This is a genomic window from Aurantimonas endophytica (genome assembly GCF_014196845.1).
Lineage (GTDB): Bacteria > Pseudomonadota > Alphaproteobacteria > Rhizobiales > Rhizobiaceae > Aurantimonas > Aurantimonas endophytica.
Map to the genome: position 1 here is coordinate 618,538 of NZ_JACIEM010000003.1, position 55,177 is coordinate 673,714.

Annotated in this window: 56 protein-coding genes and 2 tRNA genes (2 of these 58 running past the window's edge); 31 read left to right on the forward strand and 27 right to left on the reverse strand. The window is 67.8% G+C overall.

The window, feature by feature from the left end; translation table 11 throughout:
* Both GGR03_RS14060 and typA read left to right on the forward strand, forming a co-directional pair.
* Positions 1-1,463: the 3' portion of an alkaline phosphatase D family protein gene (locus tag GGR03_RS14060; RefSeq protein ID WP_183209026.1), read on the forward strand. Its footprint begins 121 nt before the window's first position; 1,463 of the gene's 1,584 nt are visible here — the last part of the coding sequence; its start codon lies beyond the left edge, outside the window; the stop codon is at positions 1,461-1,463.
* A gap of 171 nt (positions 1,464-1,634) precedes the next feature.
* Positions 1,635-3,461: a translational GTPase TypA gene (gene typA / locus GGR03_RS14065; RefSeq protein ID WP_183209028.1), complete on the forward strand. Its 1,827-nt coding sequence runs from the start codon at positions 1,635-1,637 to the stop codon at positions 3,459-3,461.
* A 96-nt stretch (positions 3,462-3,557) separates the two neighbouring features.
* Here typA and GGR03_RS14070 read toward each other — a convergent pair whose 3' ends face one another.
* Together GGR03_RS14070 and GGR03_RS14075 are read right to left on the reverse strand one after the other, a co-directional pair.
* A complete protein-coding gene (locus GGR03_RS14070) occupies positions 3,558-4,838 on the reverse strand; it encodes an MFS transporter (RefSeq protein ID WP_343058782.1) in 1,281 nt (426 codons plus the stop codon).
* A gap of 88 nt (positions 4,839-4,926) precedes the next feature.
* Positions 4,927-5,002 (reverse strand) — tRNA-Ala (locus GGR03_RS14075).
* A gap of 152 nt (positions 5,003-5,154) precedes the next feature.
* Between GGR03_RS14075 and GGR03_RS14080 the strand changes: the two genes are divergently transcribed.
* Complete coding sequence (locus tag GGR03_RS14080) at positions 5,155-5,457, forward strand: YggT family protein (RefSeq protein ID WP_183209033.1); 303 nt, start codon at positions 5,155-5,157, stop codon at positions 5,455-5,457.
* Positions 5,458-5,473: 16 nt separating this feature from the next.
* Positions 5,474-5,788: a DUF167 family protein gene (locus GGR03_RS14085; protein ID WP_183209034.1), complete on the forward strand. Its 315-nt coding sequence runs from the start codon at positions 5,474-5,476 to the stop codon at positions 5,786-5,788.
* A 158-nt stretch (positions 5,789-5,946) separates the two neighbouring features.
* On the opposite strand, the gene GGR03_RS14090 is transcribed toward GGR03_RS14085, so the two are convergent.
* The 3 genes from GGR03_RS14090 to GGR03_RS14100 form a co-directional block, all read right to left on the reverse strand.
* On the reverse strand, positions 5,947-6,096 hold the full coding sequence (locus tag GGR03_RS14090; RefSeq protein WP_183209036.1) for a DUF1127 domain-containing protein: 150 nt from the start codon (positions 6,094-6,096) through the stop codon (positions 5,947-5,949).
* A gap of 235 nt (positions 6,097-6,331) precedes the next feature.
* Positions 6,332-6,868: an inorganic diphosphatase gene (gene ppa, locus GGR03_RS14095; protein ID WP_183209038.1), complete on the reverse strand. Its 537-nt coding sequence runs from the start codon at positions 6,866-6,868 to the stop codon at positions 6,332-6,334.
* A 104-nt stretch (positions 6,869-6,972) separates the two neighbouring features.
* Complete coding sequence (locus GGR03_RS14100) at positions 6,973-7,479, reverse strand: GNAT family N-acetyltransferase (RefSeq protein ID WP_183209040.1); 507 nt, start codon at positions 7,477-7,479, stop codon at positions 6,973-6,975.
* Positions 7,480-7,771: 292 nt separating this feature from the next.
* Here GGR03_RS14100 and GGR03_RS14105 point away from each other — a divergent pair, with 292 nt between their 5' ends.
* Entirely contained in the window at positions 7,772-8,980 is a 1,209-nt protein-coding gene (locus GGR03_RS14105; protein ID WP_183209042.1) for a pyridoxal-phosphate-dependent aminotransferase family protein, read from the forward strand.
* Positions 8,981-9,011: 31 nt separating this feature from the next.
* Here the strand turns inward: GGR03_RS14105 and GGR03_RS14110 are convergent, their stop codons facing one another.
* The 5 genes from GGR03_RS14110 to GGR03_RS14130 form a co-directional block, all read right to left on the reverse strand.
* Positions 9,012-9,710 (reverse strand): HAD family hydrolase, encoded by a 699-nt coding sequence (locus GGR03_RS14110; RefSeq protein ID WP_183209044.1) that lies wholly within the window; start codon positions 9,708-9,710, stop codon positions 9,012-9,014.
* 101 nt (positions 9,711-9,811) lie between these two features.
* On the reverse strand, positions 9,812-10,558 hold the full coding sequence (locus GGR03_RS14115) for a glutamine amidotransferase (protein WP_246368023.1): 747 nt from the start codon (positions 10,556-10,558) through the stop codon (positions 9,812-9,814).
* Positions 10,559-10,600: 42 nt separating this feature from the next.
* Entirely contained in the window at positions 10,601-11,068 is a 468-nt protein-coding gene (locus GGR03_RS14120; RefSeq protein ID WP_183209048.1) for a tellurite resistance TerB family protein, read from the reverse strand.
* A gap of 127 nt (positions 11,069-11,195) precedes the next feature.
* Positions 11,196-12,800, reverse strand: a complete 1,605-nt coding sequence (locus tag GGR03_RS14125) for a heme biosynthesis protein HemY (RefSeq protein ID WP_246367961.1) — start codon at positions 12,798-12,800, stop codon at positions 11,196-11,198.
* A gap of 9 nt (positions 12,801-12,809) precedes the next feature.
* Entirely contained in the window at positions 12,810-13,892 is a 1,083-nt protein-coding gene (locus GGR03_RS14130) for a COG4223 family protein (RefSeq protein ID WP_183209050.1), read from the reverse strand.
* A gap of 37 nt (positions 13,893-13,929) precedes the next feature.
* Between GGR03_RS14130 and GGR03_RS14135 the strand changes: the two genes are divergently transcribed.
* Both GGR03_RS14135 and GGR03_RS14140 read left to right on the forward strand, forming a co-directional pair.
* Complete coding sequence (locus tag GGR03_RS14135; RefSeq protein ID WP_183209051.1) at positions 13,930-14,145, forward strand: hypothetical protein; 216 nt, start codon at positions 13,930-13,932, stop codon at positions 14,143-14,145.
* A gap of 54 nt (positions 14,146-14,199) precedes the next feature.
* On the forward strand, positions 14,200-15,297 hold the full coding sequence (locus GGR03_RS14140) for a hypothetical protein (protein WP_183209052.1): 1,098 nt from the start codon (positions 14,200-14,202) through the stop codon (positions 15,295-15,297).
* Position 15,298: 1 nt separating this feature from the next.
* Here GGR03_RS14140 and GGR03_RS14145 read toward each other — a convergent pair whose 3' ends face one another.
* Positions 15,299-15,991, reverse strand: coding sequence for a uroporphyrinogen-III synthase (locus GGR03_RS14145; RefSeq protein WP_183209053.1), 693 nt, complete (start codon positions 15,989-15,991; stop codon positions 15,299-15,301).
* 25 nt (positions 15,992-16,016) lie between these two features.
* Positions 16,017-16,955 carry a hydroxymethylbilane synthase gene (hemC, locus tag GGR03_RS14150; protein ID WP_183209054.1) on the reverse strand — a complete coding sequence of 313 codons (939 nt, stop codon included), beginning with the start codon at positions 16,953-16,955 and terminating at the stop codon, positions 16,017-16,019.
* Positions 16,956-17,129: 174 nt separating this feature from the next.
* Between hemC and tsaD the strand changes: the two genes are divergently transcribed.
* The 6 genes from tsaD (at position 17,130) to GGR03_RS14180 (ending at position 21,005) form a co-directional block, all read left to right on the forward strand.
* Positions 17,130-18,218, forward strand: a complete 1,089-nt coding sequence (gene tsaD, locus GGR03_RS14155; RefSeq protein ID WP_183209055.1) for a tRNA (adenosine(37)-N6)-threonylcarbamoyltransferase complex transferase subunit TsaD — start codon at positions 17,130-17,132, stop codon at positions 18,216-18,218.
* Complete coding sequence (locus tag GGR03_RS14160) at positions 18,215-19,195, forward strand: NAD(P)H-dependent glycerol-3-phosphate dehydrogenase (protein WP_183209056.1); 981 nt, start codon at positions 18,215-18,217, stop codon at positions 19,193-19,195. Before tsaD ends, GGR03_RS14160 begins: the two co-directional genes overlap by 4 nt.
* A 76-nt stretch (positions 19,196-19,271) precedes the next feature.
* A complete protein-coding gene (locus GGR03_RS14165) occupies positions 19,272-19,562 on the forward strand; it encodes a YciI-like protein (protein WP_183209057.1) in 291 nt (96 codons plus the stop codon).
* 13 nt (positions 19,563-19,575) lie between these two features.
* Entirely contained in the window at positions 19,576-20,013 is a 438-nt protein-coding gene (locus tag GGR03_RS14170) for an EVE domain-containing protein (protein WP_183209059.1), read from the forward strand.
* A gap of 79 nt (positions 20,014-20,092) precedes the next feature.
* Positions 20,093-20,317 carry a DUF3072 domain-containing protein gene (locus GGR03_RS14175; RefSeq protein WP_183209061.1) on the forward strand — a complete coding sequence of 75 codons (225 nt, stop codon included), beginning with the start codon at positions 20,093-20,095 and terminating at the stop codon, positions 20,315-20,317.
* Positions 20,318-20,360: 43 nt separating this feature from the next.
* A complete protein-coding gene (locus GGR03_RS14180) occupies positions 20,361-21,005 on the forward strand; it encodes a class I SAM-dependent methyltransferase (protein WP_183209063.1) in 645 nt (214 codons plus the stop codon).
* A gap of 26 nt (positions 21,006-21,031) precedes the next feature.
* Here GGR03_RS14180 and GGR03_RS14185 read toward each other — a convergent pair whose 3' ends face one another.
* The gene (locus tag GGR03_RS14185) at positions 21,032-23,347 is read right to left on the reverse strand and encodes an FdhF/YdeP family oxidoreductase (RefSeq protein WP_183209065.1); all 2,316 of its coding nucleotides are present in this window, start codon (positions 23,345-23,347) and stop codon (positions 21,032-21,034) included.
* A 185-nt stretch (positions 23,348-23,532) separates the two neighbouring features.
* Complete coding sequence (locus GGR03_RS14190; protein ID WP_246367963.1) at positions 23,533-23,982, reverse strand: L,D-transpeptidase family protein; 450 nt, start codon at positions 23,980-23,982, stop codon at positions 23,533-23,535.
* A gap of 205 nt (positions 23,983-24,187) precedes the next feature.
* Between GGR03_RS14190 and GGR03_RS14195 the strand changes: the two genes are divergently transcribed.
* Both GGR03_RS14195 and GGR03_RS14200 read left to right on the forward strand, forming a co-directional pair.
* Positions 24,188-24,871, forward strand: a complete 684-nt coding sequence (locus GGR03_RS14195) for a response regulator transcription factor (RefSeq protein WP_183209069.1) — start codon at positions 24,188-24,190, stop codon at positions 24,869-24,871.
* Between the two features lie 208 nt (positions 24,872-25,079).
* Complete coding sequence (locus tag GGR03_RS14200; RefSeq protein ID WP_183209071.1) at positions 25,080-25,535, forward strand: cyclic nucleotide-binding domain-containing protein; 456 nt, start codon at positions 25,080-25,082, stop codon at positions 25,533-25,535.
* On the opposite strand, the gene GGR03_RS14205 is transcribed toward GGR03_RS14200, so the two are convergent.
* Positions 25,532-26,698, reverse strand: coding sequence for a DUF2235 domain-containing protein (locus GGR03_RS14205; protein WP_183209073.1), 1,167 nt, complete (start codon positions 26,696-26,698; stop codon positions 25,532-25,534). The genes GGR03_RS14200 and GGR03_RS14205 overlap by 4 nt on opposite strands.
* An 83-nt stretch (positions 26,699-26,781) precedes the next feature.
* Positions 26,782-27,591: an exodeoxyribonuclease III gene (locus tag GGR03_RS14210; RefSeq protein ID WP_183209076.1), complete on the reverse strand. Its 810-nt coding sequence runs from the start codon at positions 27,589-27,591 to the stop codon at positions 26,782-26,784.
* 121 nt (positions 27,592-27,712) lie between these two features.
* Between GGR03_RS14210 and GGR03_RS14215 the strand changes: the two genes are divergently transcribed.
* Positions 27,713-28,597 carry an alpha/beta fold hydrolase gene (locus tag GGR03_RS14215; RefSeq protein ID WP_183209078.1) on the forward strand — a complete coding sequence of 295 codons (885 nt, stop codon included), beginning with the start codon at positions 27,713-27,715 and terminating at the stop codon, positions 28,595-28,597.
* 3 nt (positions 28,598-28,600) lie between these two features.
* On the opposite strand, the gene GGR03_RS14220 is transcribed toward GGR03_RS14215, so the two are convergent.
* The 6 genes from GGR03_RS14220 to tesB form a co-directional block, all read right to left on the reverse strand.
* Positions 28,601-29,254: an outer-membrane lipoprotein carrier protein LolA gene (locus tag GGR03_RS14220; protein ID WP_183209080.1), complete on the reverse strand. Its 654-nt coding sequence runs from the start codon at positions 29,252-29,254 to the stop codon at positions 28,601-28,603.
* Between the two features lie 134 nt (positions 29,255-29,388).
* On the reverse strand, positions 29,389-32,202 hold the full coding sequence (locus GGR03_RS14225) for an FtsK/SpoIIIE family DNA translocase (protein WP_183209271.1): 2,814 nt from the start codon (positions 32,200-32,202) through the stop codon (positions 29,389-29,391).
* Positions 32,203-32,441: 239 nt separating this feature from the next.
* Positions 32,442-33,821 (reverse strand): ammonium transporter, encoded by a 1,380-nt coding sequence (locus tag GGR03_RS14230; RefSeq protein WP_183209082.1) that lies wholly within the window; start codon positions 33,819-33,821, stop codon positions 32,442-32,444.
* Between the two features lie 283 nt (positions 33,822-34,104).
* Positions 34,105-35,454, reverse strand: a complete 1,350-nt coding sequence (locus tag GGR03_RS14235; protein WP_183209085.1) for an ammonium transporter — start codon at positions 35,452-35,454, stop codon at positions 34,105-34,107.
* Between the two features lie 20 nt (positions 35,455-35,474).
* Positions 35,475-35,813, reverse strand: a complete 339-nt coding sequence (locus GGR03_RS14240; RefSeq protein WP_183209087.1) for a P-II family nitrogen regulator — start codon at positions 35,811-35,813, stop codon at positions 35,475-35,477.
* Positions 35,814-36,051: 238 nt separating this feature from the next.
* A complete protein-coding gene (gene tesB, locus GGR03_RS14245) occupies positions 36,052-36,924 on the reverse strand; it encodes an acyl-CoA thioesterase II (protein ID WP_183209089.1) in 873 nt (290 codons plus the stop codon).
* A 120-nt stretch (positions 36,925-37,044) separates the two neighbouring features.
* On the opposite strand from tesB, the gene GGR03_RS14250 reads away from it, so the two are divergent.
* From GGR03_RS14250 to GGR03_RS14290, 8 genes are all read left to right on the forward strand, one after another.
* Positions 37,045-38,292, forward strand: a complete 1,248-nt coding sequence (locus GGR03_RS14250; protein ID WP_183209091.1) for a ubiquinone biosynthesis hydroxylase — start codon at positions 37,045-37,047, stop codon at positions 38,290-38,292.
* Positions 38,293-38,473: 181 nt separating this feature from the next.
* The gene (locus tag GGR03_RS14255) at positions 38,474-38,824 is read left to right on the forward strand and encodes a DUF2849 domain-containing protein (RefSeq protein ID WP_183209093.1); all 351 of its coding nucleotides are present in this window, start codon (positions 38,474-38,476) and stop codon (positions 38,822-38,824) included.
* A gap of 88 nt (positions 38,825-38,912) precedes the next feature.
* Positions 38,913-40,604 carry a nitrite/sulfite reductase gene (locus GGR03_RS14260; RefSeq protein WP_183209096.1) on the forward strand — a complete coding sequence of 564 codons (1,692 nt, stop codon included), beginning with the start codon at positions 38,913-38,915 and terminating at the stop codon, positions 40,602-40,604.
* The gene (locus GGR03_RS14265; protein ID WP_183209098.1) at positions 40,601-41,110 is read left to right on the forward strand and encodes a DUF934 domain-containing protein; all 510 of its coding nucleotides are present in this window, start codon (positions 40,601-40,603) and stop codon (positions 41,108-41,110) included. Before GGR03_RS14260 ends, GGR03_RS14265 begins: the two co-directional genes overlap by 4 nt.
* Positions 41,111-41,114: 4 nt before the next feature.
* A complete protein-coding gene (locus GGR03_RS14270; RefSeq protein ID WP_183209100.1) occupies positions 41,115-41,903 on the forward strand; it encodes a phosphoadenylyl-sulfate reductase in 789 nt (262 codons plus the stop codon).
* Positions 41,900-42,802 carry a sulfate adenylyltransferase subunit CysD gene (gene cysD / locus GGR03_RS14275; protein ID WP_183209101.1) on the forward strand — a complete coding sequence of 301 codons (903 nt, stop codon included), beginning with the start codon at positions 41,900-41,902 and terminating at the stop codon, positions 42,800-42,802. The genes GGR03_RS14270 and cysD overlap by 4 nt, the downstream gene beginning before the upstream one ends.
* Positions 42,802-44,529: a sulfate adenylyltransferase subunit CysN gene (cysN, locus tag GGR03_RS14280; protein WP_183209103.1), complete on the forward strand. Its 1,728-nt coding sequence runs from the start codon at positions 42,802-42,804 to the stop codon at positions 44,527-44,529. The genes cysD and cysN overlap by 1 nt, the downstream gene beginning before the upstream one ends.
* A gap of 352 nt (positions 44,530-44,881) precedes the next feature.
* Positions 44,882-45,220, forward strand: coding sequence for a hypothetical protein (locus GGR03_RS14290; protein WP_183209106.1), 339 nt, complete (start codon positions 44,882-44,884; stop codon positions 45,218-45,220).
* A gap of 85 nt (positions 45,221-45,305) precedes the next feature.
* Here GGR03_RS14290 and GGR03_RS14295 read toward each other — a convergent pair whose 3' ends face one another.
* The 4 genes from GGR03_RS14295 to GGR03_RS14310 form a co-directional block, all read right to left on the reverse strand.
* Entirely contained in the window at positions 45,306-45,512 is a 207-nt protein-coding gene (locus GGR03_RS14295; RefSeq protein ID WP_183209109.1) for a Trm112 family protein, read from the reverse strand.
* 58 nt (positions 45,513-45,570) lie between these two features.
* Positions 45,571-46,254 (reverse strand): LON peptidase substrate-binding domain-containing protein, encoded by a 684-nt coding sequence (locus GGR03_RS14300; protein WP_183209111.1) that lies wholly within the window; start codon positions 46,252-46,254, stop codon positions 45,571-45,573.
* Positions 46,255-46,369: 115 nt separating this feature from the next.
* On the reverse strand, positions 46,370-47,374 hold the full coding sequence (gene trxA / locus GGR03_RS14305; RefSeq protein ID WP_183209114.1) for a thioredoxin: 1,005 nt from the start codon (positions 47,372-47,374) through the stop codon (positions 46,370-46,372).
* Positions 47,371-47,877, reverse strand: a complete 507-nt coding sequence (locus tag GGR03_RS14310; protein WP_246367964.1) for a prolyl-tRNA synthetase associated domain-containing protein — start codon at positions 47,875-47,877, stop codon at positions 47,371-47,373. Before GGR03_RS14310 ends, trxA begins: the two co-directional genes overlap by 4 nt.
* 329 nt (positions 47,878-48,206) lie before the next feature.
* Between GGR03_RS14310 and GGR03_RS14315 the strand changes: the two genes are divergently transcribed.
* Together GGR03_RS14315 and GGR03_RS14320 are read left to right on the forward strand one after the other, a co-directional pair.
* Positions 48,207-48,281 (forward strand) — tRNA-Gly (locus GGR03_RS14315).
* Between the two features lie 303 nt (positions 48,282-48,584).
* Complete coding sequence (locus GGR03_RS14320) at positions 48,585-51,164, forward strand: EAL domain-containing protein (RefSeq protein WP_252920258.1); 2,580 nt, start codon at positions 48,585-48,587, stop codon at positions 51,162-51,164.
* A 189-nt stretch (positions 51,165-51,353) separates the two neighbouring features.
* Here GGR03_RS14320 and GGR03_RS14325 read toward each other — a convergent pair whose 3' ends face one another.
* Positions 51,354-51,608: a DUF2188 domain-containing protein gene (locus tag GGR03_RS14325; RefSeq protein WP_183209121.1), complete on the reverse strand. Its 255-nt coding sequence runs from the start codon at positions 51,606-51,608 to the stop codon at positions 51,354-51,356.
* 226 nt (positions 51,609-51,834) lie between these two features.
* Between GGR03_RS14325 and GGR03_RS24320 the strand changes: the two genes are divergently transcribed.
* The 5 genes from GGR03_RS24320 to GGR03_RS14350 form a co-directional block, all read left to right on the forward strand.
* Positions 51,835-52,623 (forward strand): 4'-phosphopantetheinyl transferase family protein, encoded by a 789-nt coding sequence (locus tag GGR03_RS24320; protein ID WP_343058792.1) that lies wholly within the window; start codon positions 51,835-51,837, stop codon positions 52,621-52,623.
* Positions 52,620-53,432, forward strand: coding sequence for a metallophosphoesterase (locus tag GGR03_RS14335; protein ID WP_183209126.1), 813 nt, complete (start codon positions 52,620-52,622; stop codon positions 53,430-53,432). Before GGR03_RS24320 ends, GGR03_RS14335 begins: the two co-directional genes overlap by 4 nt.
* Before the next feature lie 219 nt (positions 53,433-53,651).
* Complete coding sequence (locus tag GGR03_RS14340; protein WP_183209130.1) at positions 53,652-54,083, forward strand: MerR family transcriptional regulator; 432 nt, start codon at positions 53,652-53,654, stop codon at positions 54,081-54,083.
* Positions 54,016-54,441: a carboxymuconolactone decarboxylase family protein gene (locus tag GGR03_RS14345; RefSeq protein ID WP_183209132.1), complete on the forward strand. Its 426-nt coding sequence runs from the start codon at positions 54,016-54,018 to the stop codon at positions 54,439-54,441. The genes GGR03_RS14340 and GGR03_RS14345 overlap by 68 nt, the downstream gene beginning before the upstream one ends.
* 168 nt (positions 54,442-54,609) lie before the next feature.
* A protein-coding gene (locus GGR03_RS14350; RefSeq protein WP_183209134.1) for a YeeE/YedE family protein crosses the window boundary here: on the forward strand, positions 54,610-55,177 show its beginning. Its footprint extends 638 nt past the window's final position; the window shows 568 of its 1,206 coding nt (coding positions 1-568); it begins with the start codon at positions 54,610-54,612; the stop codon falls past the right edge of the window.

Sequence of the window (55,177 nt, forward strand, 5' to 3'; positions counted from 1 at the left end):
GCTTCACCCACGGCGTCCAGACCGGTGACGTCGACGCCACGTCCGGCATGATCTGGACCCGCGTCGACCGCCCGTCGCGCATCGACGTCGAATGGGCGACGACCGAGAGCTTTTCCAACAGCCGCAAGCTCTCCGGCCTGACGACGCTGCCGGAATCCGACTTCACCATGAAGCGCCTGATCGACGGTCTGCCGTCGGACCAGGAGATCTTCTGGCGCGCCGTCGCCACCGATCTCAGCGACGTCAACGCCACCGCCGATCCGATCGTCGGCCGCTTCCGCACCGCGCCGGCGGGACGCCGCTCGGTGAAGTTCACCTGGTCCGGCGACACGGTCGGCCAGGGCTGGGGCATCGACGAGGACCGCGGCGGCATGAAGGCCTATGCCACCATGGCGCGCCACGAGCCGGATTTCTTCCTCCATTCCGGCGACACGATCTATGCCGACGGCCCGCTGAAGGAGAGCGTCGAACTTCCCGACGGCACGACGTGGAAGAACATCCTGATCCCCGAGAAGGAGAAGGTCGCCGAGACGCTGGCGGAATATCGCGGCCAGTGGAAATACAATCTGATGGACGCCAACGTGCAGGCGATGAACGCAGCCCTGCCAACCTTCTTCCAGTGGGACGACCACGAGGTCGTCAACAACTGGTCCTCGGGCAAGGACCTCACCGCCGACGACCGCTACAGCGTCAAGGATATCGGCCTCCTCAACGCACGGGCCTCGCGTGCCTTCCACGAGATGACGCCGATCGGCTACGTGCCGGCGGAGCCGGGCCGGATCTACCGCAAGATCGCCTACGGGCCGCTGCTCGACGTCTTCTTCCTCGACCTCCGGTCGTATCGGGACGCCAATAACGAGGGGCTGCAGGACCGTAGCGGCGACGGAACCACGATGATGGGGCGCGAGCAGATCGCCTGGCTGAAGCGCGAGCTCGCCAGTTCGCAGGCCACCTGGAAGGTGATCGCCTCCGACATGCCGATCGGCCTCGTCGTCTGGGACAAGGTCGGCGACAAGAACTTCATCGAGGCGATCGCGCAGTCGGATGGCGGCGCGCCGAAGGGCCGCGAGCTGGAATTCGCCGACCTGCTGCGCTTCATCAAGTCGGCCGGCGTCACCAACACGGTCTGGCTGACCGCCGACGTCCACTATACCGCCGCGCATCACTACAGCCCGGACCGCGCGGCGTTCCAGGATTTCGAGCCGTTCTGGGAATTCGTCTCCGGCCCGATCCATGCCGGCAGCTTCGGCCCCAACGACCTCGACATGACCTTCGGCCCGGAGCTGCGCTACGTGAAGGCGCCGAGCGAGGACCAGGGGCAGGCCCTCAGCCCTGCCTCGGGCCTGCAATTCTTCGGCATCGTCGACATCGATGGCGACAGCGAGCAGATGACCGTCCGGCTGATGGACGCAGACGACCAGGAGCTGTGGAAGACCACGCTCGATCCGGTCCGTCAGGGCTGACAGAGCTCCAGAAAGGCCGGCGGCGTTTCATCGCCGGCCTTTCGTTGCACTTCCGGTCGCGGGCGATAACCCTTTCGCAACTGCACAAAATGTTGTAAGAGACCCCCATCAGTGCCGGGCGGAGCGTTTTCGACGTTCCACCGCGGCCTTACTTTGTTTCCGGTGACCCTTATGAAACTCCGCAACATCGCGATCATCGCGCATGTCGATCATGGCAAGACGACCCTCGTCGACAATCTGCTCGCCCAGTCCGGCACTTTCCGAGACAACGAGCGGCACGACGAACGTGCCATGGATTCCAACGACCTGGAAAAGGAACGTGGCATCACGATCCTCGCCAAGGCGACGTCGGTGGAGTGGAACAACACCCGCATCAACATCGTCGACACGCCGGGCCACGCCGATTTCGGCGGCGAGGTCGAGCGCATCCTCAACATGGTGGACGGCGCGGTCATCCTCGTCGACGCGTCGGAAGGCCCGATGCCCCAGACCAAGTTCGTCCTCGGCAAGGCGCTGAAGGTCGGGCTTCGGCCGATCGTCGCGATCAACAAGATCGACCGTACCGACGAGCGCCACCAGGAAGTGCTGAACGAGATCTTCGACCTCTTCGTCTCGCTCGACGCCACCGAGGAGCAGCTCGATTTCCCGGTGCTCTACGGCTCGGGCCGCGCCGGCTGGATGGCGACCGAGCCGGAAGGCCCGCAGGACCAGGGCCTGACGCCGCTGTTCGACATGATCCTCAAGCACGTGCCGGAGCCGGACACCGCCGGCAAGGACGAGCCGTTCAAGATGATCGGCACGATCCTCGAGGCCAACCCGTTCCTCGGGCGGCTGATCACCGGCCGCATCCAGGCGGGCTCGATCAAGCCGAACCAGGCAGTCAAGGTTCTCGACAGCCAGGGCAAGCAGCTGGAAACCGGCCGGATCTCCAAGATCCTCGCCTTCCGCGGTCTCGACCGCGTGCCGCTCGACTATGCCGAGGCCGGCGACATCGTCGCGATTGCCGGGCTGTCGAAGGGCACCGTCGCCGACACGTTCTGCGATCCGGCCGTCACCGAGCCGCTGCACGCCCAGCCGATCGATCCGCCGACCGTAACCATGTCCTTCCTCGTCAACGACTCGCCGCTGGCCGGCACCGAGGGCGACAAGGTCACCAGCCGCGTCATCCGCGACCGTCTCCTGAAGGAGGCCGAGGGCAACGTCGCGCTGAAGATCGAGGAAGCCACCGACCGCGACTCCTTCTACGTCTCCGGCCGCGGCGAGCTGCAGCTGGCGGTGCTGATCGAGACTATGCGCCGCGAGGGCTTCGAGCTCGGCATCTCGCGTCCGCGCGTGGTGATGCAGAAGGGCGAGAACGGCGAGATCCTGGAGCCGATCGAGGAAGTCGTCATCGACGTCGACGAGGAGCATTCCGGCGTCGTCGTCCAGAAGATGAGCGAGCGCAAGGCCGAGATGATCGCGCTGCGCCCCTCCGGCGGCGATCGCCAGCGCCTGGTCTTCCATGCCCCGACCCGCGGCCTCATCGGCTACCAGTCGGAGCTTCTGACCGACACGCGCGGCACGGCGATCATGAACCGCCTGTTCCACTCCTATGCGCCGTTCAAGGGTGAGCTCGCGGGCCGCAACACCGGCGTGCTGATCTCCACCGATGCCGGCGAGAGCGTCGCCTTCGCGATGTTCCACCTGGAGGATCGCGGCCCGATGGTGATCGAGGCCGGCGTCAAGGTCTATGCCGGCATGATCATCGGCATCCATACCCGCGAGAACGATCTCGAGGTCAACGTGTTGAAGGGCAAGAAGCTCACCAACATGCGCGCGTCCGGCAAGGACGAGGCGATCAAGCTGACCCCGCCGATCCGCATGACGCTCGACCGGGCGCTGTCCTGGATCCAGGACGACGAGCTGGTCGAGGTAACGCCGAAGACCATCCGGCTGCGCAAGCTGTATCTGGATTCCAACGAGCGCAAGCGCTTCGAGAAGAGCCGCAAGGCCGCCTGACCAGACTGGGACTGACGAAACAGGGCCGCGCGGGGGGAAACCTCCGGCGGCCCTTTTGCGTTTTGCCGCCGCAAGGCGGCCCTCCTCCGTGCCGGATCATTCCCGGCCGGCAAGACTCCGCGCCTGCCGGAGGCCCGGGAACATCCAGGCCCAAAGCCCGGCGACGCCCATCGTCGCCGCGCCGCCGATCACCACCGCCGGCACCGCCCCCAGCCAGAACGCCATGACGCCGGCGCGGAACTCGCCGAGTTCGTTCGACGCGCCGATGAACACCATGTTGACGGCGTTGACACGGCCGCGCACCTCGTCCGGCGTCCACAGCTGCATCAGCGTCTCACGGACATAGACGCTGATCATGTCCGACGCCCCCATCAGCACCAGCGCGACGACGGCCAGCCACGGCACCGTGGCGAGGCCGAACACCGTGGTGCAGGCGCCGAAGAGGAAAACGAAGCCGAACATCAGCGCGCCGGCATGGTCCTTGATCGGATGCGCGGCCAGCCACACGGCCATCGTCACCGCCCCGATCCCCGGCGCCGCCCGCAGCAGCCCGAGGCCCCACGGGCCGACGTCGAGCACGTCGCGGGCATAGACCGGCATCAGCGCCACCGCGCCGCCGAGCAGCACGGCGAAGAGGTCCAGCGAGATCGCGCCCAGCACGATCTTCTCCGACCAGATGAAGCGGAAGCCGGCAACGATCGTCTCGATGCTCGCCGGCTCGTTGCTGCGCCGCTGCGCCGGCGCCGCGATCGACAGGACCAGCCCCGCTGCCGCCAGGAACAGGACTGTCCCGGTCGCATAGGCGGCGATCGGCGAGAGGCCGTAGAGAAGCCCACCCGCCACCGGCCCGACGATCGCGGCGATCTGCCAGGAGGACGAGTTCCAGGCGATGGCGTTGGCGAGTTCCTTGCGGGTCACCAGGTTGACCACCAGCGACTGCGAGGCGGGCCCGAAAAACGCCCTGGCGATGCCGAAGCCGACGAGCACCGCGAAGACCGGCAGCGGCGAGGCCAGGCCGTGCCAGGTGAGCAGCAGCAGCGCGGAGGCGCCCAGCGCCTCCACCAGGATGGCGAACCCCATGATCCGCCGCCGCGAGAACCGGTCGGCGACGGAGCCGGTGACCAGCACCAGTAGCAGCGCCGGCAGGAACTGGCAGAGCCCGACGAGGCCCAGATCCAGAGGGTTGCGCGTAAGGTCGTAGATCTGCCAGCCGACCGACACGACGACGATCTGGATCGCGAAGGTGGAGAAGAAGCGCGCCAGCCAGTAGCGCACGAATTGCGGATTGCGGAAGGCGGCGAAACGATCGTCGTCGGGAACGGCGACCGGCGCGCCGTCAGGCGTCGCCCCGGATGCGGGGCCCGTATGCTCGTTCACGCGCGCACCTGCCGTGGTCCGGGTCGTGCCGCTCGGGGCAGCCCGTCGATGCTTGCGGGACATCCGGGAAGAGATGGGCACTGGCGAATGGTGGAGCTGAGCGGGATCGAACCGCTGACCTCGTCATTGCGAACGACGCGCTCTCCCAACTGAGCTACAGCCCCGTCCACCAGTGCGAGCGGCATTTAGTGCGCCGGACTCCGCCCTGTCAACGATCAATCGCCGGCCGGCCCGGCATGGCCCAGCCGCGGCTTGCTTGCGATTCGACCGGACGATGGCTACATCGGGATGGCTATCGCAAAGGTTTCGGATTTTCATGCTCGCAGTCACCTACGTGCTCTACCAGGCGCTCAACCTCTATTGGTGGATCGTCGTCGCCTCGGCCGTGCTCTCGTGGCTGTACGCCTTCAACATCGTCAATCCGGGCAATCCGTTCGTCGACTCGATCGGGCGGTTCCTGTGGCAGCTGACCGAGCCGGTCTACCGCCGGATCCGACGCGTGCTGCCGGACCTCGGCGGCATCGACCTGTCGCCGCTGGTCGTGCTCTTCGGCATCATGTTCCTGCAGTATCTCATCGTCTACTACATCAACCCGGCGATCATGCAGGCCGGCGTCTGATCCTCGGCGCGTCCTGATGACGACCGGCTTCTGGCGGCCGGTCGAGGGGGGCGTGCTGGTCGAGATCCGGCTGACGCCGAAATCTGCCGCCGACCGGATCGAGGGTATCGTCGCCGCTTCCGACGGATCGGTCCGGCTGAAGGCGCGGGTGCGGGCAGTGCCGGAGGACGGCAAGGCGAACAAGGCGATCGAGCAGCTCCTCGCCAAGGCGCTCAACATCCCTAAAAGTGCGGTGCGCATCGTCGCCGGTCACACCGCGCGAGCGAAGACGCTGCGAGTCGAGGCCGATCCGCAAGCGATCGGGGCGGCCCTCGATCGTCTGGGCGGGTAACCCGCTACTCCGAAGACCTGTCGCATCACACACCGCGCCGCGCGCGGATGATGGCAGTTTCCCTGGTTCGGCGCATGAAAAAGCCGCGCGACCCAAGAGGATCGCGCGGCTCGGTATCTGACGTGACAGGCTGGCCGCCAAGGCGGCCAGCGGGCGCTTTAGCGGCGGCCGAAGCGCACGACGGAGGCGATGTCGCCGCGGTCGATGCCGATGTCGGCGAGCTCGCGGTCGTTCATCTGCTCAAGCTGGCGGATGTCCGCGCGATGGCTGCGGAAGGATTTGAAGCGGGAGGCGAACTGGCGAAGCATGGGAGTTGTCCGGTTAAGAGAATCTGATGACCGTCACATAAGATGGCTGGATGCCTATTAGGAGTGCATTTTGCTGCACTTCTGTTGTGCATTCTGCGCATGGCACGATCATAGTTCCTTCATCCTTCGTTAGGGATTGTCGGCCGTCACACCCCAGCCGAGCCTCGGAACAACAAAAAAGGGCGCGGCGATTGCTCGCCGCGCCCTCTTTTTCTTACGTAAGAGTGGAGTGCCGTCAGGCCTTCTTGGCGTCGAAGCGCTGGACGGCCTCGCCGATCAGGCGCTTGGCCATGGCGGAATCACCCCAGTCGCCGATCTTCACCCATTTGCCGGGCTCGAGATCCTTGTAGTGCTCGAAGAAATGCGCGACCTGCAGCAGCGTGATTTCCGGCAGGTCGCTATATTCGGAAACGTTCTCGAAACGCCGGGTGATGTGCGGCGACGGCACGGCGATGATCTTCTCGTCCTGACCGCTGTTGTCCTCCATGACGAGGACGCCGATCGGCTTGCAGTTGATCACGCAGCCGGGAAACAGCGGCCGGGTGTTGCAGATCAGGACGTCGATCGGGTCACCATCGTCGGACAGCGTGTGCGGCACGAAGCCGTAATTGCCGGGATAGGTCATCGGCGTATAGAGGAACCGGTCGACGACGAGGCAGCCGGCTTCCTTGTCCATCTCGTACTTGATCGGGTGGCCGCCCAGCGGCACCTCGATGATGACGTTGATATCCTCCGGCGGATTGTCGCCGCGGGCGATCGCGTCGATGCGCATGATCTGTCCTTCTATGGGTCTGAGGAAAAGCCGTGCGGGTGCTTACCGGCTGGCGCATTGCGGCGCAACAAGCACGGCGGACGGGTGGCGTCGCGGCGCCCTCCTCAGTTCCAGGAGAAGGCGATCTTCGCCAGATGCCGTCCGTCGAAACTCTCGCCGCCTTCGGCGATGTCGACACCCCCGAGGCTGCGGTAGAAGCCGACCGCCGTATCGTTCTCAGCCAGCGCCCAGACGACGAGGCCGCTTAAGCCGCGATCGGCGAGCAGGCTCCTGGCGGAAGCAAACAGCCGGCTGCCGAAGCCGAGGCCCTGATATTCCGGCTTCAGATAAATCTCGTAGATTTCGCCCTCGGCCTTGAAGGCACTGGTGCGATTGCGGCCGATCGTCGCGTAGCCCACGGTTTCGCCGCCGAAATCGACGACCAGGATCCCGGCGCCGTTGCGCACCGCCCGGCCCCACCAGCCGGCATGCCGGCGGCCGATCATCTGGTTGAGGCAGCGATGCGGGATGATGCCGCGATAGGCGCCGCTCCAAGCCGCCTCGTGCACCGCGGCAAGCGCAGCAGCGTCGCAACTTTCCGCAAACCTGATTTCGGCAACAACGGTGGTCATCGATCGTTAACCATGTTCCGCCTGTTCCGATCCACTCTCGTCGAGAAAAACTGAACGGGCTATCGACCCGACAATCAAGATCGCGTGACGGACGGGGGACTCCGAAGCCGACTTCTCCCCGGATTTTGCGCTGAAGGGTGCCATCCGCAATGTAAGCAGCAATAAGTAAAATTTACTGGCTTCGTAGAATTTACGATTTTACCTAAGGCGGCTTGGCCGCTACTAGGATGGGAAAACGGTCAGTGCGGGCACCTCTGACTTGAAGGCCGATCGGCCATAACGGGAGGTTTCCATGCCCAACGGAACGAGACATCTGTTCATTCCAGGTCCGACGAATGTGCCCGACCGGGTGCGTCGGGCGATGAACGTGCCGATGGAGGACCAGCGCGCGCCGGACTTCCCGTCCCTGACGCTGCCGCTGTTCAAGGATCTGAAGACCGCCTTTCGTAACGAGAAGGGCCGCGTCTTCATGTACCCTTCCTCCGGCACGGGCGCCTGGGAAGCGGCGATCCAGAATACCCTGGCGCGCGGCGATAAGGTGCTGATGTCGCGCTTCGGCCAGTTCTCGCATCTGTGGTGCGAGATGGCGGTGCGGCTGGGGCTGGACGCGACGATTATCGATGTCGAATGGGGCGCCGGCGTGCCGCTCGAGGACTACGAGAAGGCGATCGCCGCCGACCGCGACCACGAGATCCGCGCCGTCTTCGTCACCCATAACGAGACCGCCACCGGCGTCACCTCGGACGTCGAGGGCGTGCGCAAGCTGCTCGACGCGCATTCGCACCCGGCGATGATCTTCGTCGACGGCGTGTCCTCCATCGCCTCGATCGATTTCCGCCAGGACGAATGGGGCGTCGATCTTGCCGTCGCCGGCTCCCAGAAGGGCTTCATGCTGCCGGCCGGCCTGTCCTTCCTGTCGGTGTCCGAGAAGGCACTGGCGGCGAGCCGCGACAACCGGCCGAAGATGGACCGCTGCTATTTCTCCTTCGCCGACATGATCACCAACAACGACAACGGCTACTTCCCCTATACGCCGCCGACGCAGTTCTTCCACGGCCTGCGCACCGCCCTCGACATGCTCTTCGAGGAAGGGCTGGAGAACGTCTTCGCCCGCCACCACCGGCTCGCCGAGGGCGTCCGGCGGGGCATCGCGGGCATGGGGCTCAAGCTGCAGGCCGTCGCGCCGCAATGGCATTCCGATACGGTCACGGCGATCCGCGTGCCCGAAGGCGTCGACGCCAACGCCGTTCTGCGGATCGCCTACGAGCGCTACAACACCTCCTTCGGCTCGGGCCTCGCCCGGCTCTCCGGCAAGGTGTTCCGCATCGGCCATCTGGGCGATCTCAACGAGGTGATGTGCCTTTCGGCTCTCGCCTCGGCCGAGATGGCGCTGGCCGACGCCGGCGCCCGGATCGAACTCGGCTCGGGTGTCGCCGCGGCACAGGCCTATTACCGCGAGCGCCACGCCGCCGGCGCCGAGAGCCGGGAAGCCGCCGAATAGCAGCGGCCGTCCTCGCTACAGGCGGGCGCGATCAGTCGAACTCGGCGAGCAGCGACGGTATGGCGCCCAGCCGCTCGACCTGCCGGAACAGCTTCTCGCCGACCGGCGGCTCGGCGTGCTCGACCACCCAGGTCAACGCATGCGGGACATGCACCCCGACACTGCCGGCGGCGATCGCCGGCAGCACGTCCGACTTCAGCGAATTGCCGATCATCATCGCCCGGTCGGGCCCGTCGCCATGACGTGAGAACACGCGCCGGTAGGTCGCCGCATTCTTGTCGCTGACGATCTCCACCGCGTCGAAATAGTCGCCGAGTCCGGAGGCCGCGAGCTTACGCTCCTGGTCGAACAGATCACCCTTGGTGACCAGGACCAGCCGGTAACGCCCGGCAAGGCCCGCCAGCGTCACCTCGGCGTCCGGCAGGGTCTCCACCGGATGTGCCATCATCTCCCGTCCGGCATCGAGGATCTGCCGTATGGTCTCCGGGCCGGCTTTGTCGCGAGTGATGTCGAGCGCCGTCTCGATCATCGACAGGACGAAGCCCTTGATGCCGAATCCGTAATGGGCAAGGTTGCGCCGCTCCGCAGCCAGCAGCCGCTCCGACACGTGCGCGCCCTCGGCATGCGGCGCGAGGATCTCGCGGAACCGCGCCTCGGTGAGCTGGAAGAACTGCTCGTTCTCCCAGAGCGTGTCGTCGGCATCGAAGCCGATCGTGGTCAGCCGACGCATCGTATGGCTCCTGCCTGCCGATATTCGGGCAGAAGCGGATACACGCTGGATGGGCAGCAGTTCAAGAGACCTGTCGGGTCGACTATTCGCGCCAGCGGCGCCTACGAGTTCTTCGGCTCGCCGAAGATCCGGGCGAGGAACTCTTCCAGCCAGCGGCGCACCGGCGCGTCATAGATCGCCCGACCGTCGAAATGCTGGCGCCGTCCCTGCGCCCCGGCGAGATTCAGCCGCTCGTGGCCGCGCGTCGTCCAGCGATGCATCATCGCCAGCGTCAGCTCGGCGTGGAACTGCACGCCATAGGCAGCCTTGCCGTAGCTGAACGCCTGGTTGGGGTACCAGTCGCCCTCGGCGAGCCGCCGCGCGCCGCTGGGCAACTCGAACCCCTCGCGGTGCCATTGATAGACCATGCCCGGCCAGTGCGGCATCAGCAGCCGCCCCTCGGTGGTCGGGCGCAGCGGATAATAGCCGACTTCGGCCAGCCCCTCCGGGTGCGGCCCGACACTCGCGCCGAGATGCTTGGCGAGCATCTGGGCGCCGAGGCAGATGCCGAGAAAGGGCTTCTCCTCGCGCAGCGGCACGTCCATCCAGTCGACCTCCCGGACCAGATGAGCGTCGGTGTCGTTGGCGCTGGGCGGGCCGCCGAAGACGACGGCGCCGCGATGCCCCTCGAGCGTCTCGGGCAGGGGATCGCCCATCACCGGCCGCCTGATGTCGAGCCGGACGCCATGTTGCTCGAGAACCTGGCCGACGCGGCCGGGGGTCGACGTCTCCTGGTGCAGCACGACGAGGACCGGGCGCTGGTCCGCACCGTCGAGGCGGTAATTGTGTTTGGCCGCGCTCGTCTCCATGGCGTTAGGTGCGCTGTTGTCCGTATCCTGGAAGGCCATGGCTCAGTCGGGATTCCCGCTCCGGTTCGCTGCCTCCCGTTTCATCAACATCCTGTCCCTGGTGGAGACGCCGAGAAGATCGGCGACCCGCCAGATCACATTGTCCTCCAACTCGTGGACCGACCCGTCGACATAGGTGACCTCCCAGAGGAGCTCGATGAACCTCACGCGGCGCTCTTCATCGAGCTCGGCCTTCAGCACCGAGGTGAAGCGGTACAGATCGACCGCCTCTGCATCGGCTGCCTCGCCGGCGGCCACGATCCGTGTGGTCTCTGCCGCCGTCAGACCGAATTCGTCGGCCAGCACCGCGTGCAGCCGTTCGCGCTCCGCCTCGGTCACGATGCCGTCGGCATCGACGACGTGATAGAGCAGCGCCGCCGCAGATACCCGCACGTCGTCCGCGCCGCGGTCCTCCGTCACGGTGTCGTCGGTCCCGATCGACCGGATGAAATCCCGAAAGGCGTCGAACATTATTCCTCGCTGGCGCGCCGGCCGTGGACGCCGCATGTGAGCATGACGGCGGCTGCCCGCAAGCCGGCTGCCGCACAGAGCGGCGACGGGCTACCCGCCAAAGTCCGACGGACGACGCGCCGCGCCGTCATGCGAAGCGGGCTTCCTTGCGTTCTTCGTCGGTGAGGGCTTCCGGCTTCTTCTTCCCGTTGGCGGGCTCGACCGTTCCCGTGTTGGCGGCTGGCATGTGCTTGCCGGCACCGTTCGACGACGGCTCGGTCGAAGCGCCGGCTTCCGGTTTCGCCGGCGCCGGATCGGATGCGGGCTTTTCGGCCGACACGGTACTGGCGGGAACGGGCATCACCGGCGGCGTCACCGGGGTGACAGTCTGCTCGTGCCCTGCCTCGATCGTTTTCGCGCGGTCGCCGGCTTGCGCCTCGATCACCGGACCGTCCTCTGCGCCGATACGCTCGACCGGCACCTTCCACTGGAAGGCGTCCAGCCGGCCGGTCACCGGCGAGATCGGCGCCCAGTGCTCGGCGACCATGCCGTCGGCGGTCCACGCCGGATCGCGCGGCGCCCGGATGGCGCGGGCGAGCCATTCGCGGACCCGTCCGACTTCACCCGTATCTTCTTCCTCGATATCCGCCAGGAGGAGATAGACGCTCTCGCGCGGTTCCGCTTCGACGGCGGCCAGCGCAGACGAGCGCGCAAGCTTGAGGTCCCCGGCGTCGAGCGCGGCCCGCGCCAGGCTGATCTCCGCCTCGACATGGCCGGCGCGAAGCCCATGCAGCTTTTGCGCGCGCTTCAGCCGGTCGTCGGCCGAATCGCCCGGACGGGCGTGCACATAGGCTTCGGCGATTTCCGGATGCGGGTTGTTGACCCAGCTCGTCTCGAGGATCTTAGAGCCGCGGCGAAGATCGCCGAGCCGGAAAAGCGCCTGCGCGGCAACGAGGCCGGCCGGCACCAGATCCGGCGCCAGCTTGTGCGCCTCGACGCCGGCCGTGCGCGCCGTCTCGGGATCGCCCTCGGCAGCGCCCATCGCCTTGGCGGTGAGCAGCACGGCGCGCAGCCGCTTGGATTCGTCGCGGTCGATCAGCCTGGTGTTCTTCTGCGCCTCGAGGATCTCGAGCGCACCGTTCCAGTCGCCCGCCAGCGACTTGGACTCAAGCACGGCGCCGCCGGCCCATGGCACGTGCGGTGCGATCCGGACCGCCCGCTCGGCATAGTGGCGCGCCGCACCCTCGTCGCCGACTCGTTCAGCTTCCAGGAACAGGCCGCGCAGCGCCAGCAGCCGCGTCTCCGGATTGCGCTCCATGTGCTCGAAGGTCGAACGGGCACGGGCATGATCGCCCTCGATCATCGCCGTCTGGGCGTCGAGGAAGCGGATCAGCGGCTCCTTCTGGACATCGAGCAACTTGTTGCTGCGCTTGGTCATCCGCCGCGCCAGCACCGCGTCGCCGGCACCCGCCGCGATGATGCCCGTGGACAGCGCTTCATAGCCGCGGTCGCGCCGGCGCGTGCTCCACCAGTTGCCGATCGCACCCGGCGTCCTGAAGAAGGCGCTCACCAGCCAGACGACCAGCAGCACTGCGGCGAGCAGCAGGCCCAGCGCGATGATGAAGACCATCAGGCTCATGTCGGCCTGCTGCCCCTGCCATACGAAGCTGACCTGGCCGGGATTGTCGGCCAGCCAGGCAAAGCCTATGCCGGTGGCCAGAACGACGAGAAGGAAGGCGAGGATTCGCAGCATGTCCGTTCCTTAGCCCTGATTTTCCGGGGCGGCGGGCTCTTCTGCCCCTTGCCCGCCATCGCCGGATGCGGCGGGCGCGCCGGCCAGCGTCTCCGAGACGATCCGCTCGGCGGCAAGGCGGGCCGCGACATCGCCCGCGAAATCGGCGCTGGCGTCCTTCGCAGGCTGCGGCAAGGCCTCCCACTCCGTCTGCCAGGCGGCGAGATCGCCGCTGGCAATCGCCGCATCGAGGCGCGACAGGGCCGCCGCCGGGCCCGGCTCGCTGGCGGGAGCCGGCCCCGCAGGGCGCACCTGGACGAGCGAGCGGAGGCCCGAGAGCAGTTGCTCGCCCACAGGCGCGTCGGGCTGGGCAGGACGCAGCGCGTCCGCGATCCGTGCCTCGGCGGCTGGCCAGGCCGCCGTCAGCGAGGCGACCGAGGGAACACCATCGGCCGCAAATTCGCGCAGCGCGTCCGTCGAGCCGGCAGTCTCCGCCGACTGCGCATAGGTTTCGAGTTCGCCCATGAACGGGCCGCCACGATCGATGGCGGATTTGAGATTGGCAGCGGCGAGCGCCGCATCGGCCCGGCGGTTGCGCTGTTCCATCGCGGCCAGCCGCTCGTCGAACCCGGCAAGCGCCCCGTCGATGCGGGCACCCGCCTGCTCGGCCGCTTCCTGGGCGGCCGCGGCTGTGTCGCGCGCTTCCGTCGCCGCTTCCTGGGCGGCAGTGGACGCCGCACTGGCAGCGTTGGCGGTTTCCTGCGCGGCCGTCGCGGTCTGCTGGGCAGCCTCTGCGGCTTGCTGCGCTCCGGTAGCCGTTTCCTGGGCCCCGGTGGCAGTCTCACCCGCACCATTCGCTGCCTGTTGCGCCGCGGCCGCAGCCTCGCTGGCCTGCTGCGCACCGGCGGTGCTGGACTGCTCGAGCGCGTCGATGCGCTGACCCAGCGTGTTGAACTGTTCGCTCGTCGCAAGGCCTTCGACGGCGGGCGCCGCGGCTGCGCCGTCCATCTGCTGGCGCAGCGTCGTCACCTCGCCGTTCAGCGCCTCGAACTGCTCCGGAGTGACGGAGGCAGCCTGCTCGCCCTGTTCGGCCTCGCCGAGCGACGGCAGCACGCCGGCGGCTTGCAGCGCCGCGCCGCCGCCGAGGGCGATGAGCGCACCGACGATGCCAGCGGCGAGCGCCGTGCCGAAGCCGCTGCCGGTCTTCGCCGGTTCTGCGGTGCGGGCCGGTGTGGACGTCGCCGCCGGGCGCGAAGCCGGCGACGACGCAGAGCTGACGGAGGCGGTCGTACCCGCACTCGTGCCCGTCGCGCCTGACTTTGCAGCCGCTGCGCCGGTGGCCGCCGCCGCGCTCGCGGTTCCTTGATCCCTGGAGCTGCCCGACGGGGAAGACGGCCGCGCCGAGCCGGCGCTGCCAGGCGTGCTGGCCGACGATCCCGAAACGCTGGCGGACGGGGTCGCCGAGGCGCCTAGTCTGGAAGACCCGGCGGAGGAAATGGATGCAGCCGCCGTGGAAGGGCTCGAAGCCGCCGCGCCGGCGGGCTTGGCACTATCAGCACCTGCGCCGGACGCCGATGTCGCGGCCGGCCTGGCACCGCCCGTGCCGGAGGAAGCCGATGCGCCGCTCGATGTCGGCAGGCTGGCGGACTTGGCGCCGCTCGTGCCGGCGTCTGAAACTGCGGCGCTGGCTGGCTTGGCACCGCTCGTGCCCGATCCGGCGGAAGCAGCCGGACCGCTCGCGCTCGAACCGGCGGAGGCCGCGGCATGGCCCGGCGTACGACCGGCGACGGCTGGCGCGCCCGCCGGAGTGGCCGGCTGCTTCGGCGCGGACGATCCGGCGGCAGGCGTCGCACTCGCTGCCGTTCCGCCGATGCTGGGCGCGACGCCGCGGACGCTCGCCGGGACCGAGCTCGAGGCGCCGACCGTCGTCGCCGGCTTGGCGTCGTCACCGTCGGCTGGCTTCCTGTCGGCGTCGTCACCGGCCGGCGTCTTGTCCGTTTCCGCAGACTTGGGCGGATGCGGCGCGTCGGGGGCGAGGCCCTCCTCGGCGGCGAACTCCGCCAGCGTCTCGCTGCCCTTGCTGTCGCTGGCCTTCGTCGACGTGTACTTCACGCCGGACGACGAGGAGCTCTTGCTGCTGGCCGAACTCGACCCCGCGGCAGCGGAAGTTGCGGCGGGTTTCGTGCCGGACGATGCCGAAGGAGACGGCGCCGCGTCCGGCTTGCCCTGGCCCGCCGGCACCCCGCGCTCCGCCGCGCTCTTGGCTTCACCCGGACGCGCCGTTGCGCCGTCGGCCTTGTTCTTGTCGCCGTCTGTCACTGGTTCAGCCTTCAGGTCGATCGTCTGGCCGCGCGTCTTGCTCGGCTTCGAGCGCCGGGGACGGTTGGTCATCGATTTAGCTCCATTCTCGCCGGACGGGCGGCTGCGCGGGTCCGAACCACCACAGCGCGCCGCGCCATCATTGGTCCTTCATTCGCACCGGTCGCGCAAGCAGCGGTCTCTTCGAGTCAGGAACTAGGTTAGCCGAGCCATTCGAAAAGCGACGCAAGGCTCCTGTCGGGCGAAATCCGCGCACGGCGCCGAAGTTCCGCCGGCAGCGCCGCCGCGATGCGCTCCGACAGCGCCAGCACGGCAGGCAACGGGGTGAAGCGGTCCGGCATGGCTCTGCAAAGCCCGGCAAACGCCGTCGCCTGCCCGACGGAAAGCACCAGGACGCCGTCGGGCGCGCGCCCCGCAAGCACTTGCGCAACGGTCGCAGGGTCCGGTTGCGAGGGGCGAACGGCATAGACCTCCCACACCGCGCAGCCGAGACCGGCATCGGCCAGCGCCGTCTCCAACGTCCCCGTCCGGGTCCGGCCCGCAGCGTAGAGAATGGTCGCGCCGGCTGGCAGGACGTCGGCGGCCATGGCTCCCATGCCGTCGGCGGCCCCGCCTGCCGCCCGGACATCGCGAAGGCCGGCGTTCCGGGCAGCCGAGGCGGTTGCCTCGCCAACGGCAAAGAGCGGCCGCGGGTCATCGGGAAAGGCGTGTGCCAGGGGTGCCACGGCATGAGCGCTGGTGACCGCGAAAGCGGCAAAGGCACCGACCGGCGGCGGCGCGCCCAGCGTCTCGACGGTTTCCAGCGGCAGCACCAGCGGCTCATGGCCGCGTGCCGCCAGTTCCGCCGCCGTTCGCGCGGCGGCGTCGGGCTCGCGCAGGATCAGGACACGCATGGGCGCCGCGCGCCGGCGGCTTCGATCACTTCGCCCAGCCGGCGAAGAAATCCGGCCCCGCCGCTTCCAGAACGTCGCGCCCGGCCATCCGGCCGATGATCTCGGCATCCTCGGCGAGCCCCGTCCGCCGCGTCTCGTGCATCTGGCCGCCGTCCGGCGTCAGGATCATGCCGTGCAGCGTCATCGAGCCGTCCTCGTGCATCTCGGCATGCGCGGCGATCGGCGTGCGGCAGGATCCGTCGAGCTCCGCCAGGAACGCCCGCTCCGCCGTCAGCGCGACCGTCGTCCGGTGGTCGGCGATGGCGGCGACGAGGTCGGCGGTCTCCTGGTCGCCCGCGCGGCTCTCGATGCAGATCGCGCCCTGCCCCGGCGCCGGGGGGAAACTCACGACGTCGAGGACGTCCGTCGCGACATGGCTCATCTCCAGCCGATTCAGGCCGGCGAGCGCCAGCAACGTCGCGTCGACCTGGCCTTCCTCCAGCTTGCGCAGCCGGCTCTGCACGTTGCCCCGGAAGGTGATGACGTTGAGGTCGGGGCGGAGCCGCTTCAGCAGCGACTGCCGGCGCAGCGATGCCGAGCCCACCGTCGCCCCGTGCGGCAGCTCGTCGATGGTGCGGACCTCGCGGCCGATGAAGGCGTCGCGCACGTCCTCGCGGGGCAGGAAGGCAGTGATCGCCAGCCCGTCCGGGATCGCCGTGGACATATCCTTCGACGAATGCACCGCCAGATCGATCTCGCCGCCGAGCAGCGCCAGCTCGATCTCCTTGGTGAACAGGCCCTTGCCGCCAACTTCGGACAGCGGCCGGTCGAGGATCCGGTCGCCGGAGGTAGAGATCACCGTCACCTCGAAGCGCTCCGCCGGCAGGCCGTGGGCAACCATCAGCCGGGCCCGCACCTCGCTGGCCTGCGCCAGCGCGAGTTGACTGCCGCGTGTTCCGATGCGGATGATTCCGTCCGTCGCCAAGGCGGGCCTCCCGGTTCATTGCGTCCGCGGCTTGCGCCGCGCGCCGGCCTCGCGGCGCGGTCCTCATGCATAGAAGATCGAGGCGGCGAAGATCAATCGCGGGTGGCCGAGCACGACCCGGCGGCTTCCATCTTGCGCCGGAACCGGTAGAACGGCGGCGCGAAGGAACAGCCCATGACAGCGACACCGATCCTCGGCATCGAGACGAGCTGCGACGAGACCGCTGCGGCGGTGGTCGGCCGCGACCGTGACGGCGTGCCGGTGACCCTCGCCAATGTCGTGCTCAGCCAGGTTGCCGAACATGCGGCCTTCGGCGGCGTCGTGCCGGAGATCGCCGCAAGGGCCCATGTCGAGGCGCTGGACGGCATCGTCCGCGCCGCGATGGACGACGCCGGGCTCGGCTTCGGCGACCTTGCCGCAGTCGCCGCCACCACCGGCCCGGGCCTCGTCGGCGGCCTGATCGTCGGCGCGATGACCGGCAAGGCGATCGCGGCGGGGCGCGGCCTGCCCTTCGTCGCGGTGAACCACCTCGAAGGCCACGCCCTCACCCCCCGCCTCACCGACCGGCTGGATTATCCCTATCTCCTGCTGCTGGTCTCCGGCGGCCATACACAGATCCTCCTGGTGCGCGGCCTTGGCGCCTATGAGCGCTGGGGCACGACGATCGACGATGCGCTGGGCGAGGCCTTCGACAAGACGGCCAAGCTCCTGCAGCTGCCGCAGCCCGGCGGGCCGAATGTCGAGCGGATCGCGGCCACCGGAGATGCCAAGCGCTTTGCCCTGCCGCGGCCGCTGCGCGGCGAGGCGCGGCTCGATTTCTCGTTTTCCGGCCTGAAGACGGCGCTCCGCCAGGCCGCGGAGGCTGCCGCGCCCCTCTCCGACGGCGACGTCGCCGACCTCTGCGCCAGCTTCCAGGCCGCCGCCGCCGACAGCCTCGCCGACCGCACCCGGCGGGCGCTGGAGCGCTTTCGCGCCGAGTTCCCCGGCCTTGCCGATCCGGTCCTCGCCGTCGCCGGTGGTGTCGCCGCCAATCGGGCGATCCGCACTGCGCTGGAAGCCGAAGCCGCGAAGGCCGGCGTGCGGCTCGTCGCGCCGCCCGCCGCGCTTTGCACCGACAATGCGGCGATGATCGCCTATGCCGGGCTCGAGCGCTTCGAGGCCGGCCACGTCGATGGGCTGGAGGCGCCGGTGCGCTCGCGCTGGCCACTCGACGCCGGCGCCGTGCCGCTGGTCGGCTTCGGCCGCCGCGGAGCCAAGGCATGAGCCGCTTCGCCGTCGTCGGCGCCGGCGCCTGGGGCACCGCGCTCGCCAGTCTCTACGCGCGGGCCGGTCATGCCGTCACGATCCTCGCCCGCGACCCGGACACCGTCCGGGCCATTCAAGAGGACCGCTGCAATCCGCGCTATCTGCCGGATCTGACGCTGCCGGACGGCCTCAATGCGACGCTGGACCCGCAAGCGGCGCTCGGCAACGCCGGGATCGTCCTGCTGGTGGTCCCGACCCAGAGCCTGCGTACAGCCGTGACGGCACTGAAGCCGTATCTGCGCCAGGATCAGTTGATCGTGCTCTGCTCCAAGGGCATCGAGCAGGACACCGGGCGCTTCGCGTCCGACATTCTCGCCGAGGAACTGCCGGGCCATCGCCTCGCGGTCCTCTCCGGCCCGAGCTTTGCGGCCGATGTCGCGCGCGGCCTGCCGACGGCGGTGACCATCGCCGCCGACGAGGCCGAGGCCGCCGACGAGGCGGCGCGCCTTCTCTCCACCGAGACATTCCGCGGCTATGCGGCGACCGACATGCGCGGCGTCGAGGCAGGCGGGGCCTTGAAGAACGTGCTGGCGCTCGCCGCCGGCGCGGTCGCCGGGCGCGGCCTCGGCGCCTCGGCGCAGGCGGCGGTGATCACCAGAGGCTTCGTCGAGTTGCGCCGTCTGGGCGCCGCGCTCGGCGGCCGGCCGGAAACGCTGATGGGCCTGTCGGGGCTCGGCGACCTCGTCCTCACCTGTTCCAGCCCGCAATCGCGCAATTTCGCCTACGGCATGGCGCTCGGCCGCGGCGGCGACCGCACCGGGCTGAAGCTCGCCGAAGGCGTCCACACGGCCGGCATCGCTGCGCGGCTCGCCGAAGAGCGCGGCATCGACGCCCCGATCATCGCGACGGTTGCGAAGATCCTTGCCGGTGGCATGGATGTCGGCGAGGCGGTACAGGCGCTCCTGGCGCGTCCGCTGAAGCGCGAATTCGATTGATGCCGGCCCCAGGGTCGCTAACTTGCCGCCGCGGCCATGCGGCCGCCTTTATCCAGAACTGACCGAGGAAATTTCGATGCTCTACGCCCTGCTCTGCGACGACAAGCCGAATTCGCTGCAACTGCGGATGGATACGCGGGCCGAGCACCTGGCCCATCTGAACGGCCTCGGCGACGCGCTGAAATTTGCCTGCCCGTTTCTCGACGAAAACGACAAGCCCTGCGGCAGCATGGTGGTGATCGAGGCGGAGAGCCGCGAAGCGGCCAAGGCCATCGCCGACCGCGACCCCTATGCCGTCGCCGGCCTGTTCGAGACCGTGACCGTCCGGCCCTGGAGCTGGGCCATCAAGAACCCGGCGGCCGGCTGAACGGAGCACGATCATGCGCTACTGGCTGTTTAAGTCCGAGCCCGAGAAATGGTCCTTCGACCAGCAGAAGAAGGCCGGCGCCAAGGGCCAGGAATGGGACGGCGTCCGCAACTATCAGGCGCGCAATTTCATGCGCGAGATGACGGTGGGCGACCGCGGCTTCTTCTATCACTCCAACGAGGGAAAGGCGGTCGTCGGCATCGTCGAGGTGATCGCCGAGGCGCATCCGGATTCGACCGCCAAGGACGGCAAGTGGGAGTGCGTCGACATCAGGGCGGTGATGGACGTGCCGAACCCGGTCACGCTCGATGCGGCGAAAGCCGAACCGGCGCTGAAGGACATGGTGCTGGTCAACAACTCCCGGCTCTCCGTCCAGCCGGTGACGGACGCCGAATTTGCCAGGGTCTGCGAGATGGGCGGGCTCGATCCGGCCAAGGCCGCGAAGGGCTGACCCGCGTTGCTCGGTCGCAGGGCGGAACCAGCACCGGCGAAGAACATTTCCGGAACATCCTCATGTTCGGAGATCAACAATGGCAACGCCCGACCCGAAGAACGACAACACCTCGAACACCGAGAAGGACCCGGCGGAATGGACCACCGGCGGCGAGCCGATGACCGGTGCGCAGGGCTCCTATCTGAAGACACTCTGCGAGGAGACCGGCCACGAATTCGATGCCGGCCTCTCCAAGGCGGACGCGTCGATCCTGATCGACAAGCTCCGCGGCGAGAGCGACCGGGTGAAGGCGGAAGGCTGAACCGGCCCTCTTTAATCGCTGCGGCCGCAATGGACAGGCACGGATGAAGCGCGACGACTTCATCCGTGCCAACACGTCGGTCCTCAGCCCGCCGCATGTGCCCGAGCTCCGCCTGCATCTGGCCGACGAGGCACACGGGCTGTGGCAGAAGACCGAGACCGAGCTCGATGCGATCGGCCTGCCGCCGCCGTTCTGGGCCTTCGCCTGGGCCGGCGGCCAGGGTCTGGCGCGGCATGTGCTCGACCATCCGGAGATCGTCGCAGGGCGAACCGTCGTCGACTTTGCCTCAGGCTCCGGCCTCGTCGCCATCGCCGCCGCCTTGGCCGGTGCGAGGTCCGTCACCGCCGTCGATACCGACCCGTTCTGCGGCGACGCGATCCGGCTCAACGCCGCCCTGAACGGGGTCGGCATCGACTTTGACGGCACGGACTGGATCGGCAGCCGCGTCAGGGAGGAATTACTGCTCGCCGGCGACGTCTTCTTCGACTGCGAACTCGCCGAAAGGCTCACACCGTGGTTCGACGATCTTGTCCGCGACGGCGTGACGGTCCTCGTCGGCGATCCCGGCCGGTCGTATTTGCCCCGCGACCGCCTCGACCATCTCGCGACCTACACGGTTCCAGTGACGCGGGCGCTGGAGGATGCCGAAATCAAACAGGTCGCGGTCTGGCAGTGGCGGCCGGCCTGAACCCAGGCCTGACCGCCCGCTCCCGGTCAGGCGGCGGGTCGCTTGATCAGCCGCACCGGGATCGACTTCGCCGCCGGCACATGCGCCCGGCGCGAATGGTGCCAGAGCGGCATCAGCGCGTTCAGCTCCGGATAATAGCCCGCGACGTTGCCCTTCGGCACCGAGAAGGCGTGGACGCGGTAGTCGTCGACCCGCCGCGAGATGCCATCGTCGGCATGCGTCTCGACATCGACGCGGTCATCGTCGCGCAGGCCCAGCCGGCGCATGTCCGCCTCGTTCATCAGGATCACCATCCGCGTGCCGCTGACGCCCCGCAGCCGGTCGTCATAGCCGTAGATGGTCGTGTTGAACTGATCGTTCGAGCGGACCGTCATCAGCTGCAGGACATCCTGCGGCCGCGTGTCGATGTCGGGATTGACGTCGAAGCCTTCCGGCACCTTGAAGTTGGCCTTTCCGGTCTCCGTACGCCACTCCCGCTTCGAGGCGCCGATGTCGCGGTGAAAGCCGCCGGGCTGCCGGAAGCGTTGATTGAAATACTTGAAGTCGCTCGGATAGGCCCGTTCGATCGCGTCGCGCACCTTGGCATAGTCCGCCGCCCACTCGTCCCAGGGAATGGTCGAGCGACCCGGGACCGTCGCCTTGGCGAGTTCCGCGACGATCTTCGGCTCGGACAGGAGTTCCTTCGACGCTGGCTCGCGCAGCCCGCTGGAAGCATGGATGCAGGCCGTCGAATCCTCCATCGACACCGTCTGCTCGGCGCCCGCCTGAACGTCGCGCTCGATGCGGCCGAGGCACGGCAGGATGTAGGAGACTTCCGACGTCAGCAGGTGATTGCGGTTGAGCTTTGTCGCGATCTGGACGTTGAGGCGCATCTTCGGCCAGGCCTCCTCGACCAGCCGCGTTTCCGGCACGGCGCGCGAGAAATTGCCGCCGAGCGCCACGAACCCCTTCACCGACCCGTCGATGATCCCCTGGCAGGCCTCGACCGTGTCGAGACCCTTCTCCTTCGGCACGGTGAAGCCGTAGAATTCCTCGAACTTCTCGACCGGGATCAGCTCCGGCTTCTCGGTGATGCCGACCGTGCGCTGGCCCTGGACGTTGGAATGGCCGCGGATCGGCGAGATGCCGGCGCCGGGCTTGCCGATATTGCCGCGCATCAGGAGGAGGTTGACCAGCATCTGCACGTTCTCGATGCCGTGCCGGTGCTGGGTGAGGCCCATGCCGTAATTGGCGATCACCTTCTCGGCCTTGGAGTAGACCCGGGCGACATGCTCGAGATCGTCGCGGGTCAGGCCCGAGCAGCGCGCGATCTCGTCCCAGTCGGCAGCCCGCAGGAAGGCCTCGAAGCTCTCGAAATCGTGGCAGTGCTCCTCGATGAAGGCCGTGTCGAGGACGCGCTTCTTGCCGGCGGCCTTTGCCGTGTCATCGAGGTCGAGCAGCGCCTTGCCGATGCCGGTCATCGCCGCGATGTCGCCGCCGCCGTTCAGCTGGAAATAGTCGCTCGACATCTTCACCCCCTCGTCGGGGCTCAGCATCTCGATCGGTGATTGCGGGTTCTTGAAGCGCATCAGCCCGCGCTCGGGCAGCGGGTTGAAGGTGATCACCGGCACGCCCCGCTTGCGGGCGTCATGCACCCAATGCAGCAGCCGCGGCGCGTTCGTCCCGGTATTGTGGCCGAAGAAGAACATCATGTCGCACTGGTCGAAATCCTCGATCGTCACCGTGCCGACCGGCGAGCCGATCGATTCCGGCAGGCCGACCGAGGTCGATTCGTGGCACATGTTCGAGGAGTCGGGCAGGTTGTTGGAGCCGTAGATCCGGGTGAACAGTTGCCACATATGCGAGGCCTCGAGCGAGGCGCGGCCGGAGACGTAGAACACCACCGATGTCGGATCGAGCTGGTTCAGCTCGGCACCGATTTCCCGGAACGCATCCTCCCACTTCACCGGCACGTATTGGTCGAGGCTCCGGTCGTAGCGCATCGGCGTGGTGAGCCGGCCCCGCTTCTCCAGCTCGTGGTCGGTCCAGTTCATCAGTTCGCTGACACGGTGCCTGGCGAAGAACTCGCGGTCGCAGCGTTTCGGCGTGATCTCCCAGATCGTCGCCTTCGCGCCGTTCTCGCAATACTCGAACGCCCGCGGCTTGGCGGGCTTCGCCCACGAACAGGAGACGCACATGTAGCCGTCCGCCTTGTTCTGCCGCTGCAGCGTCGACCAAAGCGTCGACGCGAGCAGGCCCTCGCCCGCCGCATGGGACACCAGCGACTTCACCGAGCCCCAACCACCGGTCGGCTCGTCGTAAGGCTCGATCGTCGGCTTGTCGGTAATCTCGCTGCGATCCATGGCGGGGGTCCCTTTCGAGGCGATGCGCGTCGTGCCGGCCCAACTGGCGTCAGGGCTCCTTTTCGCAACTCGGCAACCGCGCCCCGGTTGCAACAGGTGGACACACCACTTCGTCAGGCGGCACCGCCCGGTCGCGAATGATTGCCGCGTCTGGATGCATCACTTTCACCTGACAGGATCGTGACCTAGCGCTCCACCTGCAGCCGCGTCCTGGGCGACAGGAATGGCGAAAGCCGCAGCATGTCCGTCGGCGAAACCGCGACGCAGCCGGCCGTCGGAGGGTAGCCGGGCCGGGCGATGTGCAGGAAGATCGCGCTGCCGCGACCCCGTCCCCGCCGCCGCATGTTCCAGTCGAGCACCACGACGAAATCGTAGAGCCTGTCGGTCCGCGCCATGCTTTCGGTACTGGCCGGAAAGGGCAGCCGCACCGGGCGGTTGTAGGCGGCATGCGTCGGTGCGTCGCACCACCCGTCGACCCCGCTGCGGGTGCGGCGGACGGGAAGGCGCGTCGACGGCAGGCGCATCCGCCCGGGCCGGAACCACGCAGACAGGAGAGCCATGGTGGCGACCGGCGTCGCCCCGTCTCCCTCGCGCTTGGCGATCGTCGTACCCGACCGGCCTAGCGCGCAAGGCAACCGCAGGATTCCTGCCGACAGGATCCCCCTTTGCGGCGACCTCGGGGCCCGTCGCACGACGATCGTGCGATTTCTTGCTGTCATCGGCGGTGGTCCCCCTGACGAACGACGAATTTCGCCTATGTGTTCTCACGAATTGTTACAGGCAGCCGGGCTCGGCTTATCAGGCCAGGCTTCGCAAGACAGCACCGGACGACGACACCGCATGAGCGCACGCAGCATTCTCATTGTCGATGACGACGACGACCTCCGCCAGACGCTGGCCGAGCAGCTGGCCCTGCACGAGGAGTTCATCGTCCTCAACGAGCCGAACGCCACCAGGGCGATCAACACCGCGCGCGCCGGGCTGATCGACCTCGTGGTGATGGATGTCGGACTTCCCGACATGGACGGCCGCGAGGCGGTGAAGGTCCTGCGCAAGAGCGGGTTCAAGTCGCCGATCATCATCCTTACCGCCCAGGACACCGATTCCGATACGATCCTCGGCCTCGAAGCCGGGGCAAACGACTACGTCACCAAGCCGTTCCGCTTCGCCGTGCTGCTTGCCCGTATCCGGGCGCAATTGCGCCAGCACGAGCAGAGCGAGGACGCGACGTTTCAAGTGGGTCCCTACGTCTTCAAGCCGAGCCAGAAGCTCCTGGTCGACGACAAGGGCGGCAAGATCCGGTTGACGGAGAAGGAGACGGCGATCATCCGCTATCTCTATCGCGCCGACCGCCGCGTGATCACCCGCGACATCCTGCTCGAGGAAGTCTGGGGCTACAATTCCGGCGTCACGACGCACACGCTGGAGACGCACGTCTACCGGCTGCGCCAGAAGATCGAGCCGGATCCCTCCAATGCCCGCATCCTGGTGACCGAGTCCGGCGGCTACAAGCTGGTTCCGTAAGTTCGGACAGGAGCCGTAGAGGCTGCCCGCGCGGCATCGCGACGCCGGTGCATGGCGTTGCGGTTATCTTCATTTTTAACGATCAGTGTGATTTCAGGCACCGTGCGCCACCGACCCCTGTCGGTGGCGGGGGCGCTGCCGCCGGTTCGTATCCGGGAGCAGATGGCGCCTGCACGGGCGAGGAACGAGGGAACGGGTCGCAGACGAGATGAGCCTGGAAAGCGACATCGCCGTGCTGCGGAAAGTCCGCCTTTTCGATGATCTGGAAACCGAGCAGCTGCGCCTTCTCGCCTTCGGCGCGGAGCATCGCCGGCTGCGCGCCGGCGAATTCGTCTATCGCGAGGCGGCGCGGGCCGACGCCGGCTTCGTCATCGCCTCCGGCAGCGTGGTCCTCACCCGGGGTCGTCCCGAGCGGGAGAAATTCATCGGCGTCTTCGGGCCGGGCGACCTTCTCGGGGAACTCGCGCTTCTGACGGAGACGGTCCGGCCAGCCAGCGCCAAGGCGGAAACCGACTGCGACCTGATCCGCATCGGCCGGCCGCTGTTTCGCCGGATGCTCGAGGAATATCCGGACTTTGCGCTCGGCGTGCAGGCCAGGCTGCGCGACGACCTCGCCGACATGACCAGCCGCATCGGCAAGATGGAAGGCCGCTTCCGCGACTAGCGCCTGAGCGCCGCTGCCAGGTTCTTCGGCGCGTAGCGACGCCTCTGCGTATCGCCGTCATCGTTGAGGATGATCGCCACGGTCTTGCCGACCCGCTGCACAGCGCTTGAATGAACCGATTCGTTGAGCGGTTTCAGCGGCCGCCCTTCGCCATCTGTGGGGAAATAGGCCCGTTCCAGGAGGCTGGTGCGGAATGAGGCGCCGTGGATCTGCCGGATCGTCGGCGTCAGCCGGTCCTTGCGGGAGAGGTTGAAACGCGATTCGTGCTGCGGCGCGTACGGATCGAGGGAAGCGTCGGCCCGCAGCAGCGGCTCTGCCGGCCGGTCCTCGTCCTCCCACTGCAGCGCCAGCCCGCATTGCTCGGCCTTACCGGCCATCCAGGCGAGCGGGATATCGGCGAGCCGGCGGTCGGCGTAGCCGCCACCGACATCGGAATGCGCCCCGGCGAACCAGCACTGCTCGACGTGCGCGCCGGCGGGTACGGTGCCCGTCCAGAGCGTCGGCACGAATTCGTCGCGATATTCGTCGATGGCCAGAGCATGGAAGGCGTTGGCGACGATCTTCGACGGCGTCGTGTCGTGGAACTCGTGCGAGGCGTCGATCTGCAGCCCGACAATGCTCTTCGGAATGCCGAGCGCACCGACCGTGTCCCAGACGCCGACGAAGGTGATCTCCGGGTCGTGGTGGCAGTCGCTACCCGCCACGGCGCAGAAATCCTTCGAGGAGCGGGGGCCGACGCGGCGATAATAGGCCCAGGCGGCGGGCAGATCGGCGAGCCGCTGGCGCTTCAGAAGCCCGGCGCTCGAGATGAAGCCGGCGAGGCTCCGTGCCGAGAAGGCGCCGCGCGAGAAGCCGAACAGGAAGATCTCGTCGGCCGCGACGTCCTTGCCGCCCTCCTTGCGGGCCGGGCGATAGTTCTGCGCCAGGAACATGTAGGCGGATCGGATATTGTCCTCGACGCCTGCCCCGGTCGCCCCTGCCAGAAGCCGCTGGATCTGCGTTCCGGTCGACCCGACGCCGCGCAGATAGAGAACGATCTGCTGCATGTCGCCGCTATTGCCGCGCACGGCGCGCGCAATCCGCTGGACATTGGTCGCGCTCTTGTCGCTGTCGTCGGCATTGTTCCAGGTGCCGTCGAAACATACCACCAGACGCTTGCGCATGCGGCTCCTCCGGCGCCCGCAACGAACGGCGGTCACATCCTTACGCTACGGCAGGAGGAAAGCCATCGCAATCGGCGGCCCGGTCAACCCGGCGTGTCAGCGAAGCGCGCGATCACCGGCACGTGGTCGGACGGCCGGTCCCAGCTGCGCGCCGCGCTCAGCACCTCGACCGTTTCCAGCTGCGGGGCGAGGTCGTGCGAACCCCAGACATGGTCCAGCCGGCGGCCACGATTGGAGACCGTCCAATCGCGGTTGCGATAGCTCCACCAGGTGAAGAGCTCGCCCTCCGGAACATGCCGGCGCATCATGTCGGTCCAGTTCCCCTCGCCTTGCGCCCGCAGCAGGCCCTCGGTCTCGACCGGCGTGTGCGAGACGACCTTGAGCAGCTGCTTATGCGACCAGACGTCGGCCTCGAGCGGCGCGATGTTGAGGTCGCCGACGAGCAGCGCCGAGACACCGGGCTCGGCCTCGGCGTTCATCAGCCGCAGTTCCTCGACGAAATCGAGCTTGTGGCGAAACTTGGGATTGATCGCCGGATCCGGCTCGTCGCCACCCGCGGGCACATAGAGATTGTGGATGCGGATGCGCCGGTCACCGGCCACCAGCCGCGTCGACAGATGCCGCGCGTCGCCGACGGCACAGAAGTCCTGGCGGACGATGTCCTCGAACGGCACCCGGGAGATCGTCGCGACGCCGTGATAGCCCTTCTGGCCATGCAGGGCGATGTGATCGTAGCCGAGTGCCCGAAACGCCTTTTCCGGAAACTGGTCGTTCGGGCACTTGGTCTCCTGCAGGCAGAGGACGTCCGGCGCATGCTCGCGCAGCAGACGCTCCACCAGCGGCAGGCGCAGCCGCACCGAGTTGATGTTCCAGGTGGCGATTGAAAAAGGCATTGGCGAGGTCCGGCTGGAGGTCGCGCCCGGCTTATGGAAGCAACGCCGTTACCGCAACCCTTGCCGAGACCGGCAACCGGCCGATGTCACCCCCGGCAGCGTGCGCGGGAGGCGTTGAAACATGTTCGAAGGCTTCGAGGAAAAGACGATCGCCGGCGAGGGCGCCGACATCTTCGTGCGCATCGCCGGCTCCGGTCCGCCGCTCCTGCTGCTGCACGGCTATCCGCAGACCGGTGCCATGTGGGCCCGTATCGCCCCGCGCCTCGCCGAGCGCTTCACCGTCGTCATCCCGGATCTGCGCGGCTATGGCCGATCGTCCGCCCCGGCCAACATTCCGGACAATCTCGCCTACTCGAAGCGTGCGATGGGACGCGACTGTGCGGCGGTCATGCAGGCGCTCGACCATCAGCGTTTCCACGTCGCCGGCCACGACCGGGGCGCCCGCGTCGCCTACCGGATGGCGCTGGACATGCCGGAGCGGGTGGAAAGACTGGCCGTACTGGACATCGTGCCGGTGGCGGAGGTCTGGGAGCGGATGGACGCGACGTCAGCGATGAAGGTCTATCACTGGCTGTTCCTTGCGCAGCCCGCACCCTTCCCGGAGACGCTGATCGGCGCCGATCCGGTGATGTTCCTCGATCACACGATCGCCAGCTGGACCAAGACGAACACGCTCGACGCGTTCGATCCCGCAGCGCTCGAGGAATACCGGCGCGCTTTCGCCCGGCCCGCGACCATCGCTGCGACCTGCAACGACTACCGGGCGGGGGCCACGATCGACTGGCAGCTGGATCGGGAAGATCGGGATGCCGGCCGGCGCATCAAGGCGCCGACCCTGCTGCTGTGGGGTTCCGCCGGCATTCCCGGAGAGGGCCACGACCCGCTGGCGGTCTGGCGGCCATGGTGCGACCGGCTCGAGGCACAGGCCATCGATGCCGGCCACTTCATCGTCGAGGAGGCGCCGGAAGCGACGCTGCGCGCGCTCGAAGCCTTCTTCGCGGCGTGACGGTCAGTTGCCGGTCTGGCCCTGGCTGATCGCGGTGTAGGGTATCTGGAACGCCGAGGCCTGGATGTTTCCGCCCTGCTGGACGTCGTAGATCATCACCGAGGTGTCCTTGCCCTGCTGGTCGCGGATCGTCCACTGCTTGAGCTCGTAGGTCTTGGGGTCGAACATCATGGTGATGCGCGAGGTCCCGAAGACCGACTTGTCGCCCATGACGATCGTCGTCAGGTCCGGCTCTTCCTTGACGCTCTGGATGTTGGCCGCCGACAGGTCGATCCGCCGGTCGAGCAACAGCTTCAGCGGCGTCTTCGACAGCGGATAGAGATCCCAGGTGTTGAGCTTGCGGTTGTTGATCGCGACGTTCGAACCGTCGGCGATCACCCGCAGCGGGGTCGACGCGTAGTCGAACCGAACCTTGCCGGGGCGTTCGATGAAGAACTTGCCCTCGGTCTGGCGGCCATTCGGATCGAACTGGATGAACGATCCGTGCATCGACTGGACGTTGGAGAAATGATCGGCGATCCGCTGCGCAGCCGCGCTCGCCTGCGCCGCAGCGGAGGTGGCGCTCAGCGGCAGCAAGGCCGCGACGGCGACGAAGGCGGCGGAGAGGACGGCAACGAGACGGCGCCCGTTGCGGGGGAACATGCTGGTAATGGCCATGATGGTCGAGGCTTCCCTTTCGAAGTCGCCCTTCGGACAGGGCCACCCCCGTGAGGGCGTGGCTTTCCGTTTATGTCGGAACGCGACCATGGCCGCGCAATGGGGCGCGCGAATGGCGGCGCGCCGCATGAGCCTCACATCCGGTCGTCTTCGGTCGGCACCAGGATCTCGCGCTTGCCGGCATGGTTGGCCGGGCCGACGATCCCCTCCTTCTCCATCCGCTCGATGATCGAGGCGGCGCGGTTGTAGCCGATCGACAGCCGCCGCTGGACGTAGGAGGTCGAGGCCTTGCCGTCGCGCAGCACCACCGCCACGGCCTGGTCGTAGAGGTCGGCGCCCTCGTCGACGTCGCCGCCGCCGCTGCCGCCGGAAGCGCCGGCAGCGGCCCCCCCGTCTTCGTCGTCATCCTCGAGGATCGCGTCGAGATAGTCCGGCACGCCCTGCGACTTCAGGTGCCGGACGATGTCCTCGACCTCGGAATCGTCGACGAACGGTCCGTGGACACGCTGGATGCGGCCACCGCCGGCCATGAACAGCATGTCGCCCATGCCGAGCAGCTGCTCGGCGCCCTGCTCCTGCAGGATCGTGCGAGAGTCGATCTTCGAGGTCACCTGGAAGGAGATGCGGGTCGGGAAGTTCGCCTTGATCGTGCCGGTGATGACGTCCACCGACGGGCGCTGCGTCGCCATGATGACGTGGATGCCGGCGGCACGGGCCATCTGGGCGAGGCGCTGGACCGTGCCTTCGATGTCCTTGCCGGCGACCATCATCAGGTCGGCCATCTCGTCGATGATGACGACGATGAACGGCAACGGCTCGAGATCGAACTCCTCGGTCTCGAAGATCGGCTCGCCGCTCTCGCGGTCGAAGCCGGTCTGCACCGTCCGGGAGATCGTCTCGCCCTTCTCCAGCGCCTGGCGCACCCGCGTGTTGAAGCCGTCGATGTTGCGCACGCCCACCTTCGACATCTTGCGGTAGCGGTCCTCCATCTCCTTGACCGTCCATTTCAGCGCGACGACCGCCTTCTTGGGATCGGTGACGACCGGCGCTAGGAGATGCGGGATGCCGTCATAGACCGACAGTTCCAGCATCTTCGGGTCGATCATGATCATCCGGCACTCGGCCGGCGTCAGCCGGTAGAGCAGCGACAGGATCATGGTGTTGATCGACACCGACTTGCCCGAGCCGGTGGTACCGGCGACGAGGAGATGCGGCATCTTGGCAAGGTCGGCGATCACCGGCTCGCCGCCGATCGTCTTGCCGAGCGCCAGCGCCAGCCGGCTCTTGTTCTGGATGAAGCTTTCCGAGGCGATCATCTCGCGGAAATAGACGGTCTCGCGGCGCTGGTTCGGCAGCTCGATGCCGATGGCGTTCTTGCCGGGAATGACCGCGACGCGGGCCGCGATGGCGCTCATCGAGCGGGCGATGTCGTCGGCAAGGCCGATCACGCGGCTCGACTTGATGCCGGGCGCGGGCTCCAGCTCGTAAAGCGTGACGACCGGCCCCGGCCGCACCTCGATGATCTCGCCCTTGACACCGAAATCCTCCAGCACGCCCTCGAGCAGCCGGGCGTTCTCCTGCAGCACCTCCGGCGACAGCGAGGAATCGCGGCTGCGCGCCTTGGGCGGGGTCAGGAAGTCCACCGACGGCAGAATGAAGGGCGCTGCCGGGGCGTGGCCCGCGGCGGGCTGCAGCGCGACGGCCCGCCCGGAGCCGCTGCGCAGCTTGCGCTGTTCGGCGGTGATGGTCGCCTGGGGGACAACGCGGGCGGCAGGCTCCGTGGGCCGGGAAGCCGGCTCGCGCGCCGGAGCGCCGGAGCGGGCAGCGCCTGCGACACCGTTGGCAGCTGGCGTCTCAGCCTTGCGGCGGCCGGGGAAGGCGACAATGTTGCCGGCCAGGAGGCCGCGCCAGCCTCCCTGCTCCTCGGCGATCGGCGCGGCATTGGGCGATACGCGGTCGCCCGGTCCGATCACGAAGGCGTCGTCGTCGAGATCGGGCGCAGTGTGCACGCTGTCGTTGCCCTCGTCCCAGGGCATCTCACCTGCGGCATCGTCAGCATAGGCCGGCGCGTCGCCGTCCATCGGATCGTAATAGTCGCCGTCCGTCGGCTCGGACACCGACACGCGGATCTCGCGCTGCGCGGCGCGCGGCTGCGGCGCCGGGATCGGCGCGTCGAGATCGTCCTCGTCCTGCCAGTCGTCGAAGCGGTCGCCGAATTCGCGCGGAGCCTTGGCGGCGCGGCGCGCCTCCAGCCGGCGGCCGATCGCCGAGCGGGCTGAATAGGCGGTATGGGCGAGCGCACCGAAGAGGAGCGCGAAGCGGCTCTCTCCGGCATCTTCGTCGTCGACCTCGTCGAGCGGCGCGGAGCGGCGCCCGGCCTGCGCCGGGGAGGCCCCGCGACGGTCGATGAGGCCGGCCCCATTGAGGAACAGCCAGCCCGCCGGCCCCGCCATCATCAGCGCCAGGACGAGGGCCAGGAATCCTTCGGGAAAGGCGCCCGTTGCGAGCGCCGGGAATTTCAGGACGATGTCGCCCGCAACGCCGCCAAGGCCGATCGGCAGCGGCCAGCCTTCGGGCGCCGGCAGGCAGCCGAGCGCGGCTGCGGCGAGCACGATTCCGGCGACGCCGTACCAGGCGCGGCGCCAGATATGGTCGATGCTGCGGCCGGACAGAAGGATCAACCCCCAGATCGCCGGCAGCGCCACCAGGAGTGCTGCGGCGAGACCGAAGACCTGCATGGCGAGGTCGGCGACGATGGCGCCCGAGGGACCCGCCCAGTTCTCCACCATGTTCTGGTTCGACTGGCTGAGGGAGGGATCGGTGACGGTCCAGGTGGCGCAGGCCACGCCCAGATAGACCGCGAGGCCGAGCAGGCCCGCCGCGCCAGCGATCTCCCCCTGCCGCCGGATGAAGGAGGTTTCCCCGTCGCGCGCCGCCGTCTGTGCCATTGCCATCGCCCTGTCTCGTCTCCTCGGACCCTGCCGCGCCGGGCGAGTCCGCTGCTTGCGGGGAGACTAGGAGGGCGAGGTTAAGACCCGCTTAAGCTTAAGAGGGCCTTACGAACGGTGGTGAACTAAGGCGGACAGCCGAGACCCCGGATGGCGGTTTCCCCGGTGCTCGGCTCCTGAAACAAGAAAGGGCGGGCGATCGCTCGCCCGTCCTTTCTGGCGTCTGCGAAGCTCTCGCTTCAGGCGTGGTAGGCGGCCTCGCCGTGATAGCTGAGGTCGAGCCCTTCGCGCTCCTGCTCGGGGGTGGGGCGCAGGCCGATGACCAGGTCGACGAGTTTGAACAGGATCGCCGAGACGATGCCGCACCACAGGATGGTCACCAGCACGGCCCAGACCTGCGTCGTGGTCTGGCCGACGATGGAGAAGTCCTCCGCACCGGTGCCGCCGAGCCACGGCGCGGTGAAGATGCCGGTGCCGATCGCGCCCACGATGCCGCCGATGCCGTGGATGCCGAACACGTCGAGGCTGTCGTCGTAGCCGAACCTGTTCTTCACCACCGAGACGAAGAAGTAGCAGCAGCCGCTGGCCAGCGCGCCGAGGACGATCGCCCCCACCGGGCCGATCGTGCCGCAGGCCGGCGTCACCGCGACGAGCCCCGCGACCATGCCGGATGCCGCACCGAGCATCGAGGCCTTGCCGCGCATCGTGGTTTCGATGAGGCACCATGCGACCAGGGCGCCCGCCGTGGCGGTGAAGGTGTTCAGCATCGCCAGCACCGCGCCGGAGGTCGCCTCGAGGTTCGACCCGGCATTGAAGCCGAACCAGCCGACCCACAGGATCGAGGCGCCAACCATGGTCAGCGTCATCGAGTGCGGCGCCATGTTGTCGCGGCCGAGGCCGGTGCGCTTGCCCACGAACAGGCAGCCAACCAGCGCCGCGATGCCTGCATTGATGTGGACGACGGTGCCACCGGCGAAGTCCAGGGCGCCCCAGTTGAAGATCAGGCCCGAGCCGTCCCACACCATGTGCGCGATGGGGAAGTAGACGAAGGTCACCCAGAGGATGGTGAACAGCACCACGGCCGAGAAACGGATCCGCTCGGCGAAGGCGCCGACGATCAGCGCCGGGGTGATCACCGCGAAGGTCATCTGGAAGGCGATGAACAGATATTCCGGGATGGCGACGCCGTCGCTGAAGGTCGCGGAGGTGGAGTCCATCGTCACGCCGGCGAGGAACAGCTTGCCGAGCCCGCCCCAGTAGGGACTGGTGCCGCCGCCGAAGGCGAAGGAGTACCCCCAGAGCACCCAGACGATCATCACAACGCCGGTGATGACGGTGCACTGCATCAGCACCGACAGCATGTTCTTCGCCCGCACCAGGCCGCCGTAGAACAGCGCCAGGCCCGGCATCGTCATGAACAGGACGAGAAGCGTCGCGGTCATCATCCACGCAACGTCGCCCTTGTCGACGATCGGGGCAGCTTCTGCAGCCGGGGCAGCAGCCGTGGCCGCCGCATCCTGGGCGATGGCCGGTCCAGCCGCCACGACGAGGGCCGCAGCGGCCCCAAGGCAGGCGCCGGCGGCGGCCATCTGCCGAAGCAATCGAAATGATCTCGACATCAGTTGCAACTTTCCAACACAGCCCGGATGGCGGGCCTGCCCGGGAGCATCCATGCGTCCCGCAGTGAGTTAAACAAATCGCGTGCCAGATTCCGGCGTACCGTCACGGCCGGCCCGGCGCAGCGCCGAGGCGGCAGGAAGCACAGCACGAGACGGGTTCGATCTGCCATAGACGGCAGCAGAATGCATACTATTTAGGCATTTCCGGCAGCCAGCCTTACGGCATCGGCGTTAAAAAGGGCCCCCTTTGGGAGCCCTTTTTCTTCTTGTCGACTGCTGGCCGTCAGCTACGCCCGACGGCGAACTCCGGATAGGCTTCGACGCCGACCTCGCTTCGATCGAGACCGAGTGCCTCCTCCTCGTCGCTCACCCGAATGCCGATCACCGCCTTGATGATCGCCCAGACGATGAGGCTGCCAAAGAACGCGAAGACGCCATAGGCCGCGACGCCGATCAGCTGGGTGACGAAGCTCGTCTCCGCGTTGGTCAGCGGCACCGCGAGCGTCCCCCAGATACCGGCGAAGAGGTGGACCGGGATCGCGCCCACCACGTCGTCGATCTTCAGCCTGTTGAGCAGCGGAACGGTCAGCACCACGATGACACCGCCGACACTGCCGATCAGGATCGCCGCCAGCGGCGACGGCTGCAGCGGCTCGGCGGTGATCGAGACCAGACCCGCAAGCGCGCCGTTGAGCACCATCGTGACGTCGACCCGCTTGTAGATGATCTGCAGGAGGATCATCGCCGTGACGACGCCGCCCGCCGCCGCGAGGTTGGTGTTGGCGAAGATGCGCGACACGTCGGTCACGTCGGTGATCGTTCCCATCGCGAGCTGTGACGCGCCGTTGAACCCGAACCAGCCGAGCCACAGGATGAACGTGCCGAGCGTCGCGAGAGGGATCGAGGATCCCGGCATCGCGATGCCGTGCCCGTCCGCGGCGAAGCGGCCCTTGCGTGCGCCGAGAAGAAGCGCGCCCGCCAGCGCCGCCCAGCCACCGACCGAGTGGACCAGCGTCGAGCCGGCGAAGTCGGAGAAGCCCATTTCGGACAGCCAGCCGGCGCCCCACTGCCAGGAACCGGCGATCGGGTAGATGAAGCCGGTGAGGACGACGGTGAACAGCAGGAATGGCCACAGGCGGATCCGCTCGGCCAGCGTGCCGGAGACGATCGAGGCGGCCGTCGCCACGAACACCATCTGGAAGAACCAGTCCGATGCCGTCGAATAGCCGGTGGCGAGATTGTCGCCGCCGACGGGATCGAAGGAATAGGTCCCGAATGAGCCGATGTAGCCGCCGTCAACCCCCGTATACATCAGGTTGTAGCCGACGATCCAGTACATGAGGCCGGCGATGGAATAGAGCGCGACATTCTTCAGGCACTGCATCGACACGTTCTTGGAACGGACGAGACCGGCTTCGAGCATGGCAAAGCCGGCGGCCATCCACATCACGAGGAAGCCGCCGATCAGGAACAGCAAGGTGTTGAAGATGTAGGCGACTTCCGGCTGCACTGCAGGTGCCGGAGCCTCGGCGGCAGCCGCCGCGGCATCGGGTGCTACGTCCTGGGCGAAGGCCGCGGTGGCGGCCAGTCCGACGAAAACGCCGGCAAGTGTCAGTGTCTTTCTGATGGTCATGTGATGCCGTGTCCCCGCTCTCAAAGTGCGTTCACATCGATCTCGCCGGTGCGGATGCGCACGGCGGAATCGATGCTGAAGACGAAGATCTTGCCGTCGCCGATCTGGCCGGTCTTGGCGGCGATCTGGATCGCCTCGACGGCGCGCTCGACCATGTCGACCGGCACCGCAACCTCGATCTTCAGCTTCGGCAGGAAGCTGACGGCGTACTCGGTGCCGCGGTAGATCTCCGTGTGCCCCTTCTGCCGTCCGTAACCTTTGACCTCGGTTACGGTGAGGCCCTGGATGCCGACGCTCGTCAGCGCCTCGCGGACCTCGTCAAGCTTGAATGGCTTGATGATCGCCATCACGATTTTCATGTTCACCTCGCAGCTTTGACGGCCGCCGTGGCACGGCCGCCGAGTTGAGCCAACCGCCGGATTGGGCGGAACGCCCGCACGGTGACTGACTCAGGGTAATCAAGGCGCGTGCCAAACCGGCTGCGAGGCCGCGACCGGCGCGCCAGTGCGCAAATACGGCCTAAAAGTGCCCTGCCTTCGAATGAGGCAGGGTGGCGCTGCATAATGAAACGTCAGATGAAGGATTTTTGCCTACAGATTATGCAGGCTGCGCACGGCGTGGTCTGATGAGCCCTTCCTGCGCCACCGAAGCGACCAGCGTGCCGTCGAGGGCGAAGAGCGAGCCGCGAGTCAAACCGCGGGCCCCGGACGAGGACGGGCTGTCTTGGGAATAGAGTAGCCATTCCGACGCCCGGGCCGGCCGGTGGAACCACATCGCGTGGTCGAGGCTTGCCGCCTGCACCTTGTCGTTGAACACGGACAGGCCGTGGGCGAACAGCGCCGTGTCGAGCAGCGTCATGTCTGAGATATAGGCGAGGACGGCGGTGTTGAGGTCGCGATCGTCGCCGATCTCGCCGGAGGCCCGGACCCAGACCTGCTGGAACGGCTCGAGCTTGTCGCTGCTGACGTAATGGTCGAACGACACCGGCCGGAACTCGATGGGCCGCGGCCGCTGCCAGTAGCGGCGAACCGGCTCGGGCGCATGCTTGAGGATCGTCTCGGTGATGGCCTGGCCGTGCGGCAGATCGTCCGGAAGCGGCACGTCCGGCATCGACGCCTGGTGGTCGAAGCCCGGCTCGTCCTTCTGGAACGAGGCCGAGAGCGAGAAGATCGCGTGGCCGTGCTGGATCGCCACGACACGGCGCGTGGTGAAGGACCCGCCATCGCGGATCCGGTCGACGTCGTAGATGATCGGCGCCGCCGGATCGCCGGGCCGCATGAAATAGGAATGCAGCGAGTGGCAGTGGCGCTCCGCCGGCACGGTGCGCTGCGCCGCGACCAGCGCCTGGGCGATCACCTGGCCGCCGAACACGCGCTGCCAGGTCTGGTCCGGACTGGTGCCGCGAAAGAGGTTTTCCTCGAGCCGTTCGAGGTCGAGTGTCGCCAGGAGCTTTTCAACGGCCATCGTCATACTAGTCTACTCCGCGGTTGCGGGGGCCGTCGCACCCGCTTACCTGCGGCGTTGCACCAGGGGCGCGGGATCGTCAAGCCGCAGCACCGGGCCGCATCGCCCCGCGAGAAGGATAATGGCATGAGCGACATGATCGACGGACCGACAGGCGAGCGCGCCGACATCGTCATAGCCGGCGCCGGCTATGTCGGGCTGACGACGGCGGTGGCGATCGCCGACGCCGCGCCGCATTTGTCGATCGTCGTCGTCGACGCCGCGCCCGAGGGCGTCTGGCGCAAGGACGAGCGCGCCTCCGCCGTCGCCGCTGCCGCCATCCGGATGCTCGAACGCCTGCAGATCTGGGACGCGGTGCGCGACGAGGCGCAGCCGATCACTGAGATGATCGTCACCGATTCGCGCACCGCCGATCCTGTGCGCCCGGTCTTCCTCACCTTCGGCGGCGAGGCAAAGCCCGGCGAGCCCTTCGCCCACATGCTGCCCAACGTCGCGTTGAACCAGGCGCTGCGCGAGCGCGCCGAGGCCCTTGGCATCAGCATTCGCCAGTCGGTCGCCGTGGCAGGCATCGAGCCGGGCATGGCATCGATCGGCGTCCGCCTCGCCGATGGCGGCACGATCGCGGCGCGCCTGCTCATCGCATGCGACGGCGTGCGCTCCAAGATCCGCGACATGGCCGGCATCAGGACGGTTCACTGGGATTACGGCCAGTCCGGTATCGTCGCGACGGTGGCGCATGAGCGCCCGCACGAGGGCCGTGCCGAGGAGCATTTCCTGCCTTCCGGCCCGTTCGCCATCCTGCCGCTGAAGGGCAACCGCTCGTCGCTGGTCTGGACCGAGCCGACTCGTGAGGCCGAACGGCTGGTCGCTTCCGACGACCTCTTGTTCGAGATGGAGCTCGAGCGGCGCTTCGGCCACAAGCTTGGCGCGCTGACCGTCGAAGGGGGCCGACGCGCCTTCCCGCTCGGGCTGACGCTCGCCCGCGACTTCGTGAGGCCGCGCATCGCGCTCGCCGGCGACGCCGCCCACGGCATCCACCCGATCGCCGGCCAGGGGCTCAATCTCGGCTTCAAGGACGCCGCGGCCCTCGCCCAGACCATCGTCGAGGCCGAGCGTCTCGGCCTCGACATCGGCGCACTCGACGTACTGGAGACCTACCAGCGCTGGCGGCGCTTCGACACGCTGCAGATGGGCATCACCACCGACGTGCTGAACCGGCTGTTCTCCAACGACAGCCGGCTGTTGCGGGCGGCCCGTTCGTTCGGCCTGTCGCTCGTCGACCGTGCCCCGCCGCTGAAGGAGTTCTTCATCGGCCAGGCCGCCGGCCTCACCAAGGGACCCTCGCCGCGCCTGCTCCAGGGCGAGCCAATCTGAGTGCTTCTGCCGGCCGGGGACGGAATCGGTCGCCGCTTCGGTCCCTGGCAGCAAATTCTTTCTCCTAGCCGGCCCACAAGGCAATCACAGCCGCCGCGTCACGGCGGCCTTCGGCCTATCTAAAGGCCAACGTCCCGCATCGCGGGGCATGATTGTTGTTTGTCGCACGCAGGAGATGCCGATGGCCGCCGAACACCGGGCCGGATCCAAGGTCAGGGGTGATACCCTCCCGGCGATCCTGATGGCGAACCACCTCCTCGACGGCGACGTCGTGTTTCTGGCCGAGTCCGGCTGGACGCTCGACCCGTCCGCCGCGCGCATCGCCTTCGACGCGGAGAGCGCCGCGACGATGGAAGCCGAAGGCAAGGCCGCCTTCGTCGCCAATCTGGTGGTCGATCCGTATCTGGTGCCGGTCGACCTGACCAAGACCGGCCTACCGCGCGCCCGGCATTTCCGCGACGCCATGCGGCAGAAGGGCCCGTCCATCCATCCGGACATGGGCAAGCAGGCCGAATTCACCACGCCGGCCTGAGCGCGCGCACGGTCCGCGGGTCGCGGATCGCTAGAACGAATTGCGGAGAGCGCGACAAGCTTTCCGACCCGAGACGACAGGAGTGTCCATGTACCGCTACGATGAATTCGACGAGCGTTTCGTGCGCGACCGGGTCGCCGAGTTCCGCAGCCAGGTGGAACGCCGGCTGGACGGGTCGCTCTCCGACGACGAGTTCAAGCCGCTGCGGCTGAAGAACGGCCTCTATCTGCAGCTGCACGCCTACATGCTGCGCATCGCTGTGCCCTACGGCACGCTGAGCGCGCGGCAGCTGCGCCAGCTGGCGGTCATCGCCGAGACCTACGACAAGGGCTACGGCCACTTCACGACGCGCCAGAACCTGCAGTTCAACTGGCCGAAGCTGCGCGACGTGCCAGCCATTCTCGACCTGCTCGCCGATGTCGAGATGCATTGCATCCAGACCTCCGGCAACTGCATCCGCAACGTCACGGCCGACCAGTTCGCCGGCGTCGCGGCTGACGAAGTCGAGGACCCGCGCCCGACCGCCGAGCTGATCCGCCAGTGGTCGAGCCTGCATCCGGAATTCGTCTGGCTGCCGCGCAAGTTCAAGATCGCCGTCACCGGCGCCGAGCACGACCGCGCGGCGATCATGGTCCACGACATCGGCCTGAAGGTGAAGCGCCATCCTACGACCGGCGAGACCGGCTACGAGATCGTCGTCGGCGGCGGGCTCGGGCGCACGCCGATGATCGGCAAGGTCGTCCGCGACTTCCTGCCCAAGCACGAGCTGCTCGCCTATCTCGAGGCGGTCATGCGCGTCTACAATTCCGAAGGACGGCGCGACAACAAATACAAGGCGCGGGTGAAGATCCTCGTCCACGAGACCGGCGAGGACGAGTTCCGCCGTCGCGTCGAGGAGGAATACGCCAGGCTCGACGGGCCGACGATCAACGCCCCGCAGGAAGAGCTGGAGCGGATCGCCGCCTATTTCGCGCCGCCGGCCTATGACGACCTGCCTGACGCCTCGCCGGTTCTGGACGCGGCGCGCCGCGCCGATCCCGCCCTCGACCGTTTCGTCGAGCAGAACGGCTTTGCCCACAAGCAGCCGGGCTACATCGCCCTCACCGTCTCGCTGAAGGCCGTCGGCGCGGTGCCCGGCGACATGAGCGCCGAGCAGATGCGGATCTTCGCCGACATCGCGGAGCGCTTCTCCTTCGGCGAGCTGCGGGTGACGCACGCCCAGAACCTCGTCCTGCCGCATGTCCGCAAGGACGACTTGCCGGAAGTCTTCGCGGTGCTGCAGGCGGCGGGTCTGGCGACCGCCAACGCCGGCCTCGTCACCGACATCATCGCCTGCCCGGGCCTCGACTACTGCGCGCTGGCCACCGCCAAGTCGATCCCGATCGCCCAGGCGATCGCCACGACCTTCGCGGACGAGGCGCGGCAGAAGGACATCGGCCCGCTGCCGATCAAGATCTCAGGCTGCATCAATGCCTGCGGCCACCACCATGTCGGCGCCATCGGCATCCTTGGCCTCGAGAAGGCCGGCAAGGAGAACTACCAGATCACCGTTGGCGGCGACGCCACCGAGCGCGCGGCGCTCGGCGAGCGGCTCGGCCCCGGCATCGACGCCGAGGACGTGCCCGGCGCGATCGAGACCATCGTCGACATCTATCTCCGCCAGCGCACCGCCGGGGAGGAATTCAACGACACCGTCCGCCGCGCCGGGATCGAACCCTTCAAGGCCGGCTTCGCGGACTATATCGCCGCCCGCCAGGCAGTCCGGGAGCCGGCCGAATGACCCTGATCACCGCATCCGGCGAAAAGCCCGACGACTATGTGCGGATCGACACCGCCGAAGCCGCTGCGTCCGTGGAAGCGCCCGTTCTGATTCCCCTGGCGCTGGCTGGCACGGTCCTGGCGGCCGGCAGCAACCGCCGCTTCGGTCTGTCGGTGCCGAACAGCGCCCCGGTGGACGAGATCGCGCCGTTCTTCGGGGCAGTGGACCTCATCGCCGTCGAGTTCCCGTCCTTTTCCGACGGGCGCGGCCTGTCGCTGGCCAAGCGGCTGCGGCGCGCAGGCTTTGCCGGGACCCTGCGCGCCTCCGGCCCGCTGATCGCCGACCAGTTCGCCGACGCGCTGGCCTGCGGCTTCGATGAGGTCGAACTGCCGCAGACCATGGCCAACCGCCAGCCGGTGCAGCAGTGGATGGAAGCCAAGGACGCCATCAGCGCCCGCTACCAGAGCGGCTACGAAACGGCCGAGGCCAGCATCCTCCAGCAGCGCCTCGCGGCCCGGAAAGGCTGATGCGATGTCCGAACGATTGAGGGAGCTCGCGGCCGCGTTCAACGGCAGCTTCGCGGCGATGACGCCGCTCGAGCGCCTCGCGGCGATGGCCGAGCACGTCCCCGGCCCCGTCGTGTTCACCACCAGCCTCGGCATCGAGGACCAGATGATCACCCATCTGATCTTCTCCAATAATCTGCCGATCGCGGTGAAGACGCTCGATACCGGCCGGCTGTTTCCCGAGACCTACGCGCTCTGGCGCGAGACCGAGGAGAAATACGGCCGCCGCATCCGCGCCATGTATCCGCGCGGCGAGGCGCTGGAGGAACTGGTCAACGACCAGGGCATCGACGGCTTCTATTACGCGCCGGAGTTCCGCAAGAACTGCTGCGGCGTCCGCAAGGTCGAGCCGCTCGGCCGGGCGCTCGCAGGGGCGTCCGGCTGGATCACCGGCCTGCGCCGCGACCAGTCGGCCAACCGCGCCGACATGGATTTCGTGGGCTTCGACGGCGCCCGCGGTCTGGTCAAGGCCAACCCGATCTTTGACTGGTCGCGCGACGCGATCGTCCGTTTCACCGAGGCGAACGGCGTCCCGGTCAACAAGCTGCACGCGAAGAACTTCCTGTCGATCGGCTGCGCGCCCTGCACGCGGGCTCTGCGCCCCGGCGAGCCCGAGCGCGCCGGCCGCTGGTGGTGGGAAGAAGAGACCAGGCGCGAGTGCGGCCTGCATGTCGACGATGCCGGCAACCCGGTGCGCGCCGACAACCATCGCCCCGCCGAGGGCGATGCCGCTTTTGAAAGACTGCCGCAATGAAGCCCATGACCCATCTGCAGCGGCTCGAGGCCGAGTCGATCTTCATCCTCCGGGAGGTGGCGGCGACCGCCGACAATCCGGTGATGCTCTATTCGATCGGCAAGGATTCCGCCGTGATGCTGCATCTGGCGATGAAGGCCTTTGCCCCCGGCAAGCCGCCCTTCCCGCTGCTGCACGTCGACACGACGTGGAAGTTCCGCGAGATGATCACCTTCCGCGACCAGCGTGCCAGGGACCTCGGGCTCGACCTCATCGTCCACACCAACGAGGAGGGCGTTCGCGCCGGCATCAACCCGTTCGATTCCGGCAGCCGCGTCCATACCGACGTGATGAAGACCGCGGCGCTGAAGCAGGCGCTCGACAAGTACCAGTTCGACGCCGCCTTCGGCGGGGCGCGGCGCGACGAGGAGAAGAGCCGCGCCAAGGAGCGCATCTTCTCGCTGCGCACGCCCGAGCATCGCTGGGACGCCAAGAATCAGCGGCCGGAACCCTGGCGCCTGTTCAACACCCGCAAGAAGAAGGGCGAGAGCTTCCGCGTCTTCCCGCTGTCCAACTGGACCGAGCAGGACGTGTGGGACTACATCGCCCTCGAGGATATCCCCGTCGTGCCGCTGTATTTCGCCGCGCCGCGCCCGATCGTGCGCCGCGACGGCGCGCTGATCATGCGCGACGACGAGCGCATGAAGCTGAGGCCCGGCGAGACGGTCGAGACCATGATGGTCCGGTTCCGGACGCTCGGCTGCTATCCGCTGACCGGCGCCGTGCCGTCGCAGGCTGCGACGATGCCTGAAATCATCGCCGAAATGCGCGGCTCGCGCACCTCCGAGCGCCAGGGCCGGGTCATCGACCAGGATTCGGGCGCCTCGATGGAAGAGAAGAAGCAGGAAGGCTACTTCTGATGAACAGCGTCCTGCCCAAGCCCCGTGACCTCCAGTCCCTGGAGACGGTCGATGCCTCGCTCGCCCCGATGGCCAACCCCGCCGTCGTCGTCGAGGACGAGCGCTTCGCCGGTCCCGCACCGGACGAGGACCTTACGGACGATCCCCTCGCCGGCCCGCTTGCCCCTGCCGCATCCCTGCTGCGCTTCATCACCTGCGGCTCGGTCGATGACGGCAAGTCGACGCTGATCGGCCGCCTGCTCTACGAGACCAATGCGGTCTTCGACGACCAGCTCGAGACGCTGAAGCGCGATTCGAAGAAGTTCGGCACCACCGGCGCCGATCTCGATTTCGCGCTGCTGGTCGACGGCCTGTCGGCCGAGCGCGAGCAGGGCATCACCATCGATGTCGCCTATCGCTATTTCTCGACCGGCAACCGCGCCTTCATCATCGCCGACACGCCCGGCCACGAGCAGTACACCCGCAACATGGCGACCGGCGCCAGCCAGGCCGAGCTCGCGGTGATCCTCGTCGACGCGCGCAAGGGCATCCTGCCGCAGACGCGGCGGCACTCCTTCATCACCTCGCTGGTCGGCATCAAGAGCGTCGTCGTCGCCATCAACAAGATGGATCTCGTCGACTTCTCCGAGGATCGCTTCGAGGCGATCAAGCGCGACTACGAAGAGATCCTGCCGTCCTTCGGCTTCACCGACATCGCCTTCATCCCGGTCTCGGCGAAGAACGGCGACAACATCGCCGTGCCCTCGCCGAACATGGGCTGGTACCGCGGGCGAACGCTGCTCGCGCATCTGGAAGCCGTCGAGCCGCCGACCTTCGCGCCTTCCGATGCGGCCTTCCGGCTGCCCGTGCAGTGGGTCAACCGGCCGCATCTCGATTTCCGCGGCTTTGCCGGCACGGTCGTCGGCGGCGAGGTCAGGCCCGGCGACGCGGTGATGGTCATGCCGGGCGGACGGGCAAGCAGGGTCAGCCAAGTTTACGGGCCGGATGGCGTTGTCGAGGCGGCCGGGACCGGCGAGGCGGTGACGCTGACGCTCGCCGACGAGATCGACGTGTCGCGTGGCGACGTCATCGTCGCGGCTTCCGACACGGTCGCCGTCGCGCAGAAACTGCATGCCGAGATCCTGTGGATGGCGGAGCGGCCGCTGGTCGCCGGCGGTCGCTTCGTCGCCAAGCTCGGCGCGGCGACGACGCCCGCCATCGTGCGCGGCCTCGATGCGACGATCGACATCCACACCTTCGAGGCACGGCCCGCCAGCGCGCTGATCATGAACGAGATCGGCCGGGTCAGCATCGCCTTCGACCGGCCGCCGGTGGCGACCACCTATGAGGCGAACCGCGAGCTCGGATCCTTCATCCTGATCGACCCGCTGACCAACGAGACGGTGGCACTCGGCGTCGTCACCGCGCTCGAGGCGAGTGAAACCCGTCAGGCCGCGACCGCGGAGCCGCAGGGCGCAGTGGCGAAGCTGCAGACCCTGTGGCTCGGCCAGGCCGCCGTCGCCGACCCGGCGCACCGGCGCAGCGTCCTTCGCTACCGGGGCGTGGCGTCGCTGCTGGTCGGCTTCCTCGCCTTCCTGTTCGGCATCGGCCTGTTGCCGGCGCTCGGCCTGGCGATCCTCGACCTCGTGCTCCGACCCTTCGTGGCGGCGGCCTTCGGCGCCGACCAGGTCCCGCCCCAGCAGGACCGCCCCGATCCGACCACGGTCGGCGACGGCGCCGGTATTTGACCGGCAAGCCGTCCGGCAACGGCGATGCGGCCGTCGGCGCGCCGCGCGCCCGGCTGCGACACAGGCGCGGGGCCCGCGTCCGGCTTTCCGTCGCGGAGGGACTGCTGCTGACGGCCTCGCTGGGCGCATGCCTGGCGCTCACCGCCGGGCATCTGGGCTAAGGACGCGCGCCGAACGCCTCCACCCGCGCCGCACAAATGTGGCACGGCGACGTCGCCGACACCGGCGTGCAGCAAAGTTGCCGCGGAATGAGCATGACCCGACCGCATTCGAGCCTTGATGGAAGGCCAGCCTCCGTCCATTCGCGAGGCTGCCGGTCGGGTGGCCCCAGAATGACATTCGGAGACTTACGATGAAGACCACTGTTTTCGCCGCCGGCCTGCTGGCCTTGAGCACCGTCGCGGCAGCGGCCCAGAGCGCGCCGCCCGAGATGGGGGCGCCACAGCCGACACCGACCTGCGCCGAGGCCCTGCCCCAGATCCAGTCATTGATCGACCAGGCCGGTCAGGCCGGGCTGGACACCACCGATGCCACCGCCCATGTCGCGGAGGCCGAGACGGCCCGCGGCGCCAATGACGAGAACGGCTGTATCCGCAGCCTCGTCCTCGCCCAGAACGACGTGCTGGCGAAGGCCCAGGCGGCGGCTCCCGAGGCAGGCGGGGCGCCTGCCGCACCGCCGACGGCCAACTAGGCCGCTCGTCGGAATAATGCGGAAAAAGGCCGGGCGTCAGCGTCCGGCCTCTTCCCGCTCAGGGCCTGAGGATTGCGTATCCGGTTCAGCCGAGTTCGCGGGCCTCGGAGACCAGCATGATCGGAATGCCGTGGCGGATAGGAAACGCCAGTTTCGCGGCCTTCGAGACGAGCTCGTTCGCCTCGCGGTCATAGATTAGCGGGGTCTTGGTCAGCGGGCAGACGAGAAGCTCCAGCAGCTTCGGGTCGGGCCGCAGCAGCGTCTCCGGACGCTCCGGCGTCTGCTCGCTCATAGCCGGGCGATCCGCAAGGCCGCGAAGGCGGAGAGAAGGTTCGTCATCGCCAATCCGCTCACTGCAATGTGTGCGACGTGCCGTCGCCCTCCTCGCCGTCGCGCGCCAGCGAGATCTCGGTGATGGCGATCAGCGTGTCCGCGCGGGTCTTCAGGTCCGGTGCCTCGAGCAACGCCTGCTTTTCCGCGGCGCCATAAGGCGACATCATGCACAGCGCATTGACCAGCGTCTCGTTGGAGGCGCGGGTGACGCTCTCCCAGTCCGCTTCCAGCTGGTTGGCGTCGAGATATTGCCGGAATGCCTTGAGCAACGCATCGCGATTGACCTCCTCGGCGCCTTCCCCGAGGTTGAGGTCGCCCACGAAGGCGGCGATCCGGCACATCCGATAGGGCGTGCGCGAGGCCAGTTCCTCGACCACCCGAAAGCGCGCGATGCCGTGCAGGTTGACGATGCAGCGCCCGTCGCCGGTCTCGCTCAGCGAGGTGATACGGCCAAGGCAGCCGACCTGGCATAGCGCCGGCTCACCGTCCTCGCGCTTGGCGCCGTCGAGGCTCGGCTGGATCATCGCGATGATCCGCCGTCCGGCCATGGCGTCGTCCAGCATCTGCAGATAGCGCGGCTCGAAGATGTTCAGCGGCAGCTGCCCGCCGGGCAGGAGCAGCGCGCCCCCGAGCGGGAAGACCGGCACCACGTCGGGCAGGTCTGATTCGTCTGTGTAATTGTAGTTGCCGGCCTGGACCAAAGGCGTTCTCCGTTACCGATCCGGCATGTGGAGCCTTGGCGTTCGATCTCAAGGGGATGCGGCGACAGGGCGCTGCCTCGCCGCCCCTGAGGGAGCGACGAGGCCCAAGCTCGGATCAGGAGAAGAGCAGCGTCGAGAGCTTGCGGCGGGCTTCCTTGGTGGCCGGGTCGGCCGGGCCCCAGGCCTCGAAGAATTCCAAGAGCTTGCGCCGCGCGCCATCGTCCATGAACGTCCGGTCGCGCCGGATGATCTCGAGAAGGTGACCGGCGGCCGTCGGGCGGTCGCCCTGCGCCTGGGCAATGAGCGCCAGGTCGAAGCGCGCCTGGTGGTCGTCGGCTTCGCCCTCGATCCGTGCCTGCAGCTGCACCGGGTCGCCGAGCTCGGCGATCTCCTCGGCGAGCTTCAGCTTGGTGCGCACGGCGGCGAGCGCCGGATCGTCGGGCGCGTCGGCCGGAACCTGCTCGACGATCGCCCGCGCTTGGGCATGCTCGCCCATCGCCAGGTAGCATTCCGCCAGGCCCGCCGTGGCGCCGGCATGGCCCGGCTCGTGCTGCAGGATCACTGCGAAGAGCTGCGCGGCATTCGCCGCGTCGCCGGCCGCCAGAAGCTCGTTCGCCTGGGCCAGCGCCTCGGCCAGCGGGTCGCCGCCGGCGCCCTTGGTGAGGCGTTCGATAAACGCCTTGACCTCGCTCTCCGGCAGCGCGCCCATGAAGCCGTCCACCGGCTGGCCGCCGACGAAGGCGAACACCGCCGGGATGGACTGGACGCCGAGCTGGCCGGCGATCGCCGGATGCTCGTCGATGTTCATCTTGACCAGCTTGACCCGGCCGCCGGCCGCCTGGACGGCGCGCTCGAGGATCGGGGTCAGCTGCTTGCAGGGGCCGCACCAGGGCGCCCAGAAATCCACCAGCACCGGCTGGTTGCGCGATTCCTGGATCACGTCGGCGGCAAATTTCGCCGTGGTCGTGTCCTTCACCAGATCGCCGGGCGGGGCGGCTTGCGGCGCCGCGCCGAAGCCCTGCAGACCGGCGGACGGGGCCGCCGCCGCCGGTGCGGCCGGCCGGCTGGTCTGCGCGCCGTAGCCGCCGCCGAAGGAATTGCCGTAGGGATTGTCGCTCATTCTCGCCGTTCCTCGCCGTCATCGACCCCGCCGTCCAGCCCGATGATGAGCGGCTCGTGCGCGGTGGCCCGGAAAAACGCCATCAGGTCGCTGGTGGCAATGGTTGTCGTCGCCGCGTTGGTCAGCGGATGGCAGTTCACCATATCGTGCGCAAGCAGGCCTTCATCAAGCACGAGCTGCACCGCGCCCTCCGTGTCGTTGACGACCCCGAAGGCCGTCACCGAGCCCGGCGTGACCCCCAGCAGCGCCTGCATCTCGCCCGCCCCGGCAAAGGACAGGCGCCCGCTGGCGCCGATCCGGCGGTGCAGGGACTTCAGGTCCACCGCCCGGTCCTCCTCCGCCACGACCAGGAACAGCCGGCCCTTCTTGTCCTTGAGGAACAGGTTCTTGGTGTGCCCGCCGGGAATCGATCCCCTCAGGCTCTGGCTTTCCTCGACCGTGAACAGCGGCGGGTGCGCGGTCGTCCGGCTGGCGATGCCGAGCCCCTCGAGATAGGCGATCATCCGTTCCTGCGTGTCGATCATGGGCTCGCTCGCTCCCGGCGCTATGGCCAAGCCTCTAGCGAAACGCGACGCCGATGCGAAGAGGCGTTTCTTGATGTCGGTCTCCTTGGGAACCGGCCGATCGCTGGCGACGGCCATGTCGACGCGAACGCGTGACTCACACCGCCGACTACCTCCGGGCGCCACCCTGACCACCGAAGCCGCCTTACCGGCCGACCCTGCGCCGGGACTCGCGGAGATCTGACCGTCGGCGTCATTTGCCTGTTGCAATCACCCCGGCTTTCGGCCATACAGCGCCCGTCGCAGCGCCTCGGTGCTGCGCGGAGCGGGCGGGCGTAGCTCAGGGGTAGAGCACAACCTTGCCAAGGTTGGGGTCGAGGGTTCGAATCCCTTCGCCCGCTCCAAATTTTCCAAGCAGTCAGAACTTCGAAGGCTTGTTTTCGGGCTTTTACGTCGAAGGCGATCACTCCGCCGTTGAACGGTTCCTTGCGTTCCGACGGGCTGGTTACACTTCGAACGCGATCGAGACGACGGTCGGCAAGGCCGGCGGGTTTGCCGACGCTTCGTTTCCCTGCCCTCCTCACCATATCCTGTCGACCGAAAATTTCGCTCCGCCGCGCCGGCTTTGGCGCGGGTTAATGTTTTCTTAGAAGCTCGTCAGCATGGGTGTGCTCGCTGAACGGCGACCTCTGAAGAGAACATACTCCGTGGCGATTAGAGTTCCTCGATCGAATATCCCGGATGCATTCGTTCGCACCACGGCATTGGAGGGTCTCTATCGGCGCTGGCTCGCGGCCCGCGTCGGCGCTTTGCTGCCCCCTTACGAGGATGTCGCGCTCGGCAGTCTGGGTCAGGTGGCCGAACAGCTCGCCCTCATCGTCCAGGACGCGAGCGGCGGATTCCAGATCGTGCGGTTCGGCGAGACATTCCGGAAATGGCTCGGCCAGGATGGCGCCGATATCTCGCTCGACGAGCTGAGACCGGAGTGCAAGCTGGCGCTGGGTCAGGTCATCACGACGGCGCTACGCCTTGGCGAGCCGGGTCGAACGCTGGCGCATGTCGTCAGCAATGGCATAGTCGAGACGTATAACGTCGTGGCATTTCCCCTCGAAAGCCGTTGGGGCCCCCCGGTGATCCTTGCCTGCATGGAGGACCGCAACGAGCGCTACAGCCTCGTCGACACGATGTTCGGCGCGACCGACGAAGGCATGCTCGCCTTGACGGCGATCCGCGACGACGAGGGACGACCCAGCGACTTCCAGATCATCTCTGTCAATGATGGCGCCTGCCGCCTGCTGCGCCGGACACAGGACAAGCTGCAGTGGAAGCGCCTGTCCGAAATCGACCTGATGCTGGAGGAGTACGGCGTCCTCGCCCATCTCCGGCAGTCGCTCGAGACGGGCGAGCGCCGGCAGTTCGAGATTTCCATTCCGGGCGAGGCGGCGACCCGCCACGTCAAGATCGGCGTCTCGCCGGTGCGCGATCTCCTGTCCGTCACCCTCACCGACATCGCCGAGGTCAAGGCGCGCGAAGCCTCGTTCCGGTTGCTGTTCGACAGCAATCCGGTGCCGATGTGGCTGTACGACCCGTCGACGCTTTCCTTCCTGCAGGTCAACGATGCCGCCGTCCGGCACTACGGCTACAGCCGCGACGCCTTCCTGGGCATGTCGGTCCTCGACATCAGGCCGGCGGAAACGCGCGAAACTGCGCGAGCGGTCCTCGAGGGGATCCAGGAAGGCTATGAGGCCGAAGAGGCCTGGCGGCACGTCAAGGCGGACGGCTCGGAGATCCTCGTCTATCCCTATCTGCGGGTTCTCAGCGTCGATGAGCGACCGGCGGTGCTGGTGGCTGTCATGGACGTCACCGAACGCCGCAAGGCCGAGGCGCGCATCGCGCACATGGCCCATCACGACGCGCTCACCAACCTTCCCAACCGCGTCCTGTTCCGCGAGCGGCTGGACAGGGCGCTCGGCGGTATCCGGCAGCGGGACGAGAAGCTGGCGATCTTCTGCGTCGATCTCGATCACTTCAAGAGCGTCAACGACACGCTGGGCCATCCGATCGGTGACAAGCTGCTGCAGGCCGTCGCCGATCGCTTTCGCGACTGCCTGGGTGAGCGCGACATCGTCGCCCGTCTCGGCGGCGATGAGTTCGCGGTGATCCAGCCGGCGGTCAGCACGCCTGCGGAGGCCAGCATTCTGGCGCGCCGTCTGATCGAGGCGGTCAGCGCGCCCTACGAGATCGAGGGCCACCAGATCGTCATCGGCACCAGTATCGGTATCGCCTTGGCGCCGGGCGATGGCAACGAACCCGACGTCCTGTTGAAGAACGCCGATGTGGCGCTCTATCGGGCCAAGGCCGACGGGCGCAACACGTTCCATTTCTTCGAGCAGGGGATGGACTCGCGGCTGAGAGCCCGACGCGCGCTGGATCTCGACCTGCGCAACGCCATGGCCGCCGGCGAGTTCGAACTGTATTACCAGCCGGTGATCACCGCCCGATCGAGCACCGTCAGCGGCTTCGAGGCGCTGATGCGCTGGCATCACCGCGAGCGCGGAATGGTCTCGCCGGCAGAGTTCATTCCCATGGCCGAGGAGATCGGCCTGATCGTGCCGCTCGGTGAATGGGCGTTGCTGCAGGCGTGCAGGGAGGCCGCGACCTGGCCGGCAGGCCTCACCATCGCGGTGAACCTCTCGCCGGTTCAGTTCAAGAGCCGCAATCTCGTGCCGGCCGTGATCAACGCCCTCACCTCGTCCGGGCTGGCGGCCAGTCGGCTCGAGCTTGAGATAACCGAGTCGGTCCTGTTGCAGGAGAGCGAGGTCAATCTTGCCACGCTGCATCAGTTGCGAGAGCTCGGCGTGCACATCTCCATGGACGATTTCGGCACGGGCTACTCGTCTCTCGGCTATCTGCGGCAATTCCCCTTCGACAAGATCAAGATCGATCAGTCCTTCATCAAGGAGCTTGCCGAAAATCCCCAGGACGCCGCCATCGTGCGCGCCGTGACGGGGCTGGGCATCAGCCTGGGCATGACGATCACCGCCGAAGGCGTCGAGACGCAATTCCAGTTCGATCGGCTTCGCCTGGAGGGATGCACCGAAGTCCAGGGTTACCTCTTCAGCCCGCCCAGACCGGCCAGCGCGCTGGGACCGTTCCTGACCGGTCGCCAGATGACCGAGCTTTCCGATGCCAGACCCGCGATCCTGGCCATCGTGCCTAACGAGGCCCCTGGGGCGGAACTTTCGTCGCTTCGGCTCCCGCCTCGCATGGACCAACTCGTCTCGTAGGTCCCGTTCGAGGCGCGGTTCGGCGGAGCGGCGACCCACGACTTCCGATCCCCGATTGTCGAAGCTCGGATCGCCGGAGGGTCGCTCTGCCCGCTGATATATTCTCCGAGACTCGAACTCGCTCGTCCGATCGAGCCCACCCTGTCCGAAATGGCAGTCAGGCAGGCCTGCCTCGCTGCCGCACCGGCTTCACTTCCTCGGCGTGACGTCGTCCACCTCGGTCTCCGGCCGGTCGCCGCCATCGGCGACTTCCTCGTGCCATTGGCCGTCGGCCGTCTCGTAGCTGATACCGCGGGTCTCGCCGGCGAGGCGCTGGCGCTCGGCCGCGTCCTTGGCGGCGGCGAGTGCGGTGTCGTGGTCACCGAAGGTTTCGGAAAACACGTCGCCGACCTTGTAGGCCCAGCCGCCATCGTGCTCGACGATCAGGTAATGCAGTTCGCTCATAGGGTCGGCCTTTCATCTGCCTGTGGAGCCCGCAAAACGTCGCGAGCGGGGCGCCCGTTCCGCCGCCGCCTCGCCATCGGGCTCGTGCCTCACCATATCAGCGCGATGAGCCGACCACGTCATACCGCCTGCCCATGTCCCGCACGCTGATCCTCGCCGGCCTGGCGCCGGTCCTCAGCATGGTCCTGTCGTTGCCGTTCTGGCGGCTCGGTCGCTGACCGTGCCGGTGCCGTCCCTGCCAGGGCCGCTTCCTGGCCAAATTGATGTCTGGCTCGGCTTCCTCGCCGACGTGCCGGCGACGCTGGATACTGCCTATGAGCGCCTGCTCGATGCCGGCGAACGCCTGCGCCACCAGCGCTACAAGGTCGAGGGCGCACGCCGCGAGTACCTGGTCGGCCGGGCGATGGTGCGCACCGTCCTGTCGCGCTACGCCCCGACCGCCCCCGCCGACTGGCGCTTCGAGGCCAACCAATACGGCCGGCCGGCCATCGTCGGCGCGGCGCCCGGGCTCGTCTTCAACCTTTCCCACACGCGCGGGCTGGCCGCGCTCGCCGTGTCGCGCGACTGCGATCTCGGCATCGATGTCGAGCGCGCCGATCGGCCGAGCGCCACGCATGATCTCGCCGGCCGATATTTCTCGCCCACCGAGGCAGAATTCGTCCGCGCCGGCGGCGCCATGCTGGCCGAGCGTTTCTTCGCCGTCTGGACGCTCAAAGAAGCCTATATCAAAGCCCGCGGCATGGGGCTTGCCCTGCCGCTCGACGGCTTCTCCTACGACCTGGCGGGGACCGAGCCGACCATCACCTTCCACGATTCCTGCCCGGACGATCCGGCGCGCTGGCGTTTCTGGCGTGGCGGGGTGTCGGGCACCCACCGGCTCGCCCTTGCGGTCTCGCCCGGCGCCGCCGGCGCCGACGTCCAATTCCGCCGCATCGTGCCGCTCACCGGCTTCGACGAATCGCTGACGCCCGCTCCCGTCACGCTCGACGCGCCGGCCGGCGGGCGCACGGCGTGAAGCTCTTCGCCGTCGCCGACCTGCATCTCGGCCATCCCGCCAATCGCGAGGCGATCCACGCCATCGAGGCGCGCCCAGACGACTGGCTGATCCTCGCCGGCGACGTCGGCGAGACCGAGCGGCATCTCGATCTCGCCATCGACGCGCTGCAGGACAAATTCCGCCAGCTGGTGTGGGTGCCGGGCAATCACGAGCTCTGGGCCGTCGCCTCGCATGGCACGCCGCTGAAGGGCGAGGCGCGCTACGAGCGCTTCGTCGAGCGCTGCCGCGAACGCGGCGTGCTGACTCCAGAGGACGATTACCCCGTCATCGTCGTGGACGGCACCAGGGTGCGCATCGTGCCGATGTTCCTGCTCTACGACTATTCCTTCCGGCCGGCGCACGTCGCGCTGGAATCGGCCGTCGCCTGGGCGCGCGAGGCAGGTCTTCGCTGCGCCGACGAGAGCCTGCTGCTCGCCGCTCCGCATGCCAGCCGCGGCGACTGGTGCGCCGCCCGCGTCGCCGCCACCGAGGCGCGCCTCGGCGGACTCGACACGGCGATCCCCAACGTCCTCGTCAATCACTGGCCGCTGCGTCAGGAGCTTGCCCGGCTGCCGCGTATCCCGCGCTTCTCGATCTGGTGCGGCACGACGCGCACCGAGGACTGGCACACCCGCTACAACGCCCGCGCGGTGGTTTCCGGCCATCTCCACATGCCGTCCTCGCGGCAGATCGACGGCGTCGCCTTCGAGGAGGTCTCCTTCGGCTACCCCAAGCAGTGGCGCGGCCGGCGCGAGCCCGACGCGGCGCTGCGCCGGATCAGGGTGTGATCTCACGGCCACCCCTCGGCGCCAGGGCGCCCGTCAGCAAATGCTACAGGACCGCTCTCTCGGGCGGGTAACGGTGGCAACTTGCCCGTCCCTTCAGTAGCCTTGGGACCGCCTGTCGGGGCTACCCGAGAGAGAAAGAGGCCGGCACATAACGCAGCCCTTGACTTAGAGTGCACTCGAAGGGGTAGCTGTATCCGCGTCGTGACGAGAAAGGGACCCATGAAGATCGGCGAGCTCGCAAGGCGGTCTGGTTTGTCGGCCCACACGCTTCGCTATTATGAGCGGATCGGGCTGCTTCCCTATGCTGATCGTGACCGCTCGGGACAGCGGGACTACGACGCAGCCATCCTGACGTGGATCGAATTTCTCGGCCGCCTGAAAACGACCGGCATGCCGATCAGCCAGATGCTGCGCTACGCGGCGCTCCGTGCGGAAGGCGACGTGACCGGACCGGCGCGCCGGCAGATGCTCGAAGAACATCGCGAGCGTGTCCGAGCCCATGTCGCCGAACTGCAGGCCTGCCTTCTCGTCCTCGATACCAAGATCGCTGGCTATCCCGGCGGTATCAAGGAGACCAAAGACCATGACGCATCACCAGGCAGAAGACGAAAGCCGCTTCGAGCGCGGGCAGAAGGCGCTCTCACGGATTGACGGCAAAGGCGGCGAGAAGGTCGTCGCTTCCCTGGCCGACATAGCCCCGGATTTCGCGCGATACCTGATCGAGTTCCCGTTCGGCGACATCTACTGCCGGCCCGGGCTTGATCTGCGCAGTCGCGAGATTGCAACCATCGCAGCGCTCACGGCCCTTGGTAACGCTGCCCCGCAGCTCAAGGTGCATGTCGAAGCCGGCCTCAATGTCGGGCTGACCCGCACCGAGATCGTCGAGGTCATCATGCAGATGGCCGTCTATGCCGGCTTCCCCGCCGCTCTCAACGGCCTCTTTGCGGCCAAGGAGGTGTTCGCCCTTCACGAAGAAGGGTCCGGCACGGAAGACATAGCGAGAAGCTGACACCAAACGACTGTGGCGGGCGCCGCAGGCCCGAGGCCCCCGCCACCTCATCCGTCGCCGATCCGGGGTAGATCTTTCGCTTCCCCGGCGAAACCCGAGCAATCCATGCGTCGTCCGCGTCCGGCCGCCTCCCTATCTCTGGGCCTGACACCATCCTCGGAGACATCCATGTCGCAGATCACCATGGCCGGCCGCCCCGGCGGCGCCGTGAGCCCCGCCGTCTGGGTCGCCCTCGGCCTCGGCCTCATCGGTGCGCTCGGGCTTGGCCTCGGCCAGAGCCCGCGCATCGCGGCGCTCTTCGTCGTCGGCGGCGCCTTCGGCCTCGTCCTCTACCACGCCGCCTTCGGCTTCACCTCGGCCTGGCGCAACTTCATCCGCGATGGTCGCGGCCGCGGCCTGCGTGCGCAGATGGTCATGCTGGCCATTGCCGTCGCGCTGTTCTTCCCGGCGCTCGCCGCCGGCAGCCTGTTCGGCCAGGAGGTATCGGGCTTCGTCTCGCCCGTCGGCATCCCGGTACTCGTCGGCGCCTTCATTTTCGGCATCGGCATGCAGCTCGGCGGCGGCTGTGCCTCCGGCACGCTCTACACCGCCGGCGGCGGCAATGCCCGCATGCTGATCACGCTGGTCTTCTTCATCGTCGGCTCGCTGCTCGCGACGATCCATTTCGACTGGTGGATGGCGCTGCCTTCCTTCGAGCCGATCTCGGTCGTCGAGACCTTCGGCGCGCCACTCGGCA

Bases quoted from the DNA above. Each gene is read 5' to 3' on its own strand.
- GGR03_RS14250 (WP_183209091.1), top strand. From the start codon at position 37,045: ATGAGCGACATGATCGACGGACCGACAGGCGAGCGCGCCGACATCGTC.
- GGR03_RS14255 (WP_183209093.1), top strand. From the start codon at position 38,474: ATGGCCGCCGAACACCGGGCCGGATCCAAGGTCAGGGGTGATACCCTC.
- GGR03_RS14295 (WP_183209109.1), bottom strand. From the start codon at position 45,512: ATGAGCGAGCAGACGCCGGAGCGTCCGGAGACGCTGCTGCGGCCCGAC.
- GGR03_RS14290 (WP_183209106.1), top strand. From the start codon at position 44,882: ATGAAGACCACTGTTTTCGCCGCCGGCCTGCTGGCCTTGAGCACCGTC.
- GGR03_RS14225 (WP_183209271.1), bottom strand. From the start codon at position 32,202: ATGGCACAGACGGCGGCGCGCGACGGGGAAACCTCCTTCATCCGGCGG.
- cysD (WP_183209101.1), top strand. From the start codon at position 41,900: ATGAAGCCCATGACCCATCTGCAGCGGCTCGAGGCCGAGTCGATCTTC.
- GGR03_RS14125 (WP_246367961.1), bottom strand. From the start codon at position 12,800: ATGCTGCGAATCCTCGCCTTCCTTCTCGTCGTTCTGGCCACCGGCATA.
- GGR03_RS14145 (WP_183209053.1), bottom strand. From the start codon at position 15,991: ATGCGTGTCCTGATCCTGCGCGAGCCCGACGCCGCCGCGCGAACGGCG.
- ppa (WP_183209038.1), bottom strand. From the start codon at position 6,868: ATGCGCATCGACGCGATCGCCCGCGGCGACAATCCGCCGGAGGATATC.
- cysN (WP_183209103.1), top strand. From the start codon at position 42,802: ATGAACAGCGTCCTGCCCAAGCCCCGTGACCTCCAGTCCCTGGAGACG.
- GGR03_RS14105 (WP_183209042.1), top strand. From the start codon at position 7,772: ATGCCCAACGGAACGAGACATCTGTTCATTCCAGGTCCGACGAATGTG.
- GGR03_RS14180 (WP_183209063.1), top strand. From the start codon at position 20,361: ATGAAGCGCGACGACTTCATCCGTGCCAACACGTCGGTCCTCAGCCCG.
- GGR03_RS14175 (WP_183209061.1), top strand. From the start codon at position 20,093: ATGGCAACGCCCGACCCGAAGAACGACAACACCTCGAACACCGAGAAG.
- tsaD (WP_183209055.1), top strand. From the start codon at position 17,130: ATGACAGCGACACCGATCCTCGGCATCGAGACGAGCTGCGACGAGACC.
- GGR03_RS14230 (WP_183209082.1), bottom strand. From the start codon at position 33,821: ATGTCGAGATCATTTCGATTGCTTCGGCAGATGGCCGCCGCCGGCGCC.
- GGR03_RS14135 (WP_183209051.1), top strand. From the start codon at position 13,930: ATGAGCGCACCGACGATGCCAGCGGCGAGCGCCGTGCCGAAGCCGCTG.
- GGR03_RS14205 (WP_183209073.1), bottom strand. From the start codon at position 26,698: ATGCGCAAGCGTCTGGTGGTATGTTTCGACGGCACCTGGAACAATGCC.
- GGR03_RS14215 (WP_183209078.1), top strand. From the start codon at position 27,713: ATGTTCGAAGGCTTCGAGGAAAAGACGATCGCCGGCGAGGGCGCCGAC.
- GGR03_RS14100 (WP_183209040.1), bottom strand. From the start codon at position 7,479: ATGACCACCGTTGTTGCCGAAATCAGGTTTGCGGAAAGTTGCGACGCT.
- GGR03_RS14080 (WP_183209033.1), top strand. From the start codon at position 5,155: ATGCTCGCAGTCACCTACGTGCTCTACCAGGCGCTCAACCTCTATTGG.
- GGR03_RS14165 (WP_183209057.1), top strand. From the start codon at position 19,272: ATGCTCTACGCCCTGCTCTGCGACGACAAGCCGAATTCGCTGCAACTG.
- GGR03_RS14260 (WP_183209096.1), top strand. From the start codon at position 38,913: ATGTACCGCTACGATGAATTCGACGAGCGTTTCGTGCGCGACCGGGTC.
- GGR03_RS14200 (WP_183209071.1), top strand. From the start codon at position 25,080: ATGAGCCTGGAAAGCGACATCGCCGTGCTGCGGAAAGTCCGCCTTTTC.
- GGR03_RS14235 (WP_183209085.1), bottom strand. From the start codon at position 35,454: ATGACCATCAGAAAGACACTGACACTTGCCGGCGTTTTCGTCGGACTG.
- GGR03_RS14195 (WP_183209069.1), top strand. From the start codon at position 24,188: ATGAGCGCACGCAGCATTCTCATTGTCGATGACGACGACGACCTCCGC.
- GGR03_RS14220 (WP_183209080.1), bottom strand. From the start codon at position 29,254: ATGGCCATTACCAGCATGTTCCCCCGCAACGGGCGCCGTCTCGTTGCC.
- GGR03_RS14240 (WP_183209087.1), bottom strand. From the start codon at position 35,813: ATGAAAATCGTGATGGCGATCATCAAGCCATTCAAGCTTGACGAGGTC.
- GGR03_RS14110 (WP_183209044.1), bottom strand. From the start codon at position 9,710: ATGCGTCGGCTGACCACGATCGGCTTCGATGCCGACGACACGCTCTGG.
- GGR03_RS14085 (WP_183209034.1), top strand. From the start codon at position 5,474: ATGACGACCGGCTTCTGGCGGCCGGTCGAGGGGGGCGTGCTGGTCGAG.
- GGR03_RS14340 (WP_183209130.1), top strand. From the start codon at position 53,652: ATGAAGATCGGCGAGCTCGCAAGGCGGTCTGGTTTGTCGGCCCACACG.
- GGR03_RS14325 (WP_183209121.1), bottom strand. From the start codon at position 51,608: ATGAGCGAACTGCATTACCTGATCGTCGAGCACGATGGCGGCTGGGCC.
- GGR03_RS14120 (WP_183209048.1), bottom strand. From the start codon at position 11,068: ATGTTCGACGCCTTTCGGGATTTCATCCGGTCGATCGGGACCGACGAC.
- GGR03_RS14185 (WP_183209065.1), bottom strand. From the start codon at position 23,347: ATGGATCGCAGCGAGATTACCGACAAGCCGACGATCGAGCCTTACGAC.
- GGR03_RS14310 (WP_246367964.1), bottom strand. From the start codon at position 47,877: ATGATCGCCTATCTCGAGGGGCTCGGCATCGCCAGCCGGACGACCGCG.
- GGR03_RS14160 (WP_183209056.1), top strand. From the start codon at position 18,215: ATGAGCCGCTTCGCCGTCGTCGGCGCCGGCGCCTGGGGCACCGCGCTC.
- typA (WP_183209028.1), top strand. From the start codon at position 1,635: ATGAAACTCCGCAACATCGCGATCATCGCGCATGTCGATCATGGCAAG.
- GGR03_RS14115 (WP_246368023.1), bottom strand. From the start codon at position 10,558: ATGGAGACGAGCGCGGCCAAACACAATTACCGCCTCGACGGTGCGGAC.
- GGR03_RS14345 (WP_183209132.1), top strand. From the start codon at position 54,016: ATGACGCATCACCAGGCAGAAGACGAAAGCCGCTTCGAGCGCGGGCAG.
- trxA (WP_183209114.1), bottom strand. From the start codon at position 47,374: ATGAGCGACAATCCCTACGGCAATTCCTTCGGCGGCGGCTACGGCGCG.
- GGR03_RS14210 (WP_183209076.1), bottom strand. From the start codon at position 27,591: ATGCCTTTTTCAATCGCCACCTGGAACATCAACTCGGTGCGGCTGCGC.
- GGR03_RS14270 (WP_183209100.1), top strand. From the start codon at position 41,115: ATGTCCGAACGATTGAGGGAGCTCGCGGCCGCGTTCAACGGCAGCTTC.
- GGR03_RS14170 (WP_183209059.1), top strand. From the start codon at position 19,576: ATGCGCTACTGGCTGTTTAAGTCCGAGCCCGAGAAATGGTCCTTCGAC.
- GGR03_RS14265 (WP_183209098.1), top strand. From the start codon at position 40,601: ATGACCCTGATCACCGCATCCGGCGAAAAGCCCGACGACTATGTGCGG.
- GGR03_RS14090 (WP_183209036.1), bottom strand. From the start codon at position 6,096: ATGCTTCGCCAGTTCGCCTCCCGCTTCAAATCCTTCCGCAGCCATCGC.
- tesB (WP_183209089.1), bottom strand. From the start codon at position 36,924: ATGACGATGGCCGTTGAAAAGCTCCTGGCGACACTCGACCTCGAACGG.